Below are 56,682 nucleotides of genomic sequence, written 5' to 3'. Positions count from 1 at the left end.
TAGACCGCGAGCGAATACGTGGCGACCAGTATCAGCGGGCCGCCCACGGGAACGCTCTCGAAGAGGTAGCAGACCGACACCACCCAGGCCGCGGCGAATGCGACCACCGGCCACCGGCGTCGACGGAGCAGAAGAACGCAGGCGACGAGCACCGCGATGGGCATCGCCACTGCGGCGAGGACGCCTGAGGTGCGGAACGTCGTGGCCGGCACAAGTGAGGTGATCAGGCAGAACAGGGCGATCAACACATCCGCGAATACCGGATGCCGCGCCCAGAAACGCCGGATCGCGCCCGGGGGACGCGGCAGCTGGAGCTGCTCGTCCGAGGTGTTCGCCATGAACTGACCCTATTTCGTCATCGCGGACCGCATTACTGGTCCCGCCCGATCGGGCGGGACCAGTACGTCACGCGTCGCGTCCGCGAAGCACAGCCCAGGCCGCCAGCATCCCTGCGACCACCCAACCGGCGAGCGCGAGGTATCCGGTCGACACGTCGAGACCATTGCCGTCCTGGGGGATGATCACGCTCTGCGCTGCGGTCATCGGCAGGTAGTCGCCTGCGTCGAGGATCCACTGCCAATCCGGGCCTGCCATGCCGAACATGCTGACCACGATCGGCAGGACGAACAGCAGTCCCACGGTGGCGGCGATCGCGCCGGCCCCGGACCGCAGCAAGAAACCGAACGCGACGCCGATGAGGGCGAAGACCGCCATCGACACGGAGGCTGCGAGGATCGGGAACACCGACATCTCGGCATCCGACCAGTCGATCGCCATGTCCTTGGAACCGAGGATGGGGCTCACGGCAAGGGCCGCGGCCAGGAACGTGACGAGCGAGACCACGAACATGAAGACGGCCAGCACGATCGACTTCGCCGCGAGCACCGAGCCGCGGACCGGATCGGCGGAGAGCGTGGAGCGGATCATTCCGGTCGAGTACTCGCCCGTGACCGCGATCGCCCCGAGGATCCCGGCGAGCAGCATCGTGAACTGGATCGGGCTGATGACCGCCTGGATGCCGGGGTAGCCGGGCATGTCGATCGCGGACGCGATCATCATGGCTATCCCCACGGTGAGCAGGAGGACGATTCCCACTGACCACCAGGTGGAGCGCACGGTGGTGAGCTTGATCAGCTCGCTGCGCAGCTGCCGGACGAAGGTCAGACGGTACGGGGATGCCGGGACGCGGCTCGACCGCAGCTCCGGGGCGGTGGCCGTGGTTGCAGCGCTCATGAGGGCTCCTGGTTGTCAGTGTCGGACGTTTCGACACCGCGGGTCCGGTACTCGACGGCTTCGCCGGTGAGGGCGAGGTAGGCGTCTTCGAGGGACCCTGTGGTGGGGGTCAGTTCGTGCAGTGGGATGCCGCGCTCGGCGGCGAGGTCGCCGATGCGCGAGGCCTCGATGCCCGTGACGTCGAGGGTGTCGGGGGCTGAGGTCGTAACTTCGACCACCGTCGAGGTCGAAGCAGCGCCTGCGCTCAGCAATTGGGAGAGCTCAGCGGCACGCGGGCTGCGCAGGCGCACGCGCGCCGTGGTCCAGGAGCGCACGAGATCGGGCAGCGCGGCATCCGCGAGCACCTTGCCGCGGCCGAGCACGATCACGTGGTCGGCCGTCTGAGCCATCTCGCTCATCAGATGGCTGGAAAGCAGAACCGTGCGTCCCTCGGATGCCGCGTGGCGCACGAACTGGCGCACCCAGCGGACGCCCTCGGGGTCGAGCCCGTTGACGGGCTCGTCGAGGATCAGCGTGTGCGGGTCGCCGAGAAGGGCCGCGGCGATGCCGAGACGCTGGCCCATGCCGAGCGAGAACTTGCCCGCGCGCTTGCGCGCCACGGAGGCGATGCCGGTGATGTCGATGACGTCGTCCACGCGCGATGACGGGATGCCGTGGGTTGCGGCCATCGCTCGCAGGTGATTGCGGGCCGAACGGCCGGTGTGGACCGCCTTGGCGTCGAGCAGAACACCCACCTCGGTGAGCGGGGCCCGCAGCCGACGATAATCCTGTCCGTTCACGGTGACGCGCCCGGTACTGGGCCGATCGAGTCCGACGATCATGCGCATCGTGGTGGACTTGCCCGCTCCGTTCGGTCCCAGGAAGCCGGTGACGCTTCCCGGACGCACGGTGAAGGACACGTCATCGACGGCCGTCTTGTCTCCGTACCTCTTGCCGAGGCCCTCTGCTGTGATCATGGCTTCGACGCTATGCGGCGAAGCCATGCGCGCGCGTCCGCCTGAAGGATGAACCTTCAACCCGCGCGTGTGGCACCGTGGTGCCACACTGGCCGACGTGTCCGCCGCAATGCCGACGTTTGTTATGCTGGCCAGGCGCCGCAAGGCCGCGGGACTGTAGTTCAATGGTAGAACTTCTGCTTCCCAAGCAGATAGCGCGGGTTCGATTCCCGTCAGTCCCTCCACGTGAACCTCACCTGACAACGACCGCCCGGTCTGATTCGATGGCTTCATGCCTCACGACGTCGTGAATCAGTCTCCGCTCCGCTCGGACCTCGACGAGTACGCCACGAACACCGCTCTCGTCGAGGGCGTCGAGCGCCATGATGCCGCTTGGGCCCACCATCGTCTGCACCTGACAGGGCAGCGGGTGGGCACGGCATCCTTCCAGCGCGACGCGGAGCGCGCGAACCGGCACGAGCCGGTCCTCCACACCCATGACCGCTACGGCCACCGCATCGATGAGGTCGAGTACGACGACGCCTACCACCGGATCATCGGCGCGGCCGTCGCTGACGGAGCGCACACCAGCGCCTACGTCGAGCCGATGCCGGGGGCGAACGTCGCGAGGGCAGCGACCTTCATGCTCTACGCCCAGATCGAACCGGGCCACGCCTGCCCCGTCTCGATGACGCATGCGGTCGTGCCGGTGCTGCAGCAGCACGCGGAGGCCGCGGTCGGCTGGCTCCCGCGCGTCTTCAGCACCACATACGACCCCGCTCTGAGCACGGAGAAGCACAGCGCACTGTTCGGCATGGCGATGACTGAGAAGCAGGGCGGGTCGGACGTCCGCGCCAATATGACGACCGCCACGCCGATCGGCGACGGCCGGTACCGGCTCAACGGACACAAGTGGTTCTGCTCAGCCCCTATGTCCGACGCCTTCCTCGTCCTCGCACAGGCGCCCGGCGGCCTGTCGTGCTTCCTCCTGTCGCGCGTCCTGGACGACGGCTCGCGCAACGGCATCCGCATCCAGCGCCTCAAGGACAAGCTCGGCAACCGCGCGAACGCGTCGAGCGAGGTCGAGTACGAGGATGCGGTCGCCACCCTCGTCGGCGAGGAAGGGCGCGGCGTGCGCACCATCATCGACATGGTCGCCCGCACCCGACTGGACTGCGTACTCGGATCGACCGCCGGCATGCGTCAGGCGACCGCCGAAGCCACGTGGCACGCGCGGCACCGCTCTGCGTTCGGGCGAACGCTCATCGACCAGCCCGCGATGACCGCTGTCATCGCCGACCTGCAGCTCGAGGCCGAGGCTGCGACTGCGACCGCGCTGCGGCTCGCCCGCGCGCACGACGACGATGCCTCCGACGAGGAGATCGCATTCCGGCGCCTCGCCACCGCGGTGGCCAAGTACTGGATCTGCAAGCGCGGCCCCGGCCACGCCGCCGAGGCGCTCGAGTGCCTCGGCGGCAACGGCTACACCGAGGCCTTTCCTCTGGCGATGCGCTACCGCGAGCAGCCCGTCATGGCCGTGTGGGAGGGCTCCGGCAACGTGATCGCCCTCGACGTGCTGCGTGCGCTCGACCGCGACACTGTCTCGTTCGCCGCCTTCGACATGGAAGTGTCGCGTGCCGCTGGTGCCGATGCACGCCTGGACGCATGGATCGAGCACACGCGCGGGCTCGCCCGAGAGGTGGCATCCGACCCGGTTCCGGATGCCGCGGCACGCCGCCTCGTCGCATCCCTCGCGCTCGCACTGCAGGGTTCACTGCTCGTCCGCGACGCTCCTCACGCCGTCGCGGATGCGTTCTGCGCCACGCGCCTGTCGGGCGACCCGTTCGGCGGGGCGCTGTACGGCGCGCTGCCACGAGGAGTGGATGCCACGGCCATCACCGCGCGCGCCTGAGCGAAGTCAGCGCTCGCGCAGCGCACGGCCGATCCGCTCAACGGCCTCGCGCAGAATCGGCCGCGGCGTCGCGAACACGAAGCGGGTGAACCCGATCGCCGCCTCGCCGCATGCGGCCCCGTCGGTCATCGCGACGCCGGCGTGCTCGCGGAACCACAGTCCGAGATCTCCGGTCAGCCCGGACTCCCTGAAGTCGAGCAGCGCGATGTACGTCCCCTCCGGCATCGTGACCTGCACGCCAGGCAGCTTCTCGACGAGTTCGACCAGCAGTCGCCTGTTGCCGTCGAGATACGAGACGACCTCATCGAGCCACGCGCCTCCTGACGTGTATGCGGCGAGGTTCGCGATCGCCCCTGTGGTCGAGGTGCCGTGCCCCGTCCACCCGCCGTCCGCCTCCCAGAGCTCAAGCGATGCGGCGTCGGAGAAGATTATCTGAGCGCATTTCAGGCCGGCGAGGTTCCAGGCCTTCGAAGCGGATGCTGCAGTCACCGTGTGCCCGGCGGCTACGGGAGACACCGACGCGTAGGGAATGTGCGACGCCGGCGCGTAGACGAGTGGTGCGTGGATCTCGTCCGAGAACACGCGACCCCCGGCATCCGCCACGATGTCGGCGATGGCCACCAGCTCATCGCGTGTCGCCACGGTACCGAGGGGATTGTGCGGATTGCACAGCACGAGCAGCTCGCCGCCGTTCGCGAACGCCGCGGCGACGCCGTCGAGATCCATGACCCAGCGACCGCCCACCTGGATGCTGGGCACCTCGACAACCCGCCGCCCTAGTCGGGGCGGCACCGAGAGGAACGGCATGTACGCCGGAGTCGGAACGATGATCGCGGCATCCGGTGAGGTGAAGTTCTTGATCGTGAACTCGAGCGCCACGATGACGTCGGCAACGAGACGCACCTGGTCACCCGTGATGTGCCAACCGTGGTGCTCGCCGTAGCGGCGCGCTGTCGCCTCCTGGAGTTCGACCGCCAGATGCTGGGGCAGATATCCGGTGAGCCCGGCCTTCAGCGACTCATCGATCGATTCGGTGATCGCCGGCGCAACGCCGAAGTCCATTTCGGCCACGAAGGCGCCGATCGTGTCAGGGAACATCGTCCACTTCACGCTGCCGGCCGCCCTGAGGTCGAGCTCCGTGATCTCGTCGAATGCGTGCGGGTGACTCATCTCCCCAGACAATACGAGAGCGGCCGACGGGTCAACCGTCGGCCGCTCTCGTATCAGTGGGGCGTCACACCGGTTCCGGCTTCTTCCCGGCAGCGTCAGCTTCGGGGTCGGCATCCCGACGCTCCTGCTCCATCTCGGCGACCGCAGGCACGATGATGTCCAGCGGCATCGTGCTGGTGTCGAGCAGGTCGTTCTCGTCCTGCTCGGCGACCAGTTCCTTGGCCTCGGCCTTCGTCTCAACAGTCGGGAACGAACCCAGCAGCGGACGCTGCGCCGTCTCCTTCATCGACAGCATCGCCACGCCGCCCAGCGCCGCGAAGAACATGATGTAGAACGCCGGCATGTAGGTGTTGCCGGTGAGGTCGATCAGCGCCTGGCTGAACAGCGGAGTCGTGCCGCCGAACAGCGAGACGGCGAGGTTGTACGCGATCGCCATGGCGCCGAAGCGCGAGGCGGTCGGGAACAGCGCCGGCAGAGCGGATGCCGAGATCGCGACGTAGAACGCGACCGGGATGGCGACCATCGCGAGGGCCAGCATGACCGCCCACTCCTGCCCGATCTGCATGATCGTGAACGCCGGAATCATCAGCACGATGGTCGAGACGACCGCGATCCCGTAGACCGGCTTGCGCCCGATGCGGTCGGACAGCTTGCCGATCAACGGCAAGCAGGCACTCATCACGATGAGCACCGGGACCGTGGCGATCGCGGCCATCAGGTTGGACACCCCGACCTCGGTCTCGAGATAGGTGGGCATGTAGCTGGTCAGCGCGTAGCCGGCCGTGTTGGTCGCCGCCACCAGCGCGATGCCGATGAGGATCACCCGCCAGTGATGGCGGAAGATCCCGATGATGCCGTGCCGGCCGAGCGGATCGTCGGCATCATGCAGGCGAGCATCGTCGGCCTCGGCCTCGAAAGCGGGGGTCTCCGGGATCTTCAGACGGAACCAGATGGCCACGGCCCCGAGCGGGATCGCGACGAGGAACGGGATCCGCCAGCCGTACGCCTCCATGGCGCCGGAACCCGAGATGCCCTCGACGATCCACGTCGTGATGGCCACGGTCGAGGCGCCGGCCGCGAAGCCGACGTAGGAACCGACGTCGAGGAACGAAGACCAGTAACCGCGCGAGCGGTCGGGCGAGAACTCCGACACATAGGTCGTCGCGCCGGCGTACTCGCCGCCGGTCGAGAAGCCCTGCACCATCTTCAGGAAGTACAGCGGCACGATCGCCCACAGGCCGATGGCCTCCGAGGTGGGCAGCAGTCCGATGAGCGCGGTCGCGATCGCCATCATGGTCATGGTGATGAACAGCACGCGCTGACGGCCGATCCTGTCGCCCAGCGGCCCGAGGATGAATCCTCCCAGCGGACGCACCAGGAACGAGATGGCGAATCCGAACAGCGTCAGCAGCAGGCCGAGCCCGCCGGGTGCATCGGAGGTGAACACCGCTGTCAGCGTCACGGCCAGGTAGCCGTAGATGCCGAAGTCGAACCACTCCATGAAGTTGCCGACGACGGTTCCGGATATCGCGGTGCGCAGCTTCGACTTCTTGACGACGAGGACGTCGTCGACCTCGAGCCTTCTGCGCTTCGTCATTGCTTTCTTTCGGCTGGACATAGATCACTCCTCAAGGGCCGATTGAACGCGCTCAAAGCTATACGCCGGTTCTTGAAGTCCTCGCAGGCGATTCGGCGTTCCGCGTGATATCGCGCGTGCGGAGCTCGAGCGGACGCCGCTAGCACCGCGCGATCGTGCGCGTCAACCCCACTTGCGTTTGCCTGCCAGCGTGCCAGCATCGAGACTTCACAACCGAAGGAGACTCCCCATGAACATCGCACTGGTGATCATCATCGTCGTCGCGATCGTCCTCGCGATTGTCGGAGGCCTCACCGAGGCGCTTGGCTGGCTGCTGTGGGTCGCGCTCATCGTTGGAGTCATCGCCCTGATCGCCTTCCTCTTCCGGGTGATCGGTGGCCGGAACCGCGTCTGATATCCCCAGCAGACCGGGCCTGACCCCATCGGGCCCAACCCGACGAACCGGGTCGCGACACATGTCGCGACCCGGTTTCGTGTCTATCGGGATGCGTCAGTTCACGCACTCATCGGCGCGGACCCGTTCCGGCGCCACTCCCTCGGCGTCACGCCGTTGGCACGCCGGAACGCTCGCGTGAAGGTTGTCAGGTCGCTGAATCCCGACTCGTACGCGATCCACTCGACCGTGCGATCCGGGGCGTATCGCAGCAGGCGCTCGGAGATCCGCAGTCGCTCCCCCCGCAGCACCGATGCCGGTGACAGCCCGACCATCTCGAACACCTGGTACAGCCGCCGCCGCGAGACGAAATGCTCTCGGGCCACGGCATCCATGTCCAGCCCGCGCGTCGTCGCGTTCGTACGGAGGTACTCCTGAACAGCGTGACGCAGTCCCCGTGACGTGCGCGGCACACTGCTGCCCTCGCCGAAGGATGAGCGGATCATGACGGCCGCGAGGTCCCGCACGGTCTCACCGATCTCGGCGTTCACTCCATCGGGCAGCGAATCGACGTACGAGAAGAGGTTGCGAGCCGCCGGCGCGCGCCAGCCCCCGGGCAGCGCCAGCCGCCGCATGGTGTCCTCGACCATGGCGCGCGGCAGACCCAGCGACGCACGTGAGACCTGCACGATCAGCTGCTGCTGATCGGTCGGCGAGTAGTCCAGGTAGTACGGCCGGTCAGTGGCGTAGATCGTCACGGATCCGGGCCGGACAGCCGCCTGACCGCCCCCCGCGACCACGGTTCCTGAGGCCGACCGCTGCAGCGACAAGTGCAGATCGTCGCTGTACGCACGGTGCGCGAGAGACTCCGTCCGGTCGGCGCTGGTGCCGCTCGTGGACACCAGAGACACCGATACGCGCTCGTCCAGTCCGGTGTGCTCCATCCGCCCTTGGAAGGACGACTCGAATCCAGCACACCGCAGAGGAACGAAGCATCCGCTGACGACGGTCTCCCATTCGTCGGCGCTCTCCACTTCGAGAACAACCACGTTCGCCTCCCAGGTGACTTGGAGCCTACCCGGGGCCGGCACTGCTGGCGAGCGCAGCCCGCGCCCCTGCACAAAACGCCGGATCGAGGAGTGCACACAACGCCCACCGGGGTGCACGAAACGCCGGAGCAGAACTCCCTCCCCCGCGGGAATCTGGGTCTCACCACCTAAGGCGACAGGAGAGACATGACGTTCTTCGCACAAGAGACCTGGCACGGCCGGGGCTACCTCGGCGGCTGGATCCGCTTCGATCAGACGGCCGACGTCGTCTCACCAGCGACCGGTGACGTCCTCGCCGAGGTCGGCATCGGGAGCCCCGCCGAGATGACCGAGGCGGTCGAGCGCGCCGACGCCGCCCAGCGCGACTGGGGTTCGCAGCCCGCAGAACGCCGCGCCGAGGTGATGCGCCGCGCCGCCGCGATTCTGGAAGAGCACGGCGGCATCCTCGCCGAGTGGCTCACGTCCGAGGGCGGTGCAGCCCATGGCAAGGCGGCATTCGAGGTCGGCCTCGTCACCGCAGAACTGCACCTCGCCGCCGCGACCGCCACGATGCCGTACGGCGAACTGCTCACCTCGTCGCAGCCGCGACTGAGCCTGGCCCGCCGCCGCCCGGTGGGAACCGTCGGCGTGATCTCGCCGTTCAACTTCCCCGCGATCCTCGCGGCGCGCTCGGTCTTCCCCGCGCTCGCTCTCGGCAATGCGGTGGTCCTCAAGCCCGACCCGCGCACCGCCGTCTGCGGCGGTCTGTTCCTCGCAGCCCTCCTCGCCGAGGCCGGGCTGCCAGAGGGCGTCTTCGCCGTCATCCCTGGCGGAGTCGAGACGGCATCCGTCCTGATCGACCACCCGGCCGTGCCTGTCATCTCATTCACCGGCTCGACTCAGGCGGGCCGCGCCATCGGCGAGCGCGCCGGTCGCAACCTCAAGCGCGCGCATCTCGAGCTCGGCGGCAACAACGCCATGATCGTGATGCCCGATGTCGACGTGGCCGCTGCCGCGTCCGCCGGCGCGTGGGGGTCGTTCCTGCATCAGGGACAGATCTGCATGACGACGGGTCGCCACCTCGTGCACACCGACGTGTACGACGAGTACGCCGATCGTCTCGCCGAGAAGGCGCGCGGGCTGATCGCCGCCGACCCGGCGACGGGCGCTCCGCTCGGTCCGATCATCGATGCCGGTCAGCGCGATCGCATCCATTCCCTCGTCACCTCGACGGTGGATGCCGGCGCCACCGTGCTCGCCGGCGGCGAGTACACCGACCTCTTCTACCAGCCCACCGTGCTCGGCGACGTGGGCACGGACCACCCGGCGTACGCGCAGGAGGTGTTCGGCCCCGTCGCTCCCCTGCTGCGCTTCGAAGACCTCGACGAGGCCATCGACCTGGTCAACGCCAACGAGTACGGGCTGTCGGTCGCGATCCTCGCCGGCGACGCCTTCCGCGCCTACGAGCTGGCCGACCGCATCGACGCCGGCATCCTGCACATCAACGACCAGACCGTCGACGACGAGGCGCAGGCTCCGTTCGGCGGCACCCGCAACTCCGGCACCGGCGCCCGCTTCGGCGGTCACGCCGCGAACATCGAGGCCTTCACCGACACCCAGTGGGTGACCATGCAGTCGCACATCCAGCCCTACCCGTTCTGACCCGAACACCTGACCTGAACACCCTCACCCGAACACCCTGACCCGAACACCTGAGAGGAAGTGCGATGATGCACCGTTTCACCCGCAGCCAGAGTCCGACCCGAATCGTCCTGCGCTCCGCCGCGGCCCTGACCGCCGGAGTTCTCCTGCTGACCTCCTGCTCGAGCACGCTGCCGGACGATGACGCCGACACCCCGGACGCCGCCGGTGACGGCGCGGCCGTCGAGGCTGCCGATGCGTTCCTCGAACCCTGGCTCGGCGGCGACGACAAGCAGCTGCTGATCGACGAGCCGCTCAGCGCCCCGATCGAGCCGGGAACGCACGTCGTCTACCTCGACGTCGGCACCCCCGTCAGCGCCGTCATGTGGAACAACCTGCAGGCGCCGGCAGAGCTCCTCGGCCTCGAACTCGAACGCGTCGAGACCGGCCGCGACGCGCAGAGCATCAACGCCGCGATGAACACGGTCGTCGAGCTCGAGCCGGACGGCGTGATCAACATCACGCTGGACCCGATCTTCTTCGAGGGCCAGATCGACAAGCTCGCAGAACTCGGCATCCCGATGGCCAGCGGATCGGTCATGAACACCGTCGAGTTCGGGCTGCCCGAGGCGTTCAACGGACCCGACTGGATGACCCTGAACGGCGAAGTGCTGGGAGCTGCGGCGATCTCGCGCTCGGGCGGATCGAAGGAGTTCGTCTTCTACAACGTCCCAGAATTCCCGTTCTCGTCGTACGAGCTCGACGGAGCGAAGTCGCGCATCGCCGAGCTGTGCGACGACTGCACCCTGCGCGTCGTGGACATTCCGATCGCAGAGCTCGGATCGACGGCATCCGACCGAGTCGTCAGCGACCTGCAGGCCAACCCGCAGACCGAATACTTCATCGCCGCGGTCGACGAGGTCCAGATCGGTCTGCCGCAGAAGCTTTCGCTCGCCGGTCTCGACGTCGACGGCATCGCGATGTGGCCTGCCCCGCCGAACTACGAGCAGATCGCCTCGGGAGACCAGGATGCCACGCTCTCGGTCGACCTGAACCTCATGATGTGGACGGTCCTCGACCAGCTGCTTCGCGAGATGAACGGCGATTCATACGAGTGGCCGGACGCTCAGACCCGAGCATCCACCCTCACGCGCATCACCGACAGCTCGAACGCCCCAGAGGACCCTGTGCTCGGCTACGTGGGCATCGACGACTACCAGGATCGCTTCGCCGCCAACTGGCTCGCCGACTGACCCGATCTCCCGAAAGGATCTCTCATGACGGAACCCCTGCTGCACGTCGACGGACTGCTGAAGGCCTTCCCCGGTCTGACCGCGCTCGACCACGTCGACCTCGACGTGCACTCCGGTGAGATTGTCGCGATCGTCGGTCACAACGGCTCGGGCAAGTCGACGCTCATGAAGATCCTCGCGGGGGTCTACACCGCGGATGCCGGAACGGTGCAGACCGCGCCCGGTACGGAGCTGCACTTCATCCACCAGGATCTCGCCCTGGTCGAGCAGCTCTCCGCCGCGGAGAACCTCGCGCTGCGGCGGGGCGAGGGCGCCACCGGCCTCGCCCCGTACCGCACACGCGAGGTGCGGGAGCGGGCGCGAGAACTCGTCTCGCGGTTCGGCCCGCCGTTCGACGTGACCTGTCCGCTGCACCGGCTCACCCCGGCGCAGCGGGCAGTCGTCGCGATCAGCCGGGCGATGGACGGCTGGACGCATTCGCGCAATGTGCTGTTCCTCGACGAACCGACCGAATCGCTGCACCGCACCGAGGTCGACGTGCTGTTCGAGGCAGTCCGCCGCCTCGCCGCCGATGGTGCCGGGATCGTGTTCGTCTCGCACCGCCTCGACGAGGTCCGTTCGCTCGCGCACCGCATCGTCGGGCTGCGCGACGGCCGCAAGGTCGCCGATCGCCCGGTCACCGAAATGGGCGAGAGCCATCTCATCGAGATCGTCACGGGCGTCGAGAAGATGGATGCCGCGGAGCGCGCCGCTCGCGAACACGGCGAGCTCGCACTCCAGGTGCGCGGGCTCCGCGGCGCCTCGGTGGAGTCGCTCGACCTCGCCCTGCGCGCCGGCGAGATCGTCGGCATCGCCGGCACCCTCGGCTCCGGCCGGGAGGCGGTGCCCAGCCTCCTGTACGGCGCGACGGATGCCACGGCATCCGAATTCACGATCGACGGAGCGGCCTACCCGCACCGATCACCGGCGCAGAGCCTGAAGCGAGGGATGGCCTTCGCGCCGGCCGACCGCGGACGCCTCGCCGTCGTACGCGACATGAACGCGCGAGAGAACTTCACGCTTCCGCATCTACCGCGGACCACCCCCGCATTCGCCCCGATTCCGGTCGGCGGCGAGCGCACCGAGGCCGCCACGGCATTCGCCGAGTACGACGTGCGGCCTGCCCGCACCGAACAGCGCATCTCGCTGTTCAGCGGCGGCAACCAGCAGAAGATCGTGATGGCGAAGTCGATGCATCATCGCCCGAAGGTGCTGCTGCTCGACGAACCCACGCAGGGCGTCGACGTCGGGGCGAAGGCTGCGATCTACGCCGCGATCGAACGCGGTGCGGCCGGCGGCACGGCCGTGCTCGTCGCCTCCTCGGACGCCAAGGAGCTCGCTGCTCTCTGCGATCGCGTGATCGTCATGCGCGATGGCGTCGTCGGCGCCGCACTCAGCGGCGACGACCTCACCGAGCGCCGCCTCGTCGCCGAGGCGTACGGCCTGCCCTGATCCGGCCCCTGAGCCCCTCGACAAGCTCAGGAACCACCTGTCGAAGCATCCACTCTTCTCCTCACCCGACCCGCTACCTTCAAGGAGCTCCCGTGACCATCACCCGAGCCGACATCGCCCACGCACTGTCGTTCCGCAACATCAGCGCGCTGTACATCTTCGCGATCCTGTTCATCGTCTTCTCGCTGTGGATTCCCGAGAAGTTCCTGCAGCCGGGCGTCTGGCGCTCACTGCTGGATGCCGAGGCGCTGACCGGAATCGCCGCCCTCGCCGCTCTCATCCCGCTGACCGCCGGAGCGCTGAACCTCGCGATCGGCGCGCAGGTCGGGTTCTGCGCCATCCTCTCCGCGTTCCTGCTCGGCAAGATCCAGATGCCCATCGCGCTGCAGCTGCCGGCGGTGATCGTCGTCGGCGGGCTCATCGGGCTCGTCACCGCACTCGTCATCACCCGACTGAAGGTCGAACCGATCATCGCGACACTCGGCATGAGCTCGATCCTGCTCGCCGGCATGGCGTGGATCTCGAACAGCCAGCAGATCCTCGGCCTCGACCCCGCGTACCGCGAGATCGCCGCGGCGCAGTTCGCCGGGATCACCGTGCCCGTCTGGGTACTGCTCGCCGTCGCGATCGTCAGCTGGTACGTGCTCGAGCGCACTCCGGCTGGGCGACGCCTGTACGCCGTCGGGTTCAATCCCGAGTCGGCTCGGCTCGCCGGCATCGGCGTGGAGCGCCTGCAGATCGGCAGCCTCGTCGCCGGGGGCGCGCTCGCCGCGCTCGCCGGCGCGCTGCTCACCAGCCGCCTCAACGCCGGCGACCCGACAGTCGGGCCGAGCTTCCTGCTTCCGGCGCTGACCGCGGTGTTCCTCGGCTCGACGCAGTTCAAAGGCGGCCGCTTCAACGTGCTCGGCACGATCGTCGCCATGTACGTGCTCGCCGTCGGCATCAAGGGGCTGCAGCTGGCCGGCTCCCCCCGCTGGGTCAACGATCTCTTCTACGGCCTCTCCCTGCTGCTCGCGGTGGCTCTGTCCCAATGGGACAAGACCTCTCGTCGCAGCTCGGCCATCGGGCGCGTGGTCGATGGTCTCAGACGAAAGCCCAGGACGCCGGCATCCTGACGGTCCGGACGCTGGTGGACACAGCCCGCCGTCCGCTAGATTGTCAACAATCTTGCTCACCGGAGAGGGACTCGTGCCTGACAATTCTGACGTCCGCAGCCAGCTGCGCGACGCGATTCTGCGGGGCGCATATGCCCCTCGCCAGCGACTGATCGAAGCCGACCTCGCCGAGGAGTACGGAGCCAGCCGCTTCACGCTACGCAACGCCCTGATCCAGCTGGCCTCCGAGGGGCTCGTCGAGCTGCAGCCGAATCGCGGCGCCCGCGTGCGCGAGATCACGGTCGACGAGGCCATCGAGATCACCGAGATCCGTCAGGCGGTCGAGAGTCTCGTCGCAGCCAGAGCGGCCGAGAAGGTGAGCGACGAGCAGATCGCCTTCCTCCGCCAGGTCGGCGATGACATGCGCGGCGCCGTCGATCGCAACGACTTCATGCGCTACTCCGAGCTCAACTCGACGCTGCACTCCACGCTGCGCGACATCGCGAACCACTCGGCATCCACCCGTGTGCTCGAGCAGCTGCATGGCCAGATGGTGCGGCATCAGTTCCGCCTGTTCCTCGTCCCCGGGCGGCCGAACCTCTCGCTGCCGGAGCATCTCGCGATCATCGACGGCGTCTGCGCCCGCGATCCCGAGGCCGCCGGCGCGGCGATGGGCATCCACGTGGGCAGCGTGATCACGACCCTGCGTTCGTTCGCGGAGGCTCCCGCACTGTCCTGACCGGCGTTTCGTGCAGATTGTTATCAATCTCGCGAACATTATTGACAACGGCGCATGCGGATGGATACGTTCGGGCCATCGAGCGGAACAACATCCGCTCGGAATCCCCCACCATTCACACAACGGAGTGACATGAAAAAGGCAGGCTTCTTCGCCCTCGCGGCGATCACCGCGCTGGTTCTGACCGGATGCACCGACTCTGAGGCACCCGCAGGCGGTGGCGACGGCGACGCCGCTGGCTCGGGTGATCTGACGCCCGTGACCGTCGGCGTCATCCCGATCGCCGATACCGCGGCCATCTACCTCGGCGACGCGCAGGGCTTCTTCGAGGACGAGGGCCTGGACCTCACGATCGAGACCGCGACCGGCGGCGCCGCGATCGTTCCGGCCGTCGTCTCGGGCGACTACGAGTTCGGCTTCAGCAACCAGCTGTCGCTGATGGTCGCAGCCGACCAGGGCCTCGACATCAAGATGGTCTCCTCCGCGGTCGCCACCACTGGTGACACGTCGAAGGACATGGGCGCGGTCGTCACCAAGGCCGACTCGGGCATCTCCTCGCCCGCCGACCTGGCCGGCAAGACCGTCTCGAGCAACAGCGTCGGCAACATCAACGACACGGCCGTGCGCTCGGTCGTCGACGAAGCCGGCGCCGATTCCTCGACCATCGACTTCGTCGAGGTGCCGTTCCCCGACGCCGTCGCGGCCGTCGAGAACGACCAGGTGGATGCCGCATTCGTCGTCGAGCCGTTCGTCACCGCCGCGATCGACGCCGGCCTCGAAGTCGTCACCTACGCGTACGCCGACTTCGACCCGAAGCTCGACATCGCCGCCTACTTCGCGCTCAGCAGCGTCGACGCCGACCTGCTGGCGAAGTTCCAGGCCGCCATGCAGAAGTCGCTCGAGTACGCCGACGCCAACCCGGACGCGGTGCGCGAGATCATCGCGACGTACACGAAGACCTCACCCGAGGTCCTCGCGAAGATCACGCTGCCGAAGTACCCGACCGAGTTCGACCGCGCTTCGAGCGAGAAGCTCGCGGCTGCGGCTCTGGAGTACGGCGTCCTCAAGGCCGAGCCGGACTTCGACAACCTTCTGCCGTGACAGCTCTCCTCAACACGGTGAGCGAGGTGCGGCGGTTGCGCCGCCGCACCTCCTCCTCGCCCCAGGCGGCGCTGCTCGGCGCGGCGGGCGTGGTCGGCTTCCTGGTCCTGTGGGAGCTCGTCTCCCGTCTGGGCCTCGTCGACTCCCGCTTCGTGCCACCGGCCAGCGACGTGCTCGTCCGCTTCGGACAGTACGTCGTCGACCGGGCGTTCTGGCGCGACGTAGGCGACACGATGCTGAGCTGGTCGCTCGGTCTGCTCATCGCGGTGGTCGCCGCGACCGTGCTCGGATTCCTCATCGGATCCAGCCGGTTCCTCGAGCGCCTCACGCACTCGACGATCGAGTTCCTGCGCCCGGTTCCATCGGTGGCGCTGATCCCGCTGGCGGTTCTGCTGTTCGGCGTGAAGATCCAGGCAGGACTCCTGCTGATCGTCTACGCCGCGTTCTGGCAGGTGCTGCTGCAGGTGATCTACGGCGCGAAGGACGTCGACCCCGTCGCTGACGCCACCGCCCGCAGCTACGGACTCAGCCGCTTCCAGCGGATCCGCTACGTCATGTGGCCGACTGCGTTGCCGTATCTGATGACCGGCATCCGGCTCGCCGCCGCCGTCGCACTGATCCTCGCGATCACCGCAGAGCTCATCATCGGCACTCCTGGTCTCGGCAAGCAGATCGCCGAAACGCGCGAAGGCGGAGCGATCACGAGCATGTACGCGCTGATCCTCGCCACCGGCCTCATCGGCGTGGCGATCAATCTCGTCGTGAGATTCTTCGAGCGCCGCACGCTGCGCTGGCACACCTCGGTGCGGATGGAGGCGGCGGGATGAAGTTCCTCAAAGGGCTGTTCTTCCTGCTCGCCCTGCCCGTCCTGCTCGTGCTGCTGTGGTGGATCTCGACGATCGTCAATCCGACGTTCTTCGTGCCGAGCCCCGGCGAACTCGTCGGCACGTTCTTCGACACCTGGTTCGGCGAGCGCTTCACGAACGACCTCCTGCCGAGTCTGGGCCGCCTGTCGCTCGGCATCATCGGCTCCGTCGTCGTCGGCGTCGGTCTGGGTCTGCTGATCGGATCCTTCCGGCCGCTCCGCCAGCTTCTCGAGCCGCTGCTGGAGTTCTTCCGCGCGATCCCGCCGCCCGTGCTGCTGCCGCTGCTCATGATCGTCATGGGCGTGAACTGGCGCATGCAGGTGTTCGTGATCATCTTCGGCTCACTGTGGCCGGTGCTGCTGAACACCGTCGAGGGCGTCCGCGCCACCGATGAGGTGCAGCGCGACACCGCACGCAGCTACGGTCTGGGTCGCATGGCGCGCCTGCGCTACTTGATCCTGCCAGCCGCGGCACCGCAGATCCTCACGGGCGTGCGGCAGTCGTTGTCGATCGCTCTGATCCTGATGGTCATCTCGGAGCTGTTCTACACCTCCTCCGGCCTCGGGTTCACCATCGTCCAGTTCCAGCGCAACTTCGCCATCCCGGAGATGTGGAGCGGCATCCTGCTGCTGGGTCTGATCGGTCTCGCCCTGGCGGTGCTGTTCCGCTACGTCGAGCGCTACATCCTCCGCTGGTACCACGGATTGAGAGAAGTCCAACGTGAGTCCTGAAACCACCACACCCGTCCTCCTCGTCGAGGGCCTTCGCAAGATCTACCCGGCACCGACGCCGCAGGCAGAAGCCGTCGAGGCGATCCGCGATCTGACGTTCAGCATCCCGCAGGGGCAGCTGGTCTGCATCGTCGGACCGTCGGGCGCCGGCAAGACGACGCTGCTGAAGTGCATCGCGGGTCTCCTGCCGGCGACCGCCGGGCGTCTCGAGCTCGAGGGCAAGGCCATCACCGGCCCGCCGAAGACGATGGCCGTCGTCTTCCAGGAGTACGGGCGCAGCCTGTACCCGTGGATGAGCGTGCAGGCGAACGTCGAACTGCCGCTGAAGGCCGCGGGGCTCTCCAAGATCGAGCGCCGTGAGCGATCCACCGACGCCCTTGAGGCCGTCGGGCTCTCGGACGCTGCGGACAAGTACCCGTGGCAGCTGTCCGGTGGAATGCAGCAGCGCGTCGCGATCGCCCGCGCTGTCGCGTACCGTCCGCAGATCCTGCTGATGGACGAGCCTTTCGCCGCGGTCGACGCGCAGACTCGCGCCGATCTCGAGGACCTCGTCCGCAAGATCTGGAAGGAGCTCGGTGTCACGGTGCTGTTCGTCACGCACGACATCGACGAGTCCGTCTACCTCGGGCAGCGCGTGATCGTGCTGTCGAACCGGCCCACCGTCGTGCAGGACGACGTCACGATCGACCTGCCGGACGAACGCGACCAGCTGTCCACGCGCTCCGACCCGCGATTCGTGGAACTGCGCCATCATATCTACGGCGAGATCCAGCGGGCCAAGGGCAACCGCGGCGGCGACGAGCAGGCCGCGTCCGCCTGATCCACCGGTTCGGGTCGCGAATCCTGCCGCATCGGCGGCGTCAGAACGGCAGGATTCGCGACCGGAGCGAGGTCGTGGGAGGGTTCGAGAGTGAAACGTGTCCGGATGCTGCGCGGCGCGACATCCATCATCGCGCTGTGCCTGGTCGCGACCCTCATGCGCCCGGCTGTCACCGCGGTCGGTCCGCTCATCGAGCGGATCACGGACGACACGGGCATCCCGCTGGCGCTCCTCGGATCCTTGTCGACCATCGTCCTCATCACCTGGGCCATCGTCTCGCCGTTCGCGCACGGATTCGGACGGCGACTAGGCCTCGGCGGAGCCGTACTCGCCGCCATGGGGCTGCTCGCCGTCGGCGTGGTCGTGCGCTCTCTCCCGGGTTCGACCGTGTGGCTCTGGGTCGGCACCGGGCTGATCGGCGTCGCCCTGGCGGTCGGGAACGTGATCCTTCCGGCCGTGATCAAGCGCGACTTCCCGCTGCGTGTGCCGCTCATGATGGGCGTGTACTCGGCGATCCTCGGCGGGGCCGGCGCGGTGGCATCCGGCCTCGCCGTTCCTCTCGCGGGCCTGACCGGCGGCGACGCCGGCGCCGGCTGGCGCGTATCGCTGCTGATCACCGGCGGAGCCCTCGCCCCCGTCGCGCTCGCGGCCTGGTGGGCGACGAGGCGGCGCGAACTGCGAGCGATGCGCGGCGCCCCGACCGGCCGCGCACCGAGAACCGGGATCTGGCGGGACCCCGTGGCGTGGCAGGTCGCCGGGTACATGGGCGTGCAGTCGACGACGTTCTACGTGCTGGTGACGTGGCTGGCTTCCATGTCCCTCGACACCGGACGCAGCGCAGCCCTCGCCGGCGTCGATGTGATGATCTACCAGATCTTCTCGCTGGTCGGCTCCCTGGCCGTGGCGTTCGTCATGCGCGGGCGCGCGGCGCGGCTGACGCCGGCGCTGCTCCCGGTGCTCGGCATCGCCGGAATCACCGGTCTCATGGTCTGGCCGGATGCCGTCGGCATCTGGGTCGTCCCGCTCGGAACCTTCTCCGGCCTCTCTCTCGGGGTCTCGCTCACGCTCATGGCGGATCGGGCGCGCGACCATGGCGCGTCATCCGCCCTGTCGGGCATGTCGCAGTCCATCGGCTACGCGATCGCCGCGGTCGGGCCCGCGCTGTTCGGAGCCGTGCACGCGACTACCGGCAGCTGGACGCTCCCGCTCGTCATCCTGCTCGTCAGCATGAGCGCGCAGGCCGTGTTCGGCGTGTACGCCGGTCGAGACCGGTTCGTGCTCGAGCCGCGTACGTAGAGCGAGATTCGCTTCGCACGACGAAACTCGTGCTGGCACGGCAATTGTCACCGTGCAAGGCGGTTCTCGGGGTGGTGGGCTACTTCTTGACCGTGAACGGCAGCACGAGCCGAGACGGGTGCTCCGAGTCGCGGTAGACCTTATGCGCCACCGCGCGCCCCACCGGCAGGTGGAAGGCGTCGGGCGGAAGCAGCGAGTTGTGCTCGTCGACCAGCGGCTCGTCGTTCGACAGCTCGGCGATCATGCGGTGACCGGGCAGCAGCGTGGCCGCGAACGGGTAGATCCGCAGCACGTACTCCTCGATCACACCTGGCTCGACCGGAATCGCACGCGTGTGCGGATGGATCGGGTCGCCCTCACGGGTGCGCTCCTCGTCCAGTTCGCGGTGCGAGGCCTTCAGATATGCCGAGGTCAGCAGCTGGCGTTTGCCTCCAGGGGCTTCGTCCCAGAACCGCATGATGAGGTTCGTGTCGGGCTGGTCGATCTCGACGAACAGATGCGCTGCACCCGTGCCGATCATCTCGACGGGCTCCTCGAACACCGGTGTCGCCCAGCGCAGCACCTCGACCTTGTCGGTCACCGTGAGCGGTGCCTGGTAGAAGCCGTCGGGAGCCGCAGCCGTGGCATCCATCGTCTCGGGTTCGGACGACAGGCGACCGCGCGTGCGCAGGTACAGCGGCTTGTACTCGATGGGCTTCGGCGGGAACTGGTCGCCGGTCGCGTACTCGCGCGTGCCCTCGACGAAGACGCTCACCGGCGCTTCGTCCATGACGCCGTTCTCGATGCCCTTGATCCAGTAGTCGTACCAGCGGAACATCTTGTCGTGCTCCTCGACCCACGGCCGGGACTGCATCGGAGGGTACGAACCGATCGTCAGCTTCTTGGGCCCTGCGAGCTGGTTGTACGCCTCGATCGTGCCGTCGAGAGTCCAGCCGCGGCCCTGATCGATCTGGAGCCACACCGGCACCTCGACCTGTGATGCGAGGTTCACGGGGTTGCGCTCTTCGTACCACTCGCCGTCGAGCTCGTTGGTGATGATGTCGAACCACGCCTCGTGGTTGGTCGGATAGTGCAGCGTGTGCACGAGGTTCGGCCACGCCTGCACGTCGGGGTCGGCCAACCGCGCCGCGACGCGGGCTTTGACGTCCTCATCGGACAGCGTCTCCAGCATCCGGCTCTTGACCCGATCGGTGAACGCCCAGCCGCTGTCGCCGCCGCGCCCCTCGCGGGCCGCACGCGGCATGAACCACATGATGCCGCCGTGGTAGGTCGTCTCGTAGAAGTCGTAGTGGCCGCCCGAGATGAACAGCGCCTTCAGGTGCGGCGGGCGCTCAGCGGCGGCGAGCAGCTGCATCGACCCGAAGTACGAGATGCCGATCATGCCGACACGGCCGTCGCACCAGGGCTGCTCGGCGACCCACTCGATGAAGTCGTAGGCGTCCTGACCGAGCGAGACGCCGCCGGCGTTGTAATTGCCGATGTGCTCACCCTCTGAGCCGCCGGAGCCGCGCAGGTCGCCGATGACATGGACGTAGCCCTCGTCGATCACGCGGGCGATGTCGCCGGCCTCGATGCAGCCGTCCCACATGGGCGAGGGGCGACGCTGCGGCGGCATGGTCAGCGCGAGCGCCTGCAGCTCCTTGCCGTAGGGGCTCAGCGCCACGAGTGCCGGGCGCGGTTCGTCGGCGGATGCTCCGTACGCGTCGGCGACGAGGGCGACGCCGTCGCGCATCGGGACGCGCAGGTCCTTGTGGACGTCGAAGTCGCGTCCGCCGGCCTTGATCGTCTGGGTGTCAGTCATTACATTGCTCCGAACTGCGTGACGTACGCGTTCATGGTGGTGAAGAAGGGGGCCGGTTCCAGCGTCGGGTCGCCCGTGTAGCCGAGCTGCTCGGCGACGGACTGGAACGGCGAGTACGGGGAATCGGTCGAAACCAGCGCGCCCGCGAGGTACGGCAGGACCGCAGAACGGATGCGAGCCTCGTTGTCGATGCTGCCTTGGATCGCCTCGAGCGCGTCCGCGGCATCCAGCACCTCGGGGAACGGTGAGCCGTCCGCCCGGCGGTACGGGTGCCCGAGGTACAGACGCTCGGGCCTCACCTCATCGCGCAGGAACTCGAGGCTCGCCCGGTACTTGTCGGCATCCTCGTAGCCGGGGAATCCGGATGCTGCGCCGTACGCCTGCACGGCGTCGCCGACGAACACGTCGCGGGACTCCTCGACCACGTAGGCGATGGCGCCGGCGGTGTGGCCAGGGATCGCGTGCGCTGCGACGCGGACGCCGCCGAGGTCGAGCACTTCGCCCCCCTCGAGCGCAAGCGTCGGCTCCATCTCGCCGCTGATCGCCGCGCGCAGCGACGCCTCCTGTTTGGCCTCGCCCTCGGGGTCTTTCAACCAGCGCCCGCGGCCGGAGCGCCACTCGTCGACGTGCGCCTCGCGCGAACGCAGCATCGATGCGTCGTCGCGGTGGATGACGACCTCGGCCTTGCGCCCGGTGAGTTCCCACAGGGCGTGCGCGCCGCCGACGTGGTCGATGTGGCCGTGCGTCAGGAGGATCCAGCGCACGTCCTCGATGCGACGGCCGATCGCCTCGAGCCCGGCGCGCATGCCTTCGGGCGACTCGGTCACGCCGGTGTCGACGATCGCCGGCTCCGGTGCGTCGATGAAGAAGCTGCGCAGGCCGAACCGGCCCCACGGAGCGACGAGCGGGTGGATGTCGACCATCACCACGCCTCCTTGAGGAACGCGGCGGTCTCGGCGAGGGCCGTGCCGTATTCGGGCAGCCACGAGAAGTGCTGCACGAAGCCGTGCCCCGCCCCCTCGTAACGGTGCACGACCGTGCGCACTCCGGCATCCTGCAAACGCCGGCCGTATAGCTCGCCCTCGTCGCGCATCGGGTCGAACTCGCCCGTGAGGATGAGTGCCGGGGGCAGGCCGGAGAGGTCCTGGCGCTTGATGGGCGAGACGCGCGGATCCTGCGGGTCGGCACCGCTGTCGAAGTAGAACTGGTTGAACGGCGCGATGCCCGCGGTCTCCATGCCGTAGCCCGTGGCGTTCTCGACCATCGACGGGTAGCGATCGGGATTCAAGTCGAGGTCGACCGACGGGTAGTAGAGCACCTGGTGCGTGACCCTGTCGATGCCGCGGTCATGCAGCGCGGACGCCACGACCGTCGCGACCGTGCCGCCCGAGCTGTCGCCGACCAGCGCGAGGACTCCGCCGTCCCACACAGGGCCGTCCCAGCCTGCGTCCTGCCCGGATGCGAGAATCCACTCGACGACGCCGGTGACGTCGTCGATCGCGGCGGGGAACGGATGCTCCGGCGCCAGGCGGTAGCCCACCGAGAACACGCGCAGACCGGTCGCTATCGCCAGCTGGCGGGCGACGTGATCGTGCGTGTTCAGACTCCCGAGGAAGTACGCACCGCCGTGGATGTACACGATGGCGCCGCTCGCGGCATCCGCGTCCGATCCGTCGAAGTACACCCGCACCGGCACGTCGCCTGCCGTCGTCGGAACGACCCGGTCGGCGACGTGCGCGACGGGGTGGCGGTCCTCGAGCGCTGGCACCTGCGACTCCTCGCCGGCGCGCATGGCGGCGGGGTCGAGAGGGCCGGGCTCCTCACGCGGGAAGGATGCCAGGATGCGGGCGATCTCGGGATGCAGGGGCATGTCGTCTCCTCAGGCTCCGGCCGTCGCGGGCTCGGCGTCGTCGCGCTCTGCGTCGCCGTGCTGACCGGGGAATCCGTCATCCAGCGCCTCCGGGTCCCAGCCGCTGCGGGAGACCTTCTGATACCCGTCGGTGATCGGCTTGCGGGCGGACTGGAAGGCGGTGAGCCCCTCCTTGACCGAGGGCGCCTCGGCGAGAGCATCCGCCAGCCCCTTGGCGTCGAGGATGGCCGAGTTCGCACCCTGGCCCTGGTGATGGAGCATGGCGTGCGCGGCGTCGCCGACGAGCACCACCGAGTCGCTGTGCCAGGTGTCGACGGGGTCGATGTCGTAGGCCGAGCGGCAGTTGATGGTGTCGATGTCGATCGACCGGGTGACCTGCTCGAAGCGGGGGTCGAAGCCCGCAAGCGACGCCACGATGATCTCGCGGGTGACCGCCGGCGACCAGGTCTCGTCGTCCGAGGGCACCGTGATGTCGAACGACACCTGACCGCGGTGACGCAGCGGCAGCAGGTACAGGTGACGGTTGGTCGGCGCGTCGAAGTAGACGCGGAAGTCGTCGTCCTCGTCGAAGACGCCGGGCACGAGCGAGATGTCGAACACGGCGCGGTAGGCGTGCTCGTGCGCGAACACCGGGGCGTTGTCGCTGAACAGCGCGTTGCGCACGCGTGAGCTGATGCCGTCGGCGCCGATCACGAGGTCGGCGGTCACGCTCTCGCCGTTCTCGAAGTTCACGGTGGCGGTGTCGCCATTGTCGACGATGGACTCCATGCGGTGACCGAACTTGACCATGCCCTCGGGGAGCACCGACATCAGTGCATCGATGAAATCGCGACGGTGGATCAGGTGGGTCGTGAGGCCGAACAGCTCCTTCTCGGGCCATTCCTCGGCGTGCACGAGCTCGTCCTGCGGGGTGAGGATGCGGATGCCGTTGCTGGCCGTGCTGACGGCGGCGATCGCATCGAATGCGCCCCACTCGCGGAAGGCGGCCATCGACGAGGGGCGCAGGCCGATGCCGGCGCCGACCTCACCCGACTGGCGGGCCTGCTCGTAGACGGTGACGTTCGCGCCGCGCAGGCTCAGAGCCTTCGCGGTCGATGCGCCTGCGTATCCGGCGCCGATGATGGCGACGTTCAGTCCGTTGAGATCCATGGTTCACTCGCCTTCGAGGGGTGTGGTCGTAGAGAAGAAGTCGACAACATTGCCGACGAAGAGCTGGTCGATGACGGCATCCGAGACGCCGTCCTGCTTGAGGTCGGGGATCAGCTGCTCGAACAGGTAGTTGATCGTGTGGCCTTTGACGCCCGGCCAGCCCAGCGGGCTGCAGTTGGCGTCGGCGGCGACGAGCACCTTGTCGATCTGCCCTGATCGCAGGTAGCGCATGAGGTGCTGGAAGCGCTCGTCGCGGTGGCGGCCCCAGAACGGCGGGTCCGGCAGTTCGAGGTCGTAGCCGAAGGTGTCGAAGCCGATGCGTCCGCCGGCCCCGACGATGCCCTCTTCGTCGACCTTGCCTTGGCTGACGCCGTCGTCGGCGTGGCCGAACAGCACGCGGGTGAGCGGCAGTCCTTCCTCGTCGAACACGTCGATCGCGGACTGCGCGTCGACGGCGAGGTGGGTGACGATCGGTGCACCGGTCGCGAGCGAGGCGCGAGCGGCTGCGCGGTAGATGCGCAGATCGAGCGGCAGCATCTTGAATCCGCGGCTGACGCCGACCTTGATGATGCCCGCCTTACCGCCTGAACGGCCGATGCCGACGGTCAGCTCGTGGATGAACTGGTCGGCCAGGTACTCGACGCTCGCCTCGGCGAAGTGCTTCAGAGCCGTGTCACCGCCGACGAAACCGGTTGCGGCGATGATGTTGACGCCGGTCTTCTCGGAGATCGACTGGTAGTAGTCGATGTCGCGGCCGTTGCAGATGCCGGTGGCGTCCACGAACGTCTGCCCGCCGTACTCGGCGAACTTCCGCAGCTTCGGGATCGTCTCCTCGTAGCGCTGCTCCGGCGTCTTCCACCAGCGGGTGTCGAGCTCGCTGCCGGGCATCCCGTAGCCGATGTGCTCGTGGATCGAGGTGAAGCCGAGCTGCTCCACGGCGATGGGTCCGGTGACGGTGTTCACGCGGGTCATGTCAGGCCTCCTTCACGGCGAGCAGGTTTGCAGGGTTGGTGACGAGGATGCTGCGGATGCTGCTCTCGTCGAGGCCGGCAGCGGCCAGCTTCGGAACGAAGCTCGTCAGCACAGCGTCGTACGCGGTATCGGGGGCATCGTGGCCCTTGGCCACCCCGACGGCGCCGGCCGAGAGCAGGATGCGGGCGCCGTGGCCGGCTGCGACGAGCTCGGCGACCAGGGTTGCGCGCTCGTCGTCGCTCAGGAGGTCGGCATCGGACTGCCCTCTCTCATCAGAACCGATGTGGTCGAACGCGACGTTCGCACCGCGCTCGACGACGGCGCGGACGATGTCGGCGGCACCGGCGCGGTCGAGTCCGGCGACGATGACGCGATCGGCCGGCAGGCCCTCGGCGAGCGCGAGCTCGAGCGCACCGAGGGTGTTGGCCGGAGCCGAGAACGAGAGGGCGACGCCGGACGCCTTGGCAGCAAGCGCGGCGCCCTGCAGCAGGCTGTCATCGGTCGGGGTGGCGCCCGCGGTGGTCTGCGTGGTGACGATGAGGCCGGCGGCGGCGCGGCGCTCGACGCGCGGCAGAACCATGCCCTCGGTCGCCTCGGCGCCGAACAGCTCGGCGAAGCGCTCGGCCGGCCAGGGAGTCGGCGGGTTCGTCTGGGGGGTGAGGAAGTAGCCGCCGAGGTTCTCCTCCGGGCCCATGCCGGTGGATGCCACGATGTGCACACCCGTCGTGCGGGACAGCGCCTCGTACAGCGGCAGGTCGCGGCCGTGGAACATCCCGGTGCGGTCGACGATGGTGCCGCCGCCGGCTGCCTTGAACGCCTCGAGCTTGGCCTTGAGGATCTCGAAGACCTCGGCACGATCGATGTCGATGTCGTACGCGTACTGTGCACCAGGCACCACGGACAGCAGCGCTTCGTGGATTGCGACGACGCCCAGCTCCTCGGCCGCGACCGGGCCGAGGACGGTGTTGACGGTTGTGCTCACAGGATCCCTCTCCATTGAGTCTTCGCCCAGACGCACGACGTCGCGTTCGGGGGATGTGTTGATCCTGCCAGTTTGGTTTACAGCTTGTCAAGCGAACTTGCTCAGTGATCAAAGAGCGCTTTACAAGTCATGCGACGAACGGTTTACTGTCTGTAAAGTGATCCGCCACGGAGGCGGACGACACGAGACTCGAGGACGAGAATCATGACGACAGCACCCACATCTGACATAGACCTGTTCGCCGACGACGTGCTCGTCGATCCGTATCCGACGTACGCGGCCCTGCGCGAGCTCGGCGCCGTCGTGCATCTGCCCCGTAACGACGTCTACGCCCTCACCCGCTACGGAGCCATCCGCGACGCACTCGCCGACTGGGAGTCGTTCTCCTCAGCCACGATCGGGTTCAACCCAATGGTCAACGAGGCGCTCGCAGGAACCTCGCTGCGCTCCGACCCACCCGAGCACACCACGCTGCGTGCGACCCTGTCCGAGAACCTCACCCCACGCGCCCTGCGCGGCCTGGGCGTGCAGATCGAGGCGAAGGCCGACGCGCTCGTGGCTGAGCTGGCGGCACGCGGAGGCTTCGAGGCGATCGACGACCTCGCCCGCGCTTTCCCGCTCGAGATCGTCGCCGACCTCATCGGCTTCACGGGCGAGGTGAAGGAGAACATGATGCGCTGGGGCCAGGCCGCGATGGAGGTCATCGGTCCGATGAACCAGCGCACGCAGGAGAACTTCCCCATCGCCGGTGAACTGTACGGCTGGTGCAGCACTGTCACCGCCGCCGACCTCGCCGAGGGATCCATCGGGCGCGGCATCTTCGACGCCGAGACCCGCGGCGCGATCCCCGCGGGCAGCGCGGGCCACATCATCCACCAGTACCTCGGCGCAGGTGTCGACACGACGATCGCGTCGATCGGCAACATCGTGGCCCTGTTCGGTCGCCACCCCGAGCAGTTCGAGCTGGTGCGTCAGGATGCATCACTCATCCCCGCGGCGTTCAACGAGGTGCTCCGCTACTGGGCCCCCGTGCACGCGTGGGGACGTCGCGCGACGCGCGACGTCGAGGTCGACGGCGTCGTGATCCCGGAGGGCGCCCAGGTGGCGATCTTGTTCGGCTCCGGAAACCGCGACCCCCGCCACTACGAGACGGCGGACGTCTTCGACGTCACACGCAACCCGGTCGACCACCTGTCGTTCGGCTACGGACCGCACGGATGCGCCGGTCAGGGGCTCGCTCGTCTGGAGGCGCACGCCGTAATCCGGGCACTCGCGACCCACGTCGGCTCATTCGAACTCGGCGACGAGGTCCGCGAGCCGTCGAACATCACACGCAGCATCCACAGCCTGCCCGTTCGCGCGGTCGTGCCGGCATGACCGCGATCCTGAAGGAGGACACCATGCGCATCGAACTCGATCGTCCCCGCTGCGAGGGCCACGGCCTGTGCGAGGAGGCCGCCCCCGACCTCATGCACTTGGACGACGAGGGCGAACTCGTCATCGATGTCTCCGAGGTGACCGGCCAGGATGTCACCAGAGCGCAAGCCGCGGTCCGCGTCTGCCCAGTGGCCGCACTCCGGCTGCTCGCCGCAGCCGACGCCGCGGAATGAGCACACGGGCACTCGAGCGCATCGTCGTCGTCGGCGGGGGCATCGCCGGCCTCACAGCGTGCGACACGCTCCGCGAGAGGGGGTTCGATGGCGATCTGGTGGTCATCGGCTCCGAACCGCACGCGGCGTACAGCCGCCCTGCATTGTCGAAGGCGCTGCTCAGACTCGATGGTGACCTCGCAGCCCACGAGCTCTCACCCGCGACACACGGCGCGCGCGAGCTCCGCGGCATGTCCGCGACCGGTCTGGATATCGAAGGCCGCACGATCGCGCTCGACGATGGCGAAGACCTGCCGTATGACGGCCTGGTCATCGCGTCCGGATCCCGCGCACGTCGCCTCAGCGACAGCTCCGGCGAGCTCACACTGCGCGGCCTCGACGACGCCCGCATACTGCGGGAGCGCCTGGAGGCACGTCCCGACATCGTCGTGCTCGGCGGCGGGGTGCTCGGCATGGAGATCGCGTCCGGAGCCGTCGCCGCCGGATGCCGCGTCACCCTGATCGCGACATCGGAACCCATGTCACGGCAACTGGGCGCGCATGTCGCGGGCGTCCTCACGGCGTCCGCCAGAGCACAGGGGCTGCGCATCGTCGTCACGTCGTCCGCAGCGGTCGAGGCCGACGGAGCCCGTGCGGTCGTGCGCACGGCAGACGGCTCGAGGCATACGGCCGACGTGCTGGTCAGCGCGGTCGGCGACCTGCCGAACACGGAGTGGCTCACGTCATCAGGGCTCCTCCGCGACGGACGCCTCCTCGCCGATGCGCATGGGCGCATCGGCGATGGCGTCGTCGCCGCGGGCGATGTCACCGCCTGGGGTCCGGATGCCGCGCGCACCCCGCTGTGGACCAGCGCGATCGAGCAGGCGAAGACCGCGGCATCCGCTCTTCTCGATCCGGATGCACCCGCACTGCGGTTCCAGAACTACTTCTGGACCGAGCAGTTCGGCCACAGCGTGAAGGCTGTGGGGCCCCTCCCCGTCCACGGCTCACCCGAGGTTCTCGTCGGCGGAGGGGATGCCGCACCGGCGCTGCTGCGCTGGCACGGCGCCGACGGCATCCGCTCGGTGATCTCGATCGATCACCGCATCCCGATCCCCCGGCTGCGACGGCTGACGGACGCCGCGTCCGACTGACAGCAGGACGAACGAGAGCCGGCCCCCGGGATGATTCCCGGGGGCCGGCTCTCGTTGTACGGATTACTCCGCGATGAGCTCTGCGTCAGCCTTCTTTCCGCTCGGCAGGAAGAGCGTCAGTGCGGCGGATGCCACGGCGGCACACGCCGCGACGACGTAGACGATGCTGAAGCCGCCGCCGAGCGAGGCTCCGGCGAGACCCATGATGTCGCCCTGAGCCGCGTTGATCGACGCGACCGCACCCTCGACGGCCTCAGCCGGCGCACCGGCCGCGGCCATCTCGCCGGCGAACTGGCCGACCACGCCCTCCCAGCCCGACAGCCACGCGAGCGGCGGGACGTGCGAGAGGCCCTCCACGGCCTCCGGCGGGATGCCGGTGCCCTGCAGCACGCTGACGATCGGGAGCGCGAACGCCGAGGCGCCCACGCCGAACGCGATCGCGGATCCGACCACGGGGCCGAGCGTGAAGCCGAGGTCGCGCATGAGGCTCGTCGTGGCCGAGGCCATGCCGATCTGGTGTTCGGGGACCGTGTTGATCGCGACGGCCGTGATCGACCCGATCGTGAGCGCGAATCCGATGCCGAGCAGCAGCAGGGGCAGGATGAAGTCCGTCCACGGGGTACCGCCGAAACGAGCCGGTACGCCGACGGTGTACGACGACAGCCAGAAGCCCGAGATCGCCATGAGCAGGAACCCGCTGGTCAGCAGCCAGCGCGGGGCGACCGTGTGGATCAGGCGCCCCACGACCGGCGACAGCGCGAACGCCGGGCCCTGGATGATGATGAACAGCACGCCGATGACCCAGACCGGCTCCTGAGCGAGCGCACCCATCGAGATCGAGGTCGCGAAGCAGATCGCGAGGAATGCGAACATGCCCGTGACGGCGACGATGGCAGCGGTCGAGTACGTGCGGTTGCGGAACAGCTCGAGGTGCAGCAGCGGCGCCGGCGAGCGCAGCTCGATGACGACGAAGGCGACGAGCAGCACGACACCGACGATGTAGGCGGCGATGACCTGCCAGTAGCCGAAGCCGTGGTCGACGGCGGTGACCGTCGCGTAGAGCACGGCGATGAGACCGAGCGCGAACGTGATCTGACCGGGGAGGTCGAGCTTGCGACCGGCCGGAGCCGACGAGTCACGGGTGGAGGCGGAGATCGCGACGAGGATCACGGCGACGGCGGCGATGATCCAGTACGAGACGCGCCATCCGCTGAACTCGTTCGGGGCGCCGGGCTCGGCGCCGGGGATGGTGAGGAACTGCGCGGTGACGCCGGCCATGACCGGCGAGATGACGGCGCCGAGCGAGAGGAACCCGGCCCACGTCGCGATGACGCGGGAGCGCTTGGCCTTGTCGGGTGTGAGCGCCGACACCATCGCGAGTCCGATCGGGAAGAGCAGACCCGCTCCGATGCCGATCACGGCCTGGGCGATGATCATGAACGTGATGTCGGTGGCGAGGGCCGACAGGGCTGCGCCGACGACGACGAACAGGGATCCGGCGATCATCAGCTTCTTGCGGCCGAACAGGTCGCCGAGAAGGCCGAAGGTCAGCTCGAACGCGACGATCCCTATCTCGAAGATGGCGGTGATCCAGGTGAGGCCGGCGCCCGTGGCGTGGAACTCGGCGGCGAAGGCGCCGTTGAGGGCGCCGGGAACCGCGTAGGCGGTCTGGGCCAGCGTCACGGACAGGAAGGCGGCGATGAACGTCGCCCGCACTGACCCGCGCGAGGCGATGATCGTACTGGTCTGCGTTGACATAGGGGGAACTCCTTCGTCCCTGAGTGCATGTGCGGATGCGGTGTGGGCCCGCAGTTCGGGCCTGCGAGCCCTCCGCCAAGATTGGCCCTAACTTTATAGCTTGTCAAGCGAATTTACTGACTGTTATGTGGTTAGTGTTGGCGCATGGCAAATCTTCGCGAGAAGCAGAAGCAGCAGACGAGGCAGTCGCTGCTCGATCAGGCTCTGCGACTGTTCCAGGAGCAGGGCTATGTCGCGACAACGATCGATGACATCGCCTCAGCGGTCGGCACGACGCGCGTGACGTTCTATGCGCACTTCCCGAACAAGACCGAGCTCATGCGTGCGCTGTTCGGCGAACTCAATCGGCACCTCGATCGCCGAGAGGATCCCGAGCACCGTTCAACAGCTGGTTCGCTCGTGGATGCCACGCACGAAGGCAGTTTCGTCGCGATCCGCGCTTGGATCGGCGCTCAAGCCACGCGCTGGCCAGAGATCAAGCCGTACATCACGGTCGTCGAGGAAGCATCTGCGGTCGACCCGGAGATGCGCGAACTGCGCGAAGCATGGTTCGGCGAGGTCATCGACGACATCGCGGCCGGTCTCACCGCTGCCGGTCGCTTCGACGAGGCGACCCGGCGCTACCGCGGCTACCTGGCCATGGAGTTACTGAACAGTGCGAATCTGCGGTGGATCCGGCATCCGTGGTCTCTGGACGAAGGCCCGGAGCTCGACATCCTCGCCGTCGCGTGGACGAGTTTGCTCGGCGAGTGACCGCGTTCGCGGTCGCCGAGTAGTCAGGCGACCGTGCGCAGCTCTTCCTCGATCGCTGAGGCCGTCTGCTGCAGTGCGGGCAGCAGTTCGGCCCGCATGTCGTCGGCAGCGCCGCGCGCGGTGCTGGTCGAGACGTTGAGTGCTGCGGTGACTCCGGTGCGCGTTCGCAGCGGCACCGCGATCGACCGCAGTCCCTCCTCGAGCTCGCCGTCGACCATCGCCCAGCCCTGCTCGCGGACCCGATCCAATTCGGACGCGAGGTCCGATGGGTCGACGCGAGTGCGCGGGGTATACGCCACCAGCGAGTCCACCAACTCCGCGGCATCCGCCTCGGGGAGCGCCGCCAGCAGCACTCGGCCCATGCTCGTGGCTGCAGCGGGCAGACGCGTGCCGATCGTGATCCGCACGCTCATGATGCGGCGGGCGGCGGCGCGTGCGACGTAGACGATCTCGTCGCCGTCGAGCACCGCCACCGACACCGACTCGCCGATCCGATGCGAGAGCGCGTCGAGATGCGGCTGGACGACCTCCGGCAGCGAGAGGGACGAGAGGTAGCCGTAGCCGAGCTCGAGGATGCGCGGGGTCAGCAGGAATCGAGCATCCGACGTCGCCCTGACGTACCCGAGCTGCTCCAGCGTGCGCAGGAAGCGCCGAGCGGCTGCGCGCGGGATGTCGGTGCGCCGAGCAACCTCGGCGAGGGACAGCTCGGCGGGTTCGCCGTCGAACGCGCGGATGACCGCGAGGCCGCGGGCCAGCGACTGGACGAAGTCCGCACTCGCGGCGGGCACGGCATCCGATTCGGTCACTCGAGAACCCTATCCGCTCACCGTTCCAGCACGACGGCGAGGCCCTGGCCGACGCCGATGCAGATCGCGACGACCGCGACTCCCCCGCCGCGGCGCTTGAGCTCGTGCGCGGCGTGGCCGATGATGCGGCCACCGGAGGCGCCGAGCGGGTGCCCGATCGCGAGCGCTCCGCCGTGGATGTTGAGCTTGTCGGGGTCGAGGTCGGGCCAGCCGCGCAGGCACGCGAGCGACTGCGAAGCGAACGCCTCGTTCAGTTCGACGACGTCGACGTCCGCCCAGGTGCGGCCGGCGCGTGCGAGCGCCTTGTTCGCGGCTTCGATCGGCGCGGTCGGGAACTCGTCGGGGTCGACACCGTGTGCACCGCGGCCGGTGATGCGGGCCAGTGGTTCGGCATCCAGCGCGCCCTCGGCGCCGAGCAGCACGGCGGAGGCGCCGTCGTTGATCGAGGAGGAGTTGCCGGCGGTGACGGTCCCGTCCTCGGCGAACAGGGCCTTCAATCCCGCGAGCTTCTCGACAGTCGACCCGTCGCGGATGCCCTCGTCGCGGGCGAGTTCCGCGTCTGCGACCTGGACGATCTCGCCGTCGTAGACGCCGGCGGCCCATGCCCGGGCGGCGAGCTCGTGCGAGCGGACGGCGAACGCATCCTGATCCTCACGGCTGATGCCCCAGGTGGCGGCGGTCTTCTCGGCGGCTTCACCGTTCGAGATCGTCCACCCCTTCGGCAACGCACGGTTGGTCATGCGCCAGCCGATCGCGGTGTTCCACATCGTCTGATTTCCGGTCGCCGGATACGGCTTGGCCGACTTCTCGACCACGAACGGCGCCCGGCTCATCGACTCGACTCCGCCGGCGAGGATGATCTCGGCATCCCCCGATTCGATCGCCCGCGATCCCTGGATCACCGCCTCGACGCTCGACGCGCACAGCCGGTTCACCGTCACGCCGGTCACTGATGTCGGGAAGCCGGCGAGCAGTGCGCCCATGCGGGCGACGTTGCGGTTGTCCTCGCCCGCCTGATTCGCGTCGCCGAAGATCACATCGTCGATGCGCGCGGCATCCAGCCCCGTGCGCTCCACGGTCGCGCGCATCACGGTCGCGGCGAGATCATCGGGGCGGATGCCGGCGAGCGCACCGCCCGCACGACCGAACGGGGTGCGAACCGCGTCGTAGATGAAAGTCGAAGTCATGACAGCTCCAGTCCGGTCAACTCTGAAAGGGACTCGACGGTATTCTCGCCGAACGCTTCGCGCACGCGGAAGCCCTCGGGTGTCACGTCGAAGACAGCGTGGTCGGTGTAGACGCGGCTGACGCAGCCGACGCCGGTGAGCGGATAGGCGCATTCGGCGACGAGTTTCGACGAGCCATCCTTGGCGAGCAGGTCGGTCATCACGTAGACGTCCTTGGCGCCGATCGCGAGGTCCATGGCGCCCCCGACAGCCGGGATCGCACCGGGAGCTCCGGTCGACCAGTTCGCGAGGTCGCCGTTCTGCGCGACCTGGAACGCACCGAGCACGCAGACGTCGAGGTGTCCTCCGCGCATCATCGCGAAGGAGTCGGCGTGATGGAAGTACGCCGCGCCGGCGACCGCGGTGACCGCCTGCTTGCCCGCGTTGATGAGGTCGGGGTCGACCTGGCCGTCGAGCGGGGCGCCGCCCATGCCGAGCAGTCCGTTCTCGGTGTGCAGGATTATCTCGAGATCGTCGGGCAGGTAGTTCGCGACCAGGGTCGGTGCGCCGATGCCGAGGTTCACGAAAGCGCCCTCGGGGATATCGGCCGCGATGCGCGCGGCGAGATCGTCACGGGTGATGCGGGTGCTCATCACGCTGCCTCCTCTTCCGCAACATCAGATTCCGCGGTATCCGCAGGCCTGCCCTCGAGATCGACACCGCCGACGAACGAGCCGCCCTGCAGCCAGCGCCGCTCGCCGACCGCGACGACGCGGTTCACGAAGATGCCGGGCGTGACGACGACCTCGGGGTCGATCGCGCCGAGCGGCACGATCTCATCGACCTGCACGATCGTGGTGGCGGCGGCGGTCGCCATGATCGGCCCGAAGTTGCGGGCGGTCTCGCGGTAGACGAGGTTGCCCCAACGGTCGCCCTGCAGCGCACTGATGAGGGCGAAGTCGGCGGCGATCGGATACTCGAGCACGTAGCGGCGGCCGTCGATGACGCGCTCCTCCTTGCCGGCGGCGAGCTCGGTGCCGACGCCGGTCGGCGAGAAGAACGCGCCGATGCCGGCTCCGGTGGCGCGGATGCGCTCGGCGAGGTTGCCCTGCGGGACGAGCTCGAGCTCGATCTTCCCACTGCGGTAGAGCTCGTCGAAGACCCACGAGTCGCTCTGCCTCGGGAACGAGCACACGATCTTGCGCACCAATCCCTGGGCGAGCAGCGCGGCGAGACCCGTGTCGCCGTTGCCGGCATTGTTGTTCACGATCGTGAGGTCCCCGGCGCCGTGCGCGATGAGCGCGTCGATGAGTTCGACGGGCTGCCCGGCGCGACCGAACCCGCCGATCATGACGGTCGCGCCGTCCGGGATGTCGGCGACGGCGGATGCCGCGTCCGCCACGGTCTTGTCGATCACTGCGCCTCCTCGCGACGTTCGCTGTGCGAACGCTGGTTCGCCGTGTGAACATTCTAGCGGAGGCTGGCTTCGACGCGCTATCGCTTGCTCAGCCCGTCCCGCTTCGGATCGTCCGCTACGGCGTGAAAGCCGCGCTCGGGTCTGCACCGTTCAGGTGCCAGTCGCCGACGAGGCGCGCCTTGTAGACGCGCGGGTTGTGGGATGCCACGGTCCTGGCGTTGCGCCAGTGCCGGTCGAGCGCCCGATCCTCTGCCAGCGCGGATGAGCTCAGCGCGTCGAATAGCAGCGTGGACGCCTGCAACGCGGCATCCGTCACCGTCAGCTGCGCCTCGTACACCGCGATCGTGGCGGCGCGCAGCGCATCGACGACCTCCGGAGCGTCGGATGCGGGGTCGATGGCCAGCACGGCCACCGCATTGTCCAGCCCGCGCGCCGCCCAGCGGACGGATGCCTCCGCGGAGGATGCCAGCGCCGAGACGCGGCCGACGACCTCCTGGATCTGACCGTCCTCGCGCGGCGCAGCCGCGAGCCCCTGCGGATAGTTGCGCAGCCGCGACCGGACCGCATCGGTCAGATCGCGCTGCGCGGCACGGCAGATCCCGGCGAGCGTCGCCAGATGATTGAGCTGATACACCGCCTCCTGGTAACGGGCACGCTGGGCGAACGGGTACCAGCGCCCGCCGGGCACGGCGACCGCGTCGAACGTGGTCGTCCCGCTGCCGGTGAGTCGCTGGCCGATGCCGTCCCAATCGTCGACGAGCGTCACCCCGGTGGCATCCGCCTCGATGAGCACCAGGCTCACCTGGTCGGCTTCCGGACCCGTGGCGAGCACGCTGATCCAGTCGGCGAACAGGCTGCCGGTGCTGTAGAACTTCTTGCCGTGGAGCACGGCGCCGTCGGCCGTGCCGGTCAGCGTCGTGCTCATGTCGAAGAACGACCTGCCCCCGGCCTCGGACCATGCCCCGCCGAACAGCGCGCCCTCCGCGATCCGCGCCCGCCACTGCTCGTTGAGTCCGGCCTCGTCATCGAACAGCACGTCCTCTACGAAGGCGAAGTGATTGCGCCAGATCTGCGGCAGATTCGAGTCCGCCGCTCCCAGTTCGATCAGCAGCACATGCTCCTGCTCGAGCGTCGCGCCGAACCCGCCCTCGTCGCGCGACAGACGCAGCGCACCGAACCGTGCCTGCTTCAACAGGTCGACCTGTTCGTGCGGTCGGCGACGGGTTCGGTCGCGCTCGGCGGCACCTTCCGCGATCCGGTCGAACACGGGCCGAAAGGTCGCGAGCAGCTCGGCAGTCGTCACGCCGGGGTGCGTCGCCGTTGTCGTCGACACGCTCGGATCAGACGCGCACAGCGGCGTCGGCGATCGGCTGCTGCTCGGCATCGTCGGACCGCTCGGCATCGTCGGACCGCTCGGCACGGTGACTGGCGAACGCCCCGCGATACCGTGCCGCCGGATGCCGCGAGTTCAGCCGCGGCGCACCGAACAGCTTCTCGCGCAGAGTGCCCGGCGCGTACTCCGTCTGCGCCAGTCCGCGCTCGCGGAGGACGGGGAGCACCTTGTCGGCGAACTCCTCGAACGACCCGGGGAGCACCGCGTTCACCACGTTGATCCCGTCGACTCCGGCGGTCTGCCACTTCTCGAGCTCGTCGGCGATCTGCTCGGGCGTTCCGACGATCAGGTTGTTGCGGGTCATCCGGCCGGCGACGTCCGCAACCGTCGGCTCCCGGTCGGTGATCGTTCGGCGCAGCAGCTCGGTGAAGCCCTTCATGGTGTTCGTGTCGACGTCCTTGAGCTCCGTCTCCGGTGGGTAGGTGCGCCCCGTCTTGTCGACGATCGCGGCGTGCGCGAGGAAGCCTTCATCGCTCGACCAGCGGCTGTACTCCTCCGCCTTCTGCTTCGCCTCCTCCTCGGTGTCGCCGATGACGAAGGTCAACCCCTGGAAGAACTTGATGTCGTCCGGCTCTCGGCCGTTCTCGACGGCGAGGGCGCGCGTCTCATCGATCTGCCACTTCGCGACCTCGGGGTTGGGCGCGATGATGAACACCGCTTCCGCGTTCCGCGCGGCGAACCGACGCCCGGACTCGGATGACCCGGCCTGGAACAGCAACGGGGTGCGCTGCGGGGATGGCGAGGGCAGGTGCGGCCCCTCGACCTGGTACCGCTCGCCCTCATGGAAGATCTTGTGCACCTTGGTGACGTCGGCGTAGAGGCCGTTCTCCTTGTCCTTCAGGACGGCGCCTTCGTCCCACGAGCCTTCCCAGAGCTTGTAGACGACGTCGACGTACTCCTCAGCCCAGCGGTAGCGCTCGGCGTGATCGGTCAGCTGCGGGAGCCCGTAGTTGCGCGCCCCGTTGTCCTGCGTGCCGGTGACGATGTTCCACGCGATCCGGCCGCGCGAGATGTGGTCGAGCGTCGAGACCTGGCGGGCGAAGTTGAAGGGGTGGTTCTGCGCGACGTTCGACGTGAGCGCGAGGCCGAGGTGCTCTGTGACCACGGCGAGGGCTCCGAGCAGGACCGTCGGGTCATTGCTGGGAATCTGCAGGCCGTGCCGGACGTAGACCTCGTAGTCGGCGTCGGCATCCCCGTAGTGCCCCGAGACGTCGGCGAAGAACATCGCGTCGAACTTCGCCGCCTCGAGCGTCTTCGCGAGATCGATCCAGAGATTCACATCCTCGAAGTCGACCTGCCCTGCCTCGGGCCGGCGCCAGTGGCCGTGCTGGATGTGGGAGTTCGTGTTCATCACGAACGCGTTGAAACGGAGGGGACGGTTCTCGCTCATGACTTCGAGGATGCCCGCGTCACGCCGCGCGCACGCGAGTGTGTCGAAGGATCACGCCACGTTACGTTGTGCGTCGACGTCAGGCGGGGATGCCGAAGTTGTGGCGTGTCTTGATCGCCGCAGCGTCGTCGGAGGCCAGGAACGCGAGCACCTCGGCGGCCTGGGCAGGCGACGAGGATGCCGTCGCCACGGCCCCGGCGAAGACCGTGTCGATCGCGCAGTCGTCGGGCATGACGCCGAGGATGCGGATGCCGGGGTGACCCACCAGCTCGCTGAGCTGCTGGAACCCCAGGTCGACGGTGCCCGCCGCCACGGACTTCGCGACAGGGATGCCGGGCTGCGCCTGCACGAGCCGATCGCCGACTTCGTCGGTCAAGCCCCACTCGTCGATCATCTGCACGAGTGCCGTGCCGCTGGGCCCCGTCGAGTAGCCGATGCGGGATGCCGATCGCAGGGTCGCCTGCAGTTCCGCGGCGTCCGCGAACGCCGGCCCGTCTGGCCGCAGCGCCGGCTCGCCCGAGCCGGACGGCACGGCCACGGCAACCTGCGACAGCACGATCGAGCGCGCCGTCGCAGAATCCACATTCCCGGCATCCGCCAGCTTCCGAAGGGCACCGGAGGCGAGGAAGACGAGATCGAACGCCTCGCCGTCGGCGACTCGGGAGGCGGCGTCCACTCCCCCGACGGATTCGACCTCGACGGCCGGGAGGCCCGCGATCTCAGCCGCGGCGAGCAGGTCGGCGAGCACGTGACGCGTCGCCATCGAGGAGATGGCCCTCACGCGGCATCCTCGAACGTCTCGGCATCCACCTCGGCGGCAGGGCCGGGCGCGTAGCGCGGACCGGCGACCGTAGCCGTGTTGATGAGTGAGCCCGCGCGGGCGAGCAGTGCAGCATCCACCGACAGCGAGAGAGCAGCGAAGTCCTCGTGCAGGTGGTCCGCGCGCGTCGTGCCGGGGATCGGAACGACGTGGTCACCGCGCGACAGCAGCCACGCAAGCGCGAGCTGTGCCGGCGCGCAACCGGCCTCCGCGGCGAGCGCACGCCAACCCGGCAGCAGCGCCGCGTTCGCGGGCCAGTGGGTCGAGGAGAAGCGCGGCATCGCCCGTCGGATGTCCTTCTCGGCCAAGGAAGCAGGGTTGCCGACCGAGTCGCCGAGGAACCCGCGCGCGACCGGCGAGAACGCGACCAGCGCGATCCCATCTGCCGCCGTGGCCTCGAGCATCCCGAGTTCGGGATTCCGGCTCCACAGCGAGTACTCGTTCTGCACGGCGGCGATCGGTGCGACGGCTTGCGCTTCGCGCAGTCGCGCGACCGAAACCTCTGAGAGTCCGATCGCGCCGATCTTTCCCGCATCCACGAGCGAGGCGAGGGCGCCGACGCTCTCGCCGATCGGCACGTTCTTGTCCCAGCGGTGCAGGTAGTACAGGTCGATGCGGTCGACACCCAACCGCGAAAGCGAAGCATCCACCTGCGCCGTCAACGTCGCAGGGCGACCGTCGATGACCTTCTTGCCGTCGACCTGAGCCATGCCGCCCTTGCTGGCGAGCACGACCTCGTCCCGGCGACCCTTCAGCGCTCGACCGACGAGCTCCTCGTTGCGTCCCCCGCCGTACAGCGTCGCGGTGTCGAGGTGCGTGACGCCGGAGTCGAGGGCCGTGCGCAGCAGCGCCAGCCCGTCTTCGGGCGACGGCGGGATGCCGTACGCGTGGCTCAGGTTCATGCAGCCTAGACCCATGCGGGGGAGCATCATGACGCGAGCTGCTCCTCCAACTGGCCGAGCACGCGGTAGCAGTCGATCACCTGACGAAGAGACGAGTTCGGCTCGCGGCCCTCACGGATCGCAGCCACGAACTCGCGGTCCTGCAGCTCGATGCCGTTCATGCTGACGGCCACGTTCGAGACGTCGATCTGCTCCTCCTTGCCGGTGAACAGGTCGTCGTAGCGGGCGATGTAGGTCGCGGTGTCGCCGATGTACCGGAAGAACGTGCCGAACGGGCCTTCGTTGTTGAACGACAGCGACAGCGTGCAGATCGCGCCGGTCTCGCTCTTGAGCTGGATCGACATGTCCATCGCGATGCCGAGCTCGGGGTGGATCGGACCCTGCAGCGCGTGCGCCTCGACGATCTTGCCGGCCTGATACGCGAACAGGTCGACCGTGTGCGCGGCGTGGTGCCACAGCAAGTGGTCGGTCCAGGAGCGCTTCTCGCCCTTGGCGTTGGTATTCGTGCGGCGGAAGAAGTACGTCTGCACGTCCATCTGCTGCACCGCGAACTCGCCCGCCTCGATGCGCTCGTGCACGAGCTGGTGCGATGGGTTGAACCGACGCGTGTGCCCGACCATGGCGACGAGGCCCGATGCCTCGACGGCTTCGGCCACCGCAAGGGTGGCTTCGGCATCCGCCAGCGAGTCGGCGAGCGGGATCTCGACCTGGACGTGCTTGCCGGCGGCGAGCACCGCCTGGGTCTGCGAGGCGTGCAACCCGGTCGGAGTCGCCAGGATGACAGCATCCACGTCGTCGCGGCCGAGAACGGCTTCGAGTCCGACGACCGCGTTCGCGACGCCGTACTGCGCGGCGACAGCATCCGCCTTCTCCTGCGAGGTGGCGGCCACGACCGTCACCTCGGCGTCCTCGATGTTCCGAAGGCCGTCCAGGTGCTTCATGCCGAAGGCGCCATTCGCGCCCACGACGGCGATACGGATCTTGTCGCTCATTCGCTCTCCCTCTCGAGGTTCGATACCAGGATGTCAGGCGTTGGCCACGGCTGCGGTCTCGGCCGGCTCGGGGGCGGGCGCCCCGTCCTGGATCTCGGCCGAGGCCGGGTCCTCGGCGAGATCCGTCCGACCGACCGGGTTGCTGAGGACCAGGTGACCGACGGCGGTGTTGGATGCCGGCACGTGGTAGAACCGGTGATCCGTCGAGGGGGCCTCGCCGTCGAACTGGTCGTCCATCGCACCGCGGGCGATCAGCCAGTCGACGAGCTCGATGCCCTCGGAACCCGCCTCGTCGACGTACTCCATGTGCGGCCACTCGGTCAGACCCATGGGGTCGGCGATCAGGTGGTCGAGGAACGCGTTGTCCCACTCCTTGTTGATCAGGCCGGCGCGCGGGCCCTGGAGCTGGTGGCTCATGCCGCCGGTGCCCCAGATCTGCACGTTGAGCTCTTCGCCGTCCCACTTGTCTATCGCGCGACGCAGGGCCTTCCCGAGTTCGTAGCACCGGCGACCGGACGGCACGGGGTACTGCACAACGTTGACCGCGAGCGGGATGACGCGCACGGGCCACTGCTCGTCGGGGCCGAGTTCGCCGTAGACGAGCGACAGCGGCACGGTCAGACCGTGGTCGACGACCATCTCGTTGACGAGCGTCAGGTCGAAATCGTCCTGGATGATCGACTGCGCGAGGTGCGCGGCGAACTCCGGGTAGCCCTGCACGTCGGGTACGGGGCGGGGGCCGTAGCCCTCGTCGGCGACCGGGTACTCCGCACCCGTGCCGAGCACGAACGTCGGGATGATGCTCGCATCGAACGCGGTCGCGTGGTCGTTGTAGACGAGGATGACGACGTCAGGGGTGTTCTCCTTGGCCCACTTGCGGGTCCACTGGTACCCGTCGAAGACCTTCTTCCAGTACGGCTCCTCCGTCTTGCCGAGGTCCATCGCGGCACCGATCGCCGGCACGTGCGAAGTGAACAGCGCCGACGTGTACTTCGCCGGGGCATCCGGACGCATCGTCGTCGCCTTCTCGGTCGACGGCGGCGTCCAGCCATCGAGGTCCTTGAGGCGAGCGCCCTTCGGGTTCCGTCCGCCGCCGAGCATCATGTCGCGGTAGGCGGCCTCGCTCATGCCGGTCATGGAGCCGGCCATCTGCTGGAAACTCATGCCGTGCGTGGCACCGATCTTGCTGAGGAAGTAGATGTTGCCACCCTCAGCGATCATGGTGTTCATGTCCATGTCGAGAACGGCCTGACGCTGCACCGAGTTCAGCGGCCACTCGTCGAGGTACGCCGCCTGGTCGGCGAGGAAGCGCTGCCGATTCGCGGGCTTCATCAGCGACATCGCGAACTGATTGAGGTGGTATCCCTTACGCGCCTGCTCGGCGTCGTAGATGGTCGTCCCGGGAACGTTCTTGTACGGCTTGTCGAGTGCCATGATGGTTCTCCTTCAGTCTTCCCCGCGGTTCAACGGGCCCAATACAGACGAGACGGGTTGTCCACGAGCAGCTTCTGCTGCAGTTCGGGCGTCGTCGCGATCTGCGGGATGTAGTCGACCAGCAGTCCGTCGTCGGGCATGTGGTCCTTGAGGTTGGGGTGCGGCCAGTCGGTTCCCCAGAGCACGCGATCGGGGAACTCGTCGACCACACGTCGGGCGAACGGCACGACGTCGGTGTACGCGTGCAGTTCGCCGTCTCTGTTGTCTTCAGGAAGGGCGCGGGGCCCCGTGACGCTCAGGCGCTCGGGGCACGAGACCTTGGTCCACACGTTCTCGTTCTCACGCATGAAGCGCAGGAACAGGGCGAACTCTTCCCCGTCGACATCCTTGGTGACGTCGGGCCGGCCCATATGGTCGACGACGACATCCGTCGGGATGCTGGAGAAGAAGTCGTAGAACTCCGGAAGGTCTTCCGCCTCGAAGTAGATGACCACATGCCATCCGAGAGGGGCGATCTTCGTGACGATCTCGTCGAGCGAGTCGGTCGAGATGCGGTCGACGAGACGCTTGACGAAGTTGAAGCGAACGCCGCGGACGCCGGCCGCGTGCAGTTCCCGCAGCTGTTCGTCGGTCACGTCGCGACGGACCGTGGCGACACCGCGGGCACGGCCCTCGCTGCGGTTCAACGCATCGACGAGGGCACTGTTGTCGGCGCCGTGGCAGGTGGCCTGCACGATGACGTTGCGGTCGAAGCCGAGGTGGTCGCGGAGGGCGAACAACTGCTCGGCGGATGCATCGCACGGGGTGTACTTGCGCTCGGGCGCGTACGGGAACTCGGCTCCGGGCCCGAAGACGTGGCAGTGCGCATCGACCGCACCCTCAGGTAGCGTGAACGTCGGCTTCGAGGGGCCGTCGTACCAGTCCAGCCAGCCCTCGGTCTTCTCGAACGGGCCCGTCGTCTCGCCGTGAACAGTATCGGTCTGCGGCATCCGTCAGTCCTCCACGTATTCCAGGCCGGCGGCGGCGAGCGGCTCGCGCATGCCGTACAGGTCGAGTCCGAGCACGCCCTCGCGGAACTTCTGCCGCTTGGACTCCTCGTTGTCCTCGCGCTTCCGGCTGGCATCCGCCACCGCACCCACGAGCTCGCGCGGCACGACCACGACGCCGTCCACGTCGGCGACGACCACGTCACCCGGGTTGACCAGGGCGTTGGCCGCGACGACCGGGACGTTGACCGAACCGAGCGTGGCCTTCACCGTGCCCTTGGAGTTCACGGCGCGGGAGAAGACGGGGAAGTCCATCTTCTCGAGGTCGGCGACGTCGCGGACGCCGCCATCGATCACGAGACCCTTGCATCCGCGGGCGGTCAGCGAGGTGGCCAGCAGCTCGCCGAAGAAGCCGTCTTCGCTCTCGGTGGTGCAGCCGGCGACGATCACGTCGCCCTCCTGCACCTGCTCGGCGGCGACGTGGAACATCCAGTTGTCACCGGGCTGCAGCAGCACCGTGACGGCAGGGCCGCACAGTTTCGCGCCGTTGTACACCGGGCGGATGTACGGCCGCATGAGGCCGACGCGCCCCATGGCCTCGTGGATCGTGGCGACGCCGAACTGCGACAGGCGCGCGACGTCATCGGGGTCGGGGCGTTGGATGCTGGTGCGGACGATGCCGAGGTTGTTCAGTCGCATGTTCTTCTCTTTCAGAGCCCGCGTGCCTTCAGGGCACGGTCGAGGCGGGGGTAGACGTCCCGGGCGTTGCCCTCGAAGACCGCCTGACGCTGCGAGCCGCTGAGGTTGGTGGTCGCGTCGACGTAGCGCTTGGTGTCGTCGAAGTAGTGGCCGGTGCGGGGGTCGATGTCGCGGACGGCGCCGATCATCTCGCTGGCGAACAGGATGTTCTTGGTCGGGATGACGTCGGTCAGCAGGTCGATGCCGGGCTGGTGGTAGACGCAGGTGTCGAAGTAGACGTTGTTCAGGAGGTGCTCTTCGAGCTCGGGCTTGCCGAGGGCCATCGCGAGCCCGCGGAACCGGCCCCAGTGGTACGGCACCGCGCCGCCGCCATGCGGGATGACGAGCTTCAGATCGGGGAAGTCGCGGAACAGGTCGCCCTTGAGCAGCTGCATGAACGCGGTGGTGTCGGCACCGAGGTAGTGGTCACCGGTGGTGTGGAAGACGTCGGGGCGGCAGGTGGTGCTCACGTGCACCATCGCGGGGAGCTCGTACTCGACGAGCTTCTCGTAGATCGGGTACCACGAGCGGTCCGTGAGTGCGGGTGCCGACCATTTTCCGCCGGAGGGGTCGGGGTTGAGGTTGACGGTGACGGCGCCGAGCTCTTCGACCGCGCGGGTGAGCTCGGCGATCGTGGTCTTGGGGTCTTCACCCGGCGACTGCGGGAGCATCGCACCCATGAGGAAACGGTCGGGGAAGAGCTCCGCGACGCGGGCGACGAGATCGTTGCAGATGCGCGCCCAGGTCTCGCTGACGGCGAGGTCTCCGATGTGGTGTGCCATGAAGGAGGCGCGCGGGCTGAAGACCGTGATGTCGCTGCCGCGCTCGTTCATGAGCTTGAGCTGGTTCGCTTCGATCGTCTCGCGGATGTCGTCGTCGCTGATGTGCAGGTCGGCGGGGTCCGGCGCTTCGCCGTCGCCCTTCGTGAAGGCGATCTGCAGGTCACGCCAGGCGCCCAGCTGTGCGGGGGCGGTGGTGTAGTGGCCGTGGATGTCGATGATCAACGCGTGTCGTCCTTGTCACTCGAGGCTGAACTCGGAGGGTGTCACTCACGACTCTAAGTCGGCGATCGGATGCCGTCCAATAGATGTGTCTTGCTTTCAACATAGATACGCTCTATGCATGGCGCTTGCGGATCTGAACCAGTTGCGGACGTTCGTCGTGCTGTACGAACTGCGCAGCGTGACGGCCGCCGCCGAACGCCTGCACGTGACGCAGCCCACGGTCAGTTACACGCTCCGCCGACTGCGCGAGAAGTTCGGCGACGAGCTGTTCCGCCGCGAGGGGCACGACATGGTGCCGACGGCGAAGGCGACCGCGCTGTTCGCTCCGCTGCACGAGGCGCTCGCGCAGATCGACCAGACCGTCAGCGATCCCGACGCGTTCGAGCCGTCCGGATTCAGCGGCGAGCTGGCGCTCGGACTCACCTCGATCGGCGAGCAGACGTTCCTGCCGCCGATCATGGAGGCGCTGGCCCGCGAGGCCGCCAGCCCGCACCTGCAGGTCGCGAGACTGGACTCGGACCAGGTCGAGGACGGGTTGATCCGCGGCTCGATCGACCTGGCCATGACGGTGTCGATGATCGGCAGTCCGCGGCTGTGGCGCACGCACGTGCGGGCCGTCGAGTACGTGGCCCTGTCGTCGGGGCGGCACCCGCTGCCCGAGACGTCGCCCGACATGTTCGAGGGGCGCCGGTTCGTGCGCGTGAGCGCGCGCGGCGGGCATGTCTTCCCGCTGCAGGTGCTCACCGAGCACGGGCTCATGGGCCAGGTCGCCCTCACCGTCGAGGAGTACTCGACCGTGCCGGCCGTTCTCGAGGCGACGGATCTCGTCGTGCTCGTGCCCCGGCACATCGCCGAGGTGTTCAGCGGCTGGTTCGGCGGGCTGCGCTTCGCGGACCTGCCGTGGCCGGCGCAGTCGACCCCCGTGTCGCTGTACACGCGGCGAGAGGCGAGTCTGTCGCCGGCGCAGCGGTGGTTCCGCTCGGTGGTGCTGGATGCCGTCGTGACGGGTGAGTACCGGCGGGGACGCGGTTAGGGCTTCTTGCGGTTCCAACTGGCCTTCGCGGGTGCGAACGGGCTCCGCACATGGATCGCCCACGTCGAGTGCGGGTGTATGCGCAAGAGCGCCGTCTCGTAGAACGAGACCGCCGCCTCGTCGAGGTGCGGTAGCACGGCATCCTTGTCGGCGGTGTCCTCCGAACGCGGGCGGAGGGCCTTCCAGACAAGTTGCACCTCGGGTGCTCCGGTCGGGATGCCGTCGACGTCGAGCACCGCACGATCCCACGGCAGGGTCAGCCGCGGATCGCGCTTGTAGACCCAGGCGCGCGGTGCGCCGTCCTCCGCGTTCACCTGCAGGACCCAGGCATCCTTCGCGTCGTCGCGGATGAGCACGGGCTGCAGGTCGGCATCCTGCGGAGCATCCTCGAACACCACGATCTCGTCGTCTTCGCCGGACGGCGCCCACGCGCTGTACCCGGCGGGCAAGCTTGCCACCAGAGCGGCGAGATCCGCTGCGAGGACGCTCACGTCGATGTTCGTGCGCTCGCGAATCGAGCGGCCGAGCCAGCGATCGAGTGCAGCTCCGCCGGACAACCACCAGCGCACATCAGCCTTGGCGAGCAGCTCGGCGACCACCTCCGTCGACAGCGGTTCCCATGCGGTCGCGGCGGAAGTGGTCATAGATCGAGGCTACCGCTCGAGCATCTGCCACAGCCCCCGGAACAGCGCCGCCGACTCGGCAGACCCCAGATGACCGGTGAGCTCTCGCTGCACTTCGACGACCCGCGGGGCCAGTCGCGCGTGCTCCGCCGCGCCGTGCGCGGTGAGCGTCACGACGTTCCGTCGCGCATCGGATGCCGCGCGCTGGCGCGCGATGAGTCCGGACTTCTCCATCCGTCGCACGAGGTCGGCGATCGTGGAGCGGTCGAGGTCGACCTCGTCGCCGAGCTCTCGCTGGCTCGCCTCACCGAGTCGCTCGAGCACGGCGAGGATGCTGTACTGCGTGCTCGTGATGTCGGGATCGGCCACTCGCGCCCAGGTCGCCAGGTGCAGTTGCTGCGCGCGGCGGATGAGGTTGCCGACGTGGCGTTGCGGCTCCGGGAGATCTGCCATGGTCATCACGGCATCCATCCTCTCAAGTCGACAGCGTCGAACCGGCGATGCCGTATCAGTTTCGTCGGTTCTGAGTGCGGTGAAACCGACCGAACTGATACAGCATGGCGCGTCCGCACCGTGCGCGCCTCAGGTGACCGGCAGAAGGAAGCCGGCGAAGAAGTCGCGCAGCTCCTCGCGTGCTGACAGCGGCAGCACCTGAGCGACGTACTGATCAGGGCGCACGACGACGACGGCGCCCTCCGGTGCGACGCCCCGCGCGTGGAAGATGTCATCGGCATCCGCCGCCCACACCTTCTCCCAGTCCTGCAACCCGAGCGGACCGGACTTCGGCAACAGGATCTCCGGCAGCGAGGTCACGTCGACGTCGTGCCGCGACCCGCGGAACACCGCGTGCGCCTCGATCACACTGTCGATGTCGGCATCCGGTGCGGTGAACGCGCGAACCGGAGAGTCCGAGCTGTCGGCGAGCCATGTTGCGAACTCCCGCAGCCCAGCGCCCGACGCGTCTCCGAACGCGTAGATGCGCCAGCGTCCGTCGGCGCGGTGCGAGTGACCAAGCTCCATCCGGCGGGCGTCCGCCACTCGCCACACCGGCGCCGAGTGGAACCGCGTCCCGATCTCGAATCCGCTCGCGAGCTGCTGGTGCTCGGCGGTCCCGGTCAACGTCGATGGCGTGTAGGTGGTCGCGATCCCGGCGGTGTAACGGCCCTGGCGGGCGAACTCCGCCTGCATGTCGGCCGGCGAGACGCCGCCGCGCTCTGGATGCTCGGGGTCGAGCGCCGGCTGCGCGATGAATGCCGACCAGTGCTTGTCGAATGCGATGAGGTCGGCGGCGATCGCCTGGCGCTCCTCGGAGTACGTGCGCAGAAGCGCGGCATCCGAGCGTCCCTGCAGCACCGCGGCGAGCTTCCAGCCGAGGTTGAACGCATCCTGCATCGAGACGTTCATGCCCTGACCGGCCTTGGCGCTGTGGGTGTGGCACGCGTCTCCGGTGAGGAAGAGATGCGGGACGGCATCCGCCGGTGACTCCGCCGTCAGGTCGTCGAAGCGGCCGGCCACGCGCTGGCCGACCTCGTAGACGCTCGACCAGGCGACCTGCTGCACGTCGATCGAATACGGATGCAGGATGGCGTTCGCGACGTCGGTGAGCTGCTCAGCCGTGGTGCTGCGGATGGTGCTGTCGCCGGCTGACACGGCGCCGAGGTCGACATAGACGCGCACCATGTTCCCGCCCTCGCGCGGGATCATCAGCAGGCTCCCCTTGCCGTCGGACTGGATGACGTTCTTGGTGCGCCAATCCGGGAAGTCGGTGGTCGCGAGCACGTCGATGACGCCCCACGCGTGGTTGGCGGCGTCGCCTTCGAGACGGATGCCGAGAGCACGGCGCACGTTGCTCCGAGCGCCGTCGCAGCCGATGACGTACTTCGCGCGGACGGTGAACTCGGAGCCGTCCGTGCGCCGCAGGGTGGCGATGACGGGATGCTCGGAGTCGGCATCCATCTCATAGCCGACGAACTCGATGCCGTAGTCGGCGTCGAGCTTGCTGGCGGACTTCGCGGCGTGCTCGAGCAGGAACTGCTGCATGCGCGCCTGGTTCACGATCACGTGCGGGAATTCACTGAGTCCGGCAGGAGTGTCCTCCACCCAGCCCGTGCGGGCGATCCTCGAGCGATCGTGGTCGGATGGGCCCCAGAACCGCACCTCGTTGACCCAGTACGCCTCACGGACCAGCGCATCGGCGAGGCCGAACGCCTGGAACATCTCCACCGTGCGGCACGCGACGCCGTCGGCCTGGCCGACTTCAAGCGGACCTTCGCGGCGCTCGATGATGCGGGTGGTGATGTCGGGGAAGGCTGCGAGCTGGGCGGCGAGCACCGTGCCAGCGGGGCCGGTGCCGACGATGAGCACGTCGAGGGCGTCCGGAAGATCCGCTGAGCGATCGGCGACCTGGGGGGCCGCGATCTTGATGTCGGGATCGCCGGGGCGGTAGCCGTCTCGGTAGAACTGCATGGGATCTCCTTCGATCGCCCGGGATAGTTGGGGTGCCAACGATTGTACACACCTTCTTCCGATCCGAGTACACCGAGACGCCGGACGGATGCCGCGTGCCAAGCTGGTCCCCATGGCGAACTCCTCGTCCGGCGACTCGATGACCGATCGGATCGTGCGCGTGCTCGACACGTTCACGAACGACCGGACCATGCAGACCGCCTCCGAGATCGCGGGTCGCACCGGGCTGCCGCCGTCCAGCGCGCACCGCATCGTCGGGGACCTCATCAGGGCCGGCCTGCTGGAGCGCGACGAGGAGAATCGCGTACGGCTCGGCATGCGCCTGTGGGAGCTCGCGCTGCGTGGATCGAGCGCACTGCGACTGCGGCAGGCGGCGCTGCCGCACATGGAGGGCGTGCAGGCGATCATCCGCGAACACACGCAGCTCGCCGTCCTCGAACATGAGGAGGCCCTGTTCCTCGAACGCCTCTCGCACCCGGATGCCGGGGCCAACATCACCCGGATCGCGGGACGCCTGCCGCTGCACGCGTCCTCGTCCGGCTTGGTTCTGCTGGCGTTCGCCGATCCCGCCGTGCGCGAGCGCGTGCTCGCCGCTCCCCTGCGAGCCGTCTCGCGAGACACAGTGACGGATGCCTCGGCGCTCCGGTCGCTCCTCGCGTCGATCAGGCGGCGGGGCTTCGTCATCGCTCCCGGATCGATCGAAGCCGTCTCCACCGGCATCGCCGTACCAGTGCGCGATCACGGTGAGGTCATCGCCGCACTTTCGGTCATCCTGCCGCGGGATGCCGCGACCGAACCGGCTGTCGCTGCACTCCTGGATGCGGCAAGGGGTATCGAAGGCGCCCTGCGCGCGATGCGTTGAACCCGGGGCCCGCTCCCATTCAATGAGAAGGATGCCGAGTCCCCGAGTCCGTCGTTGCAGACTTGTGCGCAGCATCCCCGTCGAAGGAGACACCGTGAGCACCAGCATCCGCACCGAGCCTGTCAGAACCCAGGTCGCGATCGTCGGGGCCGGCCCGGCCGGCCTGATCCTGTCCCATCTGCTCGCCGAGGCCGGCATCGAGTCGGTCGTCATCGACCAGCGCTCGCGCGAGGAGATCGAGTCGACGATCCGCGCCGGCATCCTCGAGCAGGGCACGGTCGACCTGCTGACGGCGATCGACCCGAACACCCGCGTGCACACGGTCGGCGACCGGCACGACGGCATCGAGCTGCGCTTCCAGGGCGCGGGGCACCGCATCGACTTCCGCGAGCTCGTCGGCCGCAGCGTGTGGCTCTACCCGCAGCACGAGGTCCTGAAGGACATGCTCGCCCTGCGTCTGGGTGCGGGGCAGGACCTGCGCTTCGGCGTCACGGCATCCCGCGTCGAGGGCGTGGACAGCCAGCTCCCGCGCGTGGTCGCCACGACTGCCGACGGTGAAGAGCTCATCATCGACGCCGACTTCGTGGTCGGCGCCGACGGGTCGCGCTCCGTCGTGCGCCCGGCGATCACCGGCGACTCGCGCAGCGGCTACTTCCGCGAGTATCCGTTCGCCTGGTTCGGCATCCTCTGCGAGGCCCCGGCGAGCGCGGAAGAGCTCATCTACAGCAACTCCGAGAACGGCTTCGCGCTGATCAGCCAGCGCAGCCCCGAGGTGCAGCGGATGTACTTCCAATGCGACCCGGATGCCGATCCGAATGCGATGAGCGAGGCGGAGATCTGGGAGACGCTGCAGTCCCGCGTGCCCGGCACGACGTTGAAGGAGGGCCAGATCTTCCAGCGCGACGTGCTGAGGTTCCGCAGCTTCGTCGCGAGCGAGCTGCGCCACGGCCGTGCTGCGCTCGTCGGCGACGCCGCGCACACCGTTCCGCCCACCGGCGCGAAGGGCATGAACCTCGCGGTGGCCGATGTCGTGCTGCTCGCCCGCGCACTCGGCGCACTGTTCGACGAGCGCGACGAGCGCCTGATCGACTCCTACGCCGAACAGGCGCTGAAGCGCATCTGGAAGGCGCAACACTTCTCGTGGTGGATGACGAGCATGCTGCACCTGCTCCCAGAGCACAACGAGTTCGACCGCCGGCGCCAGCTCGGCGAGCTGCGGTCGGTCACCGACTCCGAGGCGGGCCGCACCTACCTCGCCGAGGCCTACACGGGCTGGCCGCTCGATTGAGGTTCAGCTATCCGGCGGGGTCCTGTCGACGGTGGGATAGACCGCGCCAGCTGGCCCGCCTCAGACGGAGCGCCACTCGTCGCTCATGAGGTGGGCACCGGCCTGCGGTCCCATCTGGAGCATCCCGCCGTCGATTGCGATCGAGGTTCCGGAGATGTACGCCGCTCTCGGGGAGGCGAGGAACGCGATCAGTGCTGCGACCTCGCGAGCGTCTCCCGGACGCCCCATCGGGATGCCGGCACGGTGAGTGCCGTGCGGATCCTGATCGGTCTGCCCGGTCATCGGCGTCGCGATCTCGCCCGGCGCAACGCTCACCGCCGAGATCCCGCTTCCGCCGAGTTCGAGAGCGATGTTCTTCATCAGACCGCTCAGACCGTGCTTCGCCGCGTCGTACGCGCTCGATCCGACCATCGGCTGATGCGCGTGCACACTGGTCACGGCGATGATCCGCCCGCCGCGCCCCGCGCGCACCATCTGACGCGCGGCACGCTGAATGCAGACGAACGCACCGGTCAGGTCCACATCGAGCACGTGCTTCCACTCGTCGAGACCCACGTCGAGGAAGGGCGTCTTCAGGCCGGTGCCGGCGTTGTGCACGAAGACGTCGAGTCCGCCGAGTTCTTCGGTGAGACGGTCGATGACGTCTCCGCATGCCGGGATGTCCGCGACATCGAGCGGGGCGATCAGCGCGCGCACCCCGTGCTCGCGCACCTCTGAGGCGGTCGCCTCTGCTCCTGCCTCATCCGTGCGCCATGTGATGCCGACATCGAAGCCGTCGGCGGCGAGCGCCACGGCCGCGGCTCGGCCGATGCCCGAGTCCGCGCCCGTGACGATCGCGAGACCCCCGCGTTCGGTGAGGGTCATGGCTCAGCCGCGAGCGGCGGGCTTCCGGTTCTCGGCACTGACCATCCACGCGAACTGCTCGAGCTTCTCGATGATCGCGTGCAGGATGTCGGCGCTGGTGGGATCTTCCTCGTCGACGGCATCGTGCACGCCGCGCATGGTGCCGACGGTCGCCTCGAGCCGCACCGTGATCAGATCCACGGTCTCCGTCGTGTCGATTTCTCCCTGCGGATACTCGGGCAGTGTCGTGGTGGATGCCACGGTGTCGCTGCGTCCGTCCGGGACGTGGTGCAACGCGCGCATCCGCTCGGCGACCGTGTCGCTGAATTCGCGCGCCGCCTCGATGATCTCGTCGAGCTGCCGGTGCGTGTCGCGGAAGTTGCGCCCCACGACGTTCCAGTGCGCCTGCTTGCCCTGCATCGACAACTCGAGCAGGTCGACGAGTACCGCCTGAAGGTCCTCGCCGAGCTTCTTCGACGCCACGAAGCCCTTCTCAGCGTTCTGCCGTCGTGTGCTCTTCTCCCCCGTGCCTCCGCGGGCCGTACGCGTGTTCTTGGTCGTTGCCATGATGACCTCCTGGCCGCGACGGTACCGGCGCCGATCCGTCGGATGCAGGGGCTTGACTATCGCGAACACGCGTGCGAGCCCGGAATCTCCATGCGGTCGCCAGCAGCACGAGCACCGCCAGCACGATCGCGGTGGATGCCACGACCGGAGCCGCAGGCTCCCCGGCCCAACGACCGACGGCGATCCACACGAGTCCCCATGAGGTCGCGATGGCGGGTGCCCACCGACCGCCGCGCCAGGCGGTGAACAGGGCGATGAGTCCGGCGACGATCAGCGTGATCGTCCCTGGGACGCCTGGAGCCTGCGCCCAGGACTCGATGCCGACATCCGCCAGCCACGCGGCGAGATTCGCCGCCGCTGCCACGGTCACCCAGCCCAGATACAGCCCGATGACGCCGTCGATGAGCACGATCTCGGCCACCGTGCGACGCCCGTCCCGTCTACATGCCCGCACGAACGTCATCAGCAGCACCCCGAGAAGGACCACGATGATCACGAACGACTCCGCGATGCGCCAGGCCAGCACGCACACGATCCAGACGGCGTTCAGAAGAGCGGATGCCGCGATGCCGTAGCCGACCGCGCGGTGGCGCGGCTTCGCAGCCTGCGCGGGTACCAACTGCCAGATCGCGTACGCGACGAGGCCCAGGTAGATGACCGACCAGACCGAGAAGGCGAACCCGGCGGGTGCCAGCACCGTGGCGTCCGCCGCGAAGGCGCCGCCTGCGGCATCCGCGATGCTCGCCCCGCCGAACAGTCCTGAGCCCGCCAGCGCAGCCACGATGGACCCGGCGATCGTCAGCGCGACGACGATCCGACGAACGCGATCAGACTTCTCTGTCTGGGACATGCCCCCAGAGTAGAGGCGAGTGCCTCGGGCTCAGCCGGCGGCGGGCGGCGTGGCGCAGACGTTGAGGTCGGAGATGACCGCGTGGTACTTGTCGGCGGTGAACGGGAGCCCGAACTCGGGTGCCGTCTGACCCTCTGCCGCTGGCGCCTTGGAGGCGATGGCAGCGAGTTCCCAGGCGAGGTACGCAGCCACACTGCCCCCCGAGGCCGAGTTGTTCAGGACGACCGCGACGGTGAACCCGGTCTCCGGATCGGCGTAGGCGGCCGAGGCGTAGCCGGGCGTCCACCCGTGTTGACCGATCAGCGGACCGACCATGTACGCGCCGCCGGTGACCTGGTACCACGAGTCGGCCTTGGCCGAGACCGGCAGGGGCTTCGCGAACTGGCTCGGCTCAGCGCCCTCACGCAGTCCCTCGCGTGCGGCGGCCTGGATGAAGCGGCCGAGATCGCCGATCGTCGACACGGCGCCGGAATTGGTGAAGCCGGTGCTCGACGACACCTTCGTGATGTCCACAGGGGCGGTGCAGTCGTAGCCACCGCCTTCGACCGCGTTGAGATAGTTACCGCTCAGTGGGTCGTCACCCGGCGTCGCGGGGGCCGGAGCCGGCAACGACGTGTGCTCCAGTTGAAGCGGGTGCGCGACGTACTTGGCGATGAGCTCGGATGCCGTCATGCCGGAGGCGCGCTCGAGCGCCTGCCCCAGAAGCAGGTATCCGGCGTCGGAATCGCGGTAGGTCGTGTGCGGCTCGGTGAGGCCGGCGCCGAGGCCGTAGGCCGCGAGCTCCAGAGGCGCCCACACGCGCTCAGGGGTGTTCTGCCACATCCCGCGGACGGCTGCCTCGGATGATCCGATGCCGCTCGTGCCGTTGCACAGATCGAGCAGGGTGACGTCCGTGAGGTCGGCGACACCCGAGACGTACTCGGGCACGGCGGCGTCGAGTTCGACGGTGCCCTCGTCGGCGAGCGCGTACAGCACCTCGCACGTCATGATGCGCGTCGTGTTCGCGATCCGGAAGGACATGTCCTTCGTCACCGGCGTCGTGTTCTCGACGGACTGCGTTCCCAGACCAGTGACCCAGGTTCCGCTCCACGGCACCCACACGCCGACGATGGCGCCGGTCGCGCCGACCTTCTGCATCGCGTTCTCGACGGCGGCCTGCAACTGAGCAGACGTGTCGTCGGGCAGCGGCTGATCCACCTGAGCCGGAGGAGTGTAGGAGAAAGTCTCCTCCGACGTGCATCCGGTCAGAACGAGCGCGAGCGCGACGGCGCCGGCGGCGACGGCGCGCATAGGGCGCGACGGGCGAAGGTGCATGAAGAGTCTCCCCGATGATCTATCCACCGAGTCTAAGGTGCGGTGCCGAGAAGTCCGGCGCGCTGCGCCCCGCTTGCGGGAGACATACAGTAATGACCATGCCCCACATCTTCGACGCCGACGTGGTCGCGGCCATCCTCCGCCACATGAACGGCGACCACACCGATGACAACCTCCTCATCGCGCGTGCGTTCGCAACGGCATCCGATCTGCCGATCACGGATGCCGTCATGACCGATCTCGACGGGGACGGCGGCGTGTGGCAGATCACCCGCGCCGGGATCCCCGAGGAATTGCGCGTGCCGTGGCCAGGCGGATCGATCGACGAGCGCCCAGCAGTGCGCCGCGAAGTCGTCGCGCTGTACGACGCGGCTTGCGAGAAGCTCGGCATCGAACCCCGCCCACACGCCTGATCGTGGACCACCCCTGAGCGTGACCGCGCTCAGGCGCTTGAACCGAGCCCGGAAATCCGCGGTTCCGGTTAAGGTTAGGTTGCCCTTACACTGGTGCCATGGCTGAACTCATCTCCTTCTCCGCGGCCCTGCGCGAGCGCTCCTCCAGCTCACACTCCCGCAGCGAGCACGCCGGGTTCATGGCCGATCTGCTGAAGGGCGAGGGCTCGCGCGAGGACTACATCGCGCTCGTCTCGCAGCACTACTTCATCTACGAGGCGCTCGAATCCGCGGGCGAGCGGATGCGCCGCGACCCGGTGGCATCCGTGTTCATCAGCGACAAGCTGACGAGGCTGCCCGCGCTCGAAGCCGACCTCGAGTTCCTTCTCGGCGACTCCTGGCGCGAGATCATCCGTCCGCTGCCGACGACCGAGCGCTACGTCGCCCGGATCAACGAGGTCGGCGCCACCTGGGCGGGCGGCTTCGTCGCCCACCACTACACCCGCTACCTCGGCGACTTATCTGGCGGCATCTTCATCGGCCGTGTGATGCAGCGCCGCTTCGGCTTCGAGACGAACGGCGTCGGCTTCTACCTGTTCGACGACATCGCCGACCCGAATGCGTTCAAGGACGTGTACCGCGAGCAGCTGGATGCCGCGCCCTGGGATGAGGCCGAGCGCGAGCGCGTGATCGACGAGGTGCTTCTGGCGTACCGGTTCAACACCGAGCTGTTCGAAGACCTCGACCGGGCGCGCGTCGCCGCCTGACTCGCGGCTTTCAGGACCCGGCAACTTCGGGCGTCGAGCCCTGCCGCGCCTCCCATGCCTCGCGCATGAACCGGCGCACGTCCTGATCGACCCGGATGTCGCTCGGCCGCAGCGGTCGTGACAGGTACAGGCCGTCGAGCGAGGTGAGGCGGGACAGCGCGACGTACGTCTGGCCCGGCGCGAACGCCCCGCCACCGAGGTCGATGATCGCGCGGTCGTACGTCTTGCCCTGCGACTTGTGAATCGTCACGGCCCAAGCGAGCCGCAGCGGGAACTGCATGAACTCGGCGATCACGTCGCGGCTCAGGGTCTTCGAGTTCGAGTCGTACGAGTATCGGAACCTCTCCCAGACCGCAGGCTCCACATCGACGTCCTCGCCGTCGATCTCGACTCGCACCGAGCCGCCGAGGATGCGCTTGACGGTGCCGATCGTGCCGTTCACCCATCGCGGCGGTTCGCCCGTCATCGACACGTCGTTGCGGAGGAACATCACCTGCGCGCCGACCTTGAGCTTCAGCTCGGCATCCGCCGGGTAGTTGCCGTCCCCGCGTCCGAAGTCGCCGTTGATCTCGGCACGCGCTGTCTGCTCCTTGCCGGCGAGCGCGGCCAGGTGCCGGCGGTTGATGTTGTTGACGATGTCGTTGCGCGTGGCGAGCGTGATCATCGGGATCTCGCCCGGCTCCGGGTCAGGGGGCGTCCTGGTCCCCTGCGTGTTGAGCACCTCGGCGATCTCTGCGGTCACCCGTCCGTAGCGCACGGCGTTCAGCATGGCTTTGAACCCGTCGTCGGACTGCCGATGGATCTGCACGAGCTCGCGCACGTGCAGGGGCGCTCCGTGCCTGCCGAGATCGATCAGGCCGTCTGCCTCGCCCATGGTCGCGCCGGCCCACACCTTGGCGTCGAAGAACCAGAACGAGCGGTAGTGGTCCTGCACGTAGCGCAGCTCGTCGCCGCGCGGTGGCACAGGGGCGAGCTGGTACGGGTCGCCGAACATGACGACCTGGACGCCGCCGAACGGCTCGGCGCGACGGCCTCGTGCCTGACGCAGAGCCCGGTCCATGCCGTCCATGAGATCGGCGTTGACCATCGACACCTCGTCGATCACGAGGGTGTCTATGGCGTTCAGGATGCGACGGGTGGCGTCGTTCTGCTCGATCTCGCTCTCGGCGATGAGTCCGATCGGCAGCCGGAACAGCGAGTGGATCGTCTGGCCCTCGACGTTCAGCGCCGCGACACCGGTGGGGGCGCAGATCGCGATCTGCTTCTGCGTGTTCCAGGCGAAGTACTGCAGCAGCGTCGACTTGCCCGTGCCGGCGCGGCC

At 68.2% G+C, this 56,682-nt stretch carries 55 protein-coding genes and 1 tRNA gene (2 of these 56 running past the window's edge); 22 read left to right on the top strand and 34 right to left on the bottom strand.

Annotated elements, in window-relative coordinates; translation table 11 throughout:
* From KHB019_RS10825 to KHB019_RS10815, 3 genes are all read right to left on the bottom strand, one after another.
* Positions 1-338: the beginning of a sensor histidine kinase gene (locus KHB019_RS10825; RefSeq protein ID WP_337458945.1), read on the bottom strand. Its footprint begins 874 nt before the window's first position; only the first 338 of its 1,212 coding nucleotides appear in the window; it begins with the start codon at positions 336-338; its stop codon lies off the left edge, out of view.
* Positions 339-405: 67 nt separating this feature from the next.
* Positions 406-1,233, bottom strand: a complete 828-nt coding sequence (locus KHB019_RS10820; RefSeq protein ID WP_337458944.1) for an ABC transporter permease subunit — start codon at positions 1,231-1,233, stop codon at positions 406-408.
* Positions 1,230-2,189: an ABC transporter ATP-binding protein gene (locus KHB019_RS10815; protein ID WP_230102510.1), complete on the bottom strand. Its 960-nt coding sequence runs from the start codon at positions 2,187-2,189 to the stop codon at positions 1,230-1,232. The genes KHB019_RS10820 and KHB019_RS10815 overlap by 4 nt, the downstream gene beginning before the upstream one ends.
* A 150-nt stretch (positions 2,190-2,339) precedes the next feature.
* Here KHB019_RS10815 and KHB019_RS10810 point away from each other — a divergent pair.
* Both KHB019_RS10810 and KHB019_RS10805 read left to right on the top strand, forming a co-directional pair.
* Positions 2,340-2,413: transfer RNA gene (locus KHB019_RS10810), tRNA-Gly, on the top strand.
* Positions 2,414-2,460: 47 nt separating this feature from the next.
* On the top strand, positions 2,461-4,080 hold the full coding sequence (locus KHB019_RS10805) for an acyl-CoA dehydrogenase family protein (RefSeq protein WP_325471210.1): 1,620 nt from the start codon (positions 2,461-2,463) through the stop codon (positions 4,078-4,080).
* A gap of 6 nt (positions 4,081-4,086) precedes the next feature.
* Here the strand turns inward: KHB019_RS10805 and KHB019_RS10800 are convergent, their stop codons facing one another.
* Complete coding sequence (locus tag KHB019_RS10800) at positions 4,087-5,250, bottom strand: MalY/PatB family protein (protein WP_325471209.1); 1,164 nt, start codon at positions 5,248-5,250, stop codon at positions 4,087-4,089.
* Between the two features lie 64 nt (positions 5,251-5,314).
* On the bottom strand, positions 5,315-6,847 hold the full coding sequence (locus KHB019_RS10795; protein WP_337458943.1) for an MFS transporter: 1,533 nt from the start codon (positions 6,845-6,847) through the stop codon (positions 5,315-5,317).
* A 229-nt stretch (positions 6,848-7,076) separates the two neighbouring features.
* Here KHB019_RS10795 and KHB019_RS10790 point away from each other — a divergent pair, with 229 nt between their 5' ends.
* The gene (locus KHB019_RS10790) at positions 7,077-7,241 is read left to right on the top strand and encodes a hypothetical protein (protein ID WP_337458942.1); all 165 of its coding nucleotides are present in this window, start codon (positions 7,077-7,079) and stop codon (positions 7,239-7,241) included.
* 101 nt (positions 7,242-7,342) lie between these two features.
* On the opposite strand, the gene KHB019_RS10785 is transcribed toward KHB019_RS10790, so the two are convergent.
* Positions 7,343-8,269: a helix-turn-helix domain-containing protein gene (locus KHB019_RS10785; protein WP_337458941.1), complete on the bottom strand. Its 927-nt coding sequence runs from the start codon at positions 8,267-8,269 to the stop codon at positions 7,343-7,345.
* 186 nt (positions 8,270-8,455) lie between these two features.
* Here KHB019_RS10785 and KHB019_RS10780 point away from each other — a divergent pair, with 186 nt between their 5' ends.
* From KHB019_RS10780 to KHB019_RS10735, 10 genes are all read left to right on the top strand, one after another.
* Positions 8,456-9,910, top strand: coding sequence for an aldehyde dehydrogenase family protein (locus KHB019_RS10780; RefSeq protein WP_337458940.1), 1,455 nt, complete (start codon positions 8,456-8,458; stop codon positions 9,908-9,910).
* Positions 9,911-9,975: 65 nt separating this feature from the next.
* Entirely contained in the window at positions 9,976-11,142 is a 1,167-nt protein-coding gene (locus KHB019_RS10775; RefSeq protein ID WP_337458939.1) for a sugar ABC transporter substrate-binding protein, read from the top strand.
* Between the two features lie 24 nt (positions 11,143-11,166).
* The gene (locus KHB019_RS10770; protein WP_337458938.1) at positions 11,167-12,633 is read left to right on the top strand and encodes a sugar ABC transporter ATP-binding protein; all 1,467 of its coding nucleotides are present in this window, start codon (positions 11,167-11,169) and stop codon (positions 12,631-12,633) included.
* 92 nt (positions 12,634-12,725) lie between these two features.
* Positions 12,726-13,748, top strand: a complete 1,023-nt coding sequence (locus KHB019_RS10765; RefSeq protein WP_337458937.1) for an ABC transporter permease — start codon at positions 12,726-12,728, stop codon at positions 13,746-13,748.
* A 73-nt stretch (positions 13,749-13,821) separates the two neighbouring features.
* Complete coding sequence (locus KHB019_RS10760; protein WP_337458936.1) at positions 13,822-14,466, top strand: GntR family transcriptional regulator; 645 nt, start codon at positions 13,822-13,824, stop codon at positions 14,464-14,466.
* Between the two features lie 132 nt (positions 14,467-14,598).
* Positions 14,599-15,567, top strand: a complete 969-nt coding sequence (locus KHB019_RS10755; protein WP_230102504.1) for an ABC transporter substrate-binding protein — start codon at positions 14,599-14,601, stop codon at positions 15,565-15,567.
* Positions 15,564-16,394: an ABC transporter permease gene (locus KHB019_RS10750; RefSeq protein WP_337458935.1), complete on the top strand. Its 831-nt coding sequence runs from the start codon at positions 15,564-15,566 to the stop codon at positions 16,392-16,394. Before KHB019_RS10755 ends, KHB019_RS10750 begins: the two co-directional genes overlap by 4 nt.
* Positions 16,391-17,164: an ABC transporter permease gene (locus KHB019_RS10745; protein ID WP_337458934.1), complete on the top strand. Its 774-nt coding sequence runs from the start codon at positions 16,391-16,393 to the stop codon at positions 17,162-17,164. Before KHB019_RS10750 ends, KHB019_RS10745 begins: the two co-directional genes overlap by 4 nt.
* Positions 17,154-17,984, top strand: coding sequence for an ABC transporter ATP-binding protein (locus tag KHB019_RS10740; RefSeq protein WP_443193205.1), 831 nt, complete (start codon positions 17,154-17,156; stop codon positions 17,982-17,984). Before KHB019_RS10745 ends, KHB019_RS10740 begins: the two co-directional genes overlap by 11 nt.
* 90 nt (positions 17,985-18,074) lie before the next feature.
* Positions 18,075-19,280 (top strand): MFS transporter, encoded by a 1,206-nt coding sequence (locus KHB019_RS10735; RefSeq protein WP_337458933.1) that lies wholly within the window; start codon positions 18,075-18,077, stop codon positions 19,278-19,280.
* 79 nt (positions 19,281-19,359) lie between these two features.
* On the opposite strand, the gene KHB019_RS10730 is transcribed toward KHB019_RS10735, so the two are convergent.
* Genes KHB019_RS10730 through KHB019_RS10705 form a run of 6 tightly spaced genes read right to left on the bottom strand, consistent with a single transcriptional unit; the run spans position 19,360 to position 26,054 of the window.
* Positions 19,360-21,081 carry a CocE/NonD family hydrolase gene (locus tag KHB019_RS10730; RefSeq protein WP_230102501.1) on the bottom strand — a complete coding sequence of 574 codons (1,722 nt, stop codon included), beginning with the start codon at positions 21,079-21,081 and terminating at the stop codon, positions 19,360-19,362.
* Positions 21,081-22,004, bottom strand: coding sequence for an MBL fold metallo-hydrolase (locus tag KHB019_RS10725; protein ID WP_230102500.1), 924 nt, complete (start codon positions 22,002-22,004; stop codon positions 21,081-21,083). Before KHB019_RS10725 ends, KHB019_RS10730 begins: the two co-directional genes overlap by 1 nt.
* Positions 22,004-22,951: an alpha/beta hydrolase gene (locus tag KHB019_RS10720; RefSeq protein WP_337458932.1), complete on the bottom strand. Its 948-nt coding sequence runs from the start codon at positions 22,949-22,951 to the stop codon at positions 22,004-22,006. Before KHB019_RS10720 ends, KHB019_RS10725 begins: the two co-directional genes overlap by 1 nt.
* 9 nt (positions 22,952-22,960) lie before the next feature.
* Positions 22,961-24,100, bottom strand: a complete 1,140-nt coding sequence (locus KHB019_RS10715) for an FAD-dependent oxidoreductase (protein ID WP_337458931.1) — start codon at positions 24,098-24,100, stop codon at positions 22,961-22,963.
* Between the two features lie 3 nt (positions 24,101-24,103).
* Positions 24,104-25,072: a phosphotriesterase family protein gene (locus tag KHB019_RS10710; RefSeq protein WP_337458930.1), complete on the bottom strand. Its 969-nt coding sequence runs from the start codon at positions 25,070-25,072 to the stop codon at positions 24,104-24,106.
* 1 nt (position 25,073) lies between these two features.
* Entirely contained in the window at positions 25,074-26,054 is a 981-nt protein-coding gene (locus tag KHB019_RS10705; RefSeq protein ID WP_325471198.1) for a phosphotriesterase, read from the bottom strand.
* Positions 26,055-26,258: 204 nt separating this feature from the next.
* Between KHB019_RS10705 and KHB019_RS10700 the strand changes: the two genes are divergently transcribed.
* Genes KHB019_RS10700 through KHB019_RS10690 form a run of 3 tightly spaced genes read left to right on the top strand, consistent with a single transcriptional unit; the run spans position 26,259 to position 28,797 of the window.
* On the top strand, positions 26,259-27,431 hold the full coding sequence (locus KHB019_RS10700; RefSeq protein WP_325471197.1) for a cytochrome P450: 1,173 nt from the start codon (positions 26,259-26,261) through the stop codon (positions 27,429-27,431).
* A 23-nt stretch (positions 27,432-27,454) separates the two neighbouring features.
* Positions 27,455-27,664, top strand: coding sequence for a ferredoxin (locus tag KHB019_RS10695; protein ID WP_337458929.1), 210 nt, complete (start codon positions 27,455-27,457; stop codon positions 27,662-27,664).
* Positions 27,661-28,797 (top strand): NAD(P)/FAD-dependent oxidoreductase, encoded by a 1,137-nt coding sequence (locus KHB019_RS10690; protein WP_337458928.1) that lies wholly within the window; start codon positions 27,661-27,663, stop codon positions 28,795-28,797. The genes KHB019_RS10695 and KHB019_RS10690 overlap by 4 nt, the downstream gene beginning before the upstream one ends.
* A 63-nt stretch (positions 28,798-28,860) precedes the next feature.
* Here KHB019_RS10690 and KHB019_RS10685 read toward each other — a convergent pair whose 3' ends face one another.
* Positions 28,861-30,555: an MFS transporter gene (locus tag KHB019_RS10685; protein ID WP_337458927.1), complete on the bottom strand. Its 1,695-nt coding sequence runs from the start codon at positions 30,553-30,555 to the stop codon at positions 28,861-28,863.
* Positions 30,556-30,699: 144 nt separating this feature from the next.
* Between KHB019_RS10685 and KHB019_RS10680 the strand changes: the two genes are divergently transcribed.
* Positions 30,700-31,308 carry a TetR/AcrR family transcriptional regulator gene (locus KHB019_RS10680; protein ID WP_230102491.1) on the top strand — a complete coding sequence of 203 codons (609 nt, stop codon included), beginning with the start codon at positions 30,700-30,702 and terminating at the stop codon, positions 31,306-31,308.
* A gap of 23 nt (positions 31,309-31,331) precedes the next feature.
* Here KHB019_RS10680 and KHB019_RS10675 read toward each other — a convergent pair whose 3' ends face one another.
* From KHB019_RS10675 to KHB019_RS10615, 13 genes are all read right to left on the bottom strand, one after another.
* Complete coding sequence (locus KHB019_RS10675; RefSeq protein WP_230102490.1) at positions 31,332-32,114, bottom strand: IclR family transcriptional regulator domain-containing protein; 783 nt, start codon at positions 32,112-32,114, stop codon at positions 31,332-31,334.
* 17 nt (positions 32,115-32,131) lie between these two features.
* Positions 32,132-33,301 carry a thiolase family protein gene (locus KHB019_RS10670; RefSeq protein WP_337458926.1) on the bottom strand — a complete coding sequence of 390 codons (1,170 nt, stop codon included), beginning with the start codon at positions 33,299-33,301 and terminating at the stop codon, positions 32,132-32,134.
* Complete coding sequence (locus KHB019_RS10665) at positions 33,298-33,933, bottom strand: 3-oxoacid CoA-transferase subunit B (protein WP_337458925.1); 636 nt, start codon at positions 33,931-33,933, stop codon at positions 33,298-33,300. The genes KHB019_RS10670 and KHB019_RS10665 overlap by 4 nt, the downstream gene beginning before the upstream one ends.
* Positions 33,933-34,697, bottom strand: a complete 765-nt coding sequence (locus KHB019_RS10660; RefSeq protein WP_337458924.1) for a 3-oxoacid CoA-transferase subunit A — start codon at positions 34,695-34,697, stop codon at positions 33,933-33,935. Before KHB019_RS10660 ends, KHB019_RS10665 begins: the two co-directional genes overlap by 1 nt.
* 115 nt (positions 34,698-34,812) lie before the next feature.
* Positions 34,813-36,030: an acyl-CoA dehydrogenase family protein gene (locus tag KHB019_RS10655; protein WP_325471713.1), complete on the bottom strand. Its 1,218-nt coding sequence runs from the start codon at positions 36,028-36,030 to the stop codon at positions 34,813-34,815.
* A gap of 7 nt (positions 36,031-36,037) precedes the next feature.
* Complete coding sequence (locus tag KHB019_RS10650) at positions 36,038-37,480, bottom strand: LLM class flavin-dependent oxidoreductase (protein WP_325471712.1); 1,443 nt, start codon at positions 37,478-37,480, stop codon at positions 36,038-36,040.
* A 79-nt stretch (positions 37,481-37,559) separates the two neighbouring features.
* Entirely contained in the window at positions 37,560-38,261 is a 702-nt protein-coding gene (locus tag KHB019_RS10645; RefSeq protein ID WP_337458923.1) for a substrate-binding domain-containing protein, read from the bottom strand.
* Positions 38,258-39,217: an aldo/keto reductase gene (locus KHB019_RS10640; RefSeq protein WP_337458997.1), complete on the bottom strand. Its 960-nt coding sequence runs from the start codon at positions 39,215-39,217 to the stop codon at positions 38,258-38,260. The genes KHB019_RS10645 and KHB019_RS10640 overlap by 4 nt, the downstream gene beginning before the upstream one ends.
* 11 nt (positions 39,218-39,228) lie before the next feature.
* Positions 39,229-40,194 (bottom strand): Gfo/Idh/MocA family oxidoreductase, encoded by a 966-nt coding sequence (locus KHB019_RS10635; protein ID WP_337458922.1) that lies wholly within the window; start codon positions 40,192-40,194, stop codon positions 39,229-39,231.
* A gap of 33 nt (positions 40,195-40,227) precedes the next feature.
* The gene (locus KHB019_RS10630; protein ID WP_337458921.1) at positions 40,228-41,628 is read right to left on the bottom strand and encodes a protocatechuate 4,5-dioxygenase subunit alpha/beta; all 1,401 of its coding nucleotides are present in this window, start codon (positions 41,626-41,628) and stop codon (positions 40,228-40,230) included.
* Between the two features lie 29 nt (positions 41,629-41,657).
* Positions 41,658-42,617: an amidohydrolase family protein gene (locus KHB019_RS10625; RefSeq protein WP_230102480.1), complete on the bottom strand. Its 960-nt coding sequence runs from the start codon at positions 42,615-42,617 to the stop codon at positions 41,658-41,660.
* A gap of 3 nt (positions 42,618-42,620) precedes the next feature.
* Positions 42,621-43,313 carry a 4-carboxy-4-hydroxy-2-oxoadipate aldolase/oxaloacetate decarboxylase gene (ligK, locus tag KHB019_RS10620; protein WP_230102479.1) on the bottom strand — a complete coding sequence of 231 codons (693 nt, stop codon included), beginning with the start codon at positions 43,311-43,313 and terminating at the stop codon, positions 42,621-42,623.
* A gap of 11 nt (positions 43,314-43,324) precedes the next feature.
* Complete coding sequence (locus KHB019_RS10615) at positions 43,325-44,356, bottom strand: amidohydrolase family protein (RefSeq protein WP_337458920.1); 1,032 nt, start codon at positions 44,354-44,356, stop codon at positions 43,325-43,327.
* Between the two features lie 118 nt (positions 44,357-44,474).
* Between KHB019_RS10615 and KHB019_RS10610 the strand changes: the two genes are divergently transcribed.
* Positions 44,475-45,389: a LysR family transcriptional regulator gene (locus KHB019_RS10610; RefSeq protein ID WP_337458919.1), complete on the top strand. Its 915-nt coding sequence runs from the start codon at positions 44,475-44,477 to the stop codon at positions 45,387-45,389.
* Here KHB019_RS10610 and KHB019_RS10605 read toward each other — a convergent pair.
* From KHB019_RS10605 to KHB019_RS10595, 3 genes are all read right to left on the bottom strand, one after another.
* The gene (locus KHB019_RS10605) at positions 45,386-46,033 is read right to left on the bottom strand and encodes a nucleotidyltransferase domain-containing protein (protein WP_337458918.1); all 648 of its coding nucleotides are present in this window, start codon (positions 46,031-46,033) and stop codon (positions 45,386-45,388) included. The genes KHB019_RS10610 and KHB019_RS10605 overlap by 4 nt on opposite strands.
* A 9-nt stretch (positions 46,034-46,042) precedes the next feature.
* Positions 46,043-46,471, bottom strand: coding sequence for a MarR family winged helix-turn-helix transcriptional regulator (locus KHB019_RS10600; protein WP_337458917.1), 429 nt, complete (start codon positions 46,469-46,471; stop codon positions 46,043-46,045).
* Between the two features lie 123 nt (positions 46,472-46,594).
* On the bottom strand, positions 46,595-48,478 hold the full coding sequence (locus tag KHB019_RS10595; RefSeq protein WP_230102460.1) for an FAD-dependent monooxygenase: 1,884 nt from the start codon (positions 48,476-48,478) through the stop codon (positions 46,595-46,597).
* A 112-nt stretch (positions 48,479-48,590) separates the two neighbouring features.
* Here KHB019_RS10595 and KHB019_RS10590 point away from each other — a divergent pair, with 112 nt between their 5' ends.
* Both KHB019_RS10590 and KHB019_RS10585 read left to right on the top strand, forming a co-directional pair.
* Positions 48,591-49,340, top strand: a complete 750-nt coding sequence (locus tag KHB019_RS10590) for an IclR family transcriptional regulator (protein ID WP_337458916.1) — start codon at positions 48,591-48,593, stop codon at positions 49,338-49,340.
* Between the two features lie 94 nt (positions 49,341-49,434).
* A complete protein-coding gene (locus tag KHB019_RS10585) occupies positions 49,435-50,628 on the top strand; it encodes a 4-hydroxybenzoate 3-monooxygenase (RefSeq protein WP_230102458.1) in 1,194 nt (397 codons plus the stop codon).
* 60 nt (positions 50,629-50,688) lie between these two features.
* Here KHB019_RS10585 and KHB019_RS10580 read toward each other — a convergent pair whose 3' ends face one another.
* Genes KHB019_RS10580 through KHB019_RS10565 form a run of 4 tightly spaced genes read right to left on the bottom strand, consistent with a single transcriptional unit; the run spans position 50,689 to position 54,202 of the window.
* Positions 50,689-51,492 (bottom strand): SDR family oxidoreductase, encoded by an 804-nt coding sequence (locus KHB019_RS10580; protein ID WP_230102457.1) that lies wholly within the window; start codon positions 51,490-51,492, stop codon positions 50,689-50,691.
* Between the two features lie 3 nt (positions 51,493-51,495).
* Complete coding sequence (locus KHB019_RS10575; protein WP_230102456.1) at positions 51,496-52,038, bottom strand: Dps family protein; 543 nt, start codon at positions 52,036-52,038, stop codon at positions 51,496-51,498.
* On the bottom strand, positions 51,965-52,888 hold the full coding sequence (locus KHB019_RS10570) for a tryptophan-rich sensory protein (protein WP_230102455.1): 924 nt from the start codon (positions 52,886-52,888) through the stop codon (positions 51,965-51,967). The genes KHB019_RS10575 and KHB019_RS10570 overlap by 74 nt, the downstream gene beginning before the upstream one ends.
* A 30-nt stretch (positions 52,889-52,918) precedes the next feature.
* A complete protein-coding gene (locus KHB019_RS10565; protein WP_337458915.1) occupies positions 52,919-54,202 on the bottom strand; it encodes a serine hydrolase domain-containing protein in 1,284 nt (427 codons plus the stop codon).
* Between the two features lie 98 nt (positions 54,203-54,300).
* On the opposite strand from KHB019_RS10565, the gene KHB019_RS10560 reads away from it, so the two are divergent.
* Both KHB019_RS10560 and KHB019_RS10555 read left to right on the top strand, forming a co-directional pair.
* Positions 54,301-54,615, top strand: coding sequence for a DUF2470 domain-containing protein (locus KHB019_RS10560; protein WP_230102453.1), 315 nt, complete (start codon positions 54,301-54,303; stop codon positions 54,613-54,615).
* 98 nt (positions 54,616-54,713) lie between these two features.
* The gene (locus tag KHB019_RS10555) at positions 54,714-55,361 is read left to right on the top strand and encodes a biliverdin-producing heme oxygenase (protein WP_230102452.1); all 648 of its coding nucleotides are present in this window, start codon (positions 54,714-54,716) and stop codon (positions 55,359-55,361) included.
* A gap of 10 nt (positions 55,362-55,371) precedes the next feature.
* On the opposite strand, the gene KHB019_RS10550 is transcribed toward KHB019_RS10555, so the two are convergent.
* Positions 55,372-56,682, bottom strand: the 3' portion of a protein-coding gene (locus tag KHB019_RS10550; protein ID WP_325471695.1) for an ATP-dependent DNA helicase. It continues 81 nt past the right edge of the window; 1,311 of the gene's 1,392 nt are visible here — the last part of the coding sequence; its start codon lies beyond the right edge, outside the window; the stop codon is at positions 55,372-55,374.

Origin of the sequence: Microbacterium sp. KHB019 (genome assembly GCF_037285405.1) — a bacterium.
In the GTDB taxonomy this organism is placed as follows: domain Bacteria; phylum Actinomycetota; class Actinomycetes; order Actinomycetales; family Microbacteriaceae; genus Microbacterium.
This window is presented reverse-complemented; position numbering and strand designations above follow the sequence as displayed.

Bases quoted from the DNA above. Each gene is read 5' to 3' on its own strand.
- KHB019_RS10820 (WP_337458944.1), bottom strand. From the start codon at position 1,233: ATGAGCGCTGCAACCACGGCCACCGCCCCGGAGCTGCGGTCGAGCCGC.
- KHB019_RS10815 (WP_230102510.1), bottom strand. From the start codon at position 2,189: ATGATCACAGCAGAGGGCCTCGGCAAGAGGTACGGAGACAAGACGGCC.
- KHB019_RS10805 (WP_325471210.1), top strand. From the start codon at position 2,461: ATGCCTCACGACGTCGTGAATCAGTCTCCGCTCCGCTCGGACCTCGAC.
- KHB019_RS10800 (WP_325471209.1), bottom strand. From the start codon at position 5,250: ATGAGTCACCCGCACGCATTCGACGAGATCACGGAGCTCGACCTCAGG.
- KHB019_RS10795 (WP_337458943.1), bottom strand. From the start codon at position 6,847: ATGACGAAGCGCAGAAGGCTCGAGGTCGACGACGTCCTCGTCGTCAAG.
- KHB019_RS10790 (WP_337458942.1), top strand. From the start codon at position 7,077: ATGAACATCGCACTGGTGATCATCATCGTCGTCGCGATCGTCCTCGCG.
- KHB019_RS10780 (WP_337458940.1), top strand. From the start codon at position 8,456: ATGACGTTCTTCGCACAAGAGACCTGGCACGGCCGGGGCTACCTCGGC.
- KHB019_RS10775 (WP_337458939.1), top strand. From the start codon at position 9,976: ATGATGCACCGTTTCACCCGCAGCCAGAGTCCGACCCGAATCGTCCTG.
- KHB019_RS10770 (WP_337458938.1), top strand. From the start codon at position 11,167: ATGACGGAACCCCTGCTGCACGTCGACGGACTGCTGAAGGCCTTCCCC.
- KHB019_RS10755 (WP_230102504.1), top strand. From the start codon at position 14,599: ATGAAAAAGGCAGGCTTCTTCGCCCTCGCGGCGATCACCGCGCTGGTT.
- KHB019_RS10745 (WP_337458934.1), top strand. From the start codon at position 16,391: ATGAAGTTCCTCAAAGGGCTGTTCTTCCTGCTCGCCCTGCCCGTCCTG.
- KHB019_RS10730 (WP_230102501.1), bottom strand. From the start codon at position 21,081: ATGACTGACACCCAGACGATCAAGGCCGGCGGACGCGACTTCGACGTC.
- KHB019_RS10725 (WP_230102500.1), bottom strand. From the start codon at position 22,004: ATGGTCGACATCCACCCGCTCGTCGCTCCGTGGGGCCGGTTCGGCCTG.
- KHB019_RS10720 (WP_337458932.1), bottom strand. From the start codon at position 22,951: ATGCCCCTGCATCCCGAGATCGCCCGCATCCTGGCATCCTTCCCGCGT.
- KHB019_RS10715 (WP_337458931.1), bottom strand. From the start codon at position 24,100: ATGGATCTCAACGGACTGAACGTCGCCATCATCGGCGCCGGATACGCA.
- KHB019_RS10710 (WP_337458930.1), bottom strand. From the start codon at position 25,072: ATGACCCGCGTGAACACCGTCACCGGACCCATCGCCGTGGAGCAGCTC.
- KHB019_RS10700 (WP_325471197.1), top strand. From the start codon at position 26,259: ATGACGACAGCACCCACATCTGACATAGACCTGTTCGCCGACGACGTG.
- KHB019_RS10695 (WP_337458929.1), top strand. From the start codon at position 27,455: ATGCGCATCGAACTCGATCGTCCCCGCTGCGAGGGCCACGGCCTGTGC.
- KHB019_RS10690 (WP_337458928.1), top strand. From the start codon at position 27,661: ATGAGCACACGGGCACTCGAGCGCATCGTCGTCGTCGGCGGGGGCATC.
- KHB019_RS10685 (WP_337458927.1), bottom strand. From the start codon at position 30,555: ATGTCAACGCAGACCAGTACGATCATCGCCTCGCGCGGGTCAGTGCGG.
- KHB019_RS10680 (WP_230102491.1), top strand. From the start codon at position 30,700: ATGGCAAATCTTCGCGAGAAGCAGAAGCAGCAGACGAGGCAGTCGCTG.
- KHB019_RS10670 (WP_337458926.1), bottom strand. From the start codon at position 33,301: ATGACTTCGACTTTCATCTACGACGCGGTTCGCACCCCGTTCGGTCGT.
- KHB019_RS10665 (WP_337458925.1), bottom strand. From the start codon at position 33,933: ATGAGCACCCGCATCACCCGTGACGATCTCGCCGCGCGCATCGCGGCC.
- KHB019_RS10650 (WP_325471712.1), bottom strand. From the start codon at position 37,480: ATGAGCGAGAACCGTCCCCTCCGTTTCAACGCGTTCGTGATGAACACG.
- KHB019_RS10640 (WP_337458997.1), bottom strand. From the start codon at position 39,217: ATGGGTCTAGGCTGCATGAACCTGAGCCACGCGTACGGCATCCCGCCG.
- KHB019_RS10635 (WP_337458922.1), bottom strand. From the start codon at position 40,194: ATGAGCGACAAGATCCGTATCGCCGTCGTGGGCGCGAATGGCGCCTTC.
- KHB019_RS10630 (WP_337458921.1), bottom strand. From the start codon at position 41,628: ATGGCACTCGACAAGCCGTACAAGAACGTTCCCGGGACGACCATCTAC.
- KHB019_RS10625 (WP_230102480.1), bottom strand. From the start codon at position 42,617: ATGCCGCAGACCGATACTGTTCACGGCGAGACGACGGGCCCGTTCGAG.
- ligK (WP_230102479.1), bottom strand. From the start codon at position 43,313: ATGCGACTGAACAACCTCGGCATCGTCCGCACCAGCATCCAACGCCCC.
- KHB019_RS10610 (WP_337458919.1), top strand. From the start codon at position 44,475: ATGGCGCTTGCGGATCTGAACCAGTTGCGGACGTTCGTCGTGCTGTAC.
- KHB019_RS10605 (WP_337458918.1), bottom strand. From the start codon at position 46,033: ATGACCACTTCCGCCGCGACCGCATGGGAACCGCTGTCGACGGAGGTG.
- KHB019_RS10600 (WP_337458917.1), bottom strand. From the start codon at position 46,471: ATGACCATGGCAGATCTCCCGGAGCCGCAACGCCACGTCGGCAACCTC.
- KHB019_RS10595 (WP_230102460.1), bottom strand. From the start codon at position 48,478: ATGCAGTTCTACCGAGACGGCTACCGCCCCGGCGATCCCGACATCAAG.
- KHB019_RS10590 (WP_337458916.1), top strand. From the start codon at position 48,591: ATGGCGAACTCCTCGTCCGGCGACTCGATGACCGATCGGATCGTGCGC.
- KHB019_RS10580 (WP_230102457.1), bottom strand. From the start codon at position 51,492: ATGACCCTCACCGAACGCGGGGGTCTCGCGATCGTCACGGGCGCGGAC.
- KHB019_RS10575 (WP_230102456.1), bottom strand. From the start codon at position 52,038: ATGGCAACGACCAAGAACACGCGTACGGCCCGCGGAGGCACGGGGGAG.
- KHB019_RS10570 (WP_230102455.1), bottom strand. From the start codon at position 52,888: ATGTCCCAGACAGAGAAGTCTGATCGCGTTCGTCGGATCGTCGTCGCG.
- KHB019_RS10565 (WP_337458915.1), bottom strand. From the start codon at position 54,202: ATGCACCTTCGCCCGTCGCGCCCTATGCGCGCCGTCGCCGCCGGCGCC.
- KHB019_RS10560 (WP_230102453.1), top strand. From the start codon at position 54,301: ATGCCCCACATCTTCGACGCCGACGTGGTCGCGGCCATCCTCCGCCAC.
- KHB019_RS10555 (WP_230102452.1), top strand. From the start codon at position 54,714: ATGGCTGAACTCATCTCCTTCTCCGCGGCCCTGCGCGAGCGCTCCTCC.